The following is a 56,101-nucleotide window of genomic DNA, read 5'->3' on the forward strand; positions in this document are numbered from 1 at the left end:
CGAGAGCGTGCACGGCCTGGCGGATATCAAGCAGGCGCTGGGGGCGAGCATGACCCACCTAAAACAATCTCTGGTCTGACCCAGATCCCCTGTAGGAGCGAGCTTGCTCGTGATGAACCTGAGAGTAACGCGTTGATTCAGAAAGCACGCGTTATCGCTAACGACCATCGCGAGCAAGCTCGCTCCTACAGTTTATTTTTTGTGCAGGGGGCAGCATGACTACCACACGATTGACCATGGCCCAGGCCTTGGTAAAGTTCCTCGATAACCAGTACATCGAAGTCGATGGCGTGCAGAGCAAATTCGTCGCCGGTATCTTCACGATTTTCGGCCACGGCAATGTGCTGGGCCTGGGCCAGGCACTTGAGCAGGACAGCGGTGACCTGGTGGTGCATCAGGGCCGCAACGAGCAGGGCATGGCCCATGCCGCCATCGGTTTTGCCAAGCAGCACCTGCGACGCAAGATCTACGCCTGCACCTCTTCGGTTGGCCCCGGCGCCGCCAATATGCTCACCGCTGCGGCCACCGCCACGGCCAACCGCATCCCGTTGCTGTTGTTGCCTGGCGATGTCTACGCCAGCCGCCAGCCCGACCCGGTGCTGCAGCAGATCGAGCAGTTCCACGACCTGAGTATCAGCACCAACGACGCCTTCCGCGCCGTCAGCAAATACTGGGACCGCATCAACCGCCCCGAGCAGTTGATGAGCGCGGCGATCCACGCCATGCGTGTGCTTACCGACCCCGCCGAAACTGGCGCCGTGACCCTGGCCTTGCCGCAAGATGTGCAGGCTGAAGCCTGGGACTACCCCGACTATTTCCTGCAAAAGCGCGTGCATCGTATCGACCGCCGCCCGGCGACCGAAGCCATGCTCGGCGACGCGATTGCCGCTTTCAAGGGCAAGCGTAAACCGCTGATCATCTGCGGTGGCGGGGTCAAGTACTCTGGTGCCAATGCTGCATTGCAAGCCTTTGCCGAACGCTTTGACATTCCCTTCGCGGAAACCCAAGCGGGCAAGAGCGCCGTGGTCTCAGCCCACCCGCTGAACCTCGGCGGTATCGGCGAAACCGGTTGCCTGGCGGCGAATCTGCTGGCCCCGGAGGCCGACCTGATCATCGGCATCGGCACTCGCTACACCGACTTCACTACCTCATCGAAGTCATTGTTCAAACATCCCGAGGTGCAGTTTCTCAACCTCAATATCAGCCCTTGCGATACGTTGAAACTGGACGGTGTGCAGCTGCTGGCGGATGCCAAGGTGGGCCTGGAGGCTTTGTCCGAAGCCTTGGGCGATTACCGCTCCAGCTGGGGCGATCAACCACGGGACGCCAAGGCGCAGTTGAATGCCGAAGTTGACCGCATCTACCAGGCCCAATACCAGAGCGAAAACTTCGTTCCGGAAATCAACGACCACATGGACCCGGCCGTGCTGCGCGAGTTTATCGAGCTGACCGGCTCCTGCCTGACTCAAAGCCGCGTGCTGGGCGTGCTCAATGAAACCCTGGCCGACGACGCAATCATCGTCGCCGCCGCTGGCAGCCTGCCCGGTGACTTGCAGCGCAGCTGGCGCAGCAAGGGCGTGAATACCTATCACGTCGAGTACGGCTATTCGTGCATGGGTTATGAGGTCAACGCCGCCTTGGGCGTCAAGCTGGCCGAGCCTGAGCGTGAGGTGTACGCATTGGTGGGCGATGGCTCCTACATGATGCTGCACTCGGAGCTGGTCACCTCGATCCAGGAGCGGCGCAAGATCAATGTGGTGCTGCTGGACAATATGACTTTTGGTTGCATCAACAACCTGCAAATGGAACACGGCATGGACAGCTTCGGCACCGAGTTCCGCTTCCGCAACCCCGAGAGCGGCAAGCTCGACGGTGGTTTTGTGCCGGTGGACTTCGCTATGAGCGCAGCGGCCTATGGCTGCAAAACCTACAAGGTCAGCACCGTGGAGCAGTTACAGGCGGCGTTGGTCGATGCGCGTACGCAAACGGTGTCGACGCTGATTGATATCAAGGTTCTGCCCAAAACCATGATTCACAAATACCTGTCGTGGTGGCGGGTCGGTGTGGCGCAGGTGTCCACCAGCGAGCGCACCGACGCGGTGGCAAAAACCCTCAATGAACGCCTGGCCAAGGCCCGGCAGTACTGATAAAGGAGTCCTTACATGTCTTTGAAACTTGGTGTTATCGGTACTGGCGCCATCGGCCAGGATCATATCCGTCGTTGCAGCCAGACCTTGCTCAACAGCCAGGTCGTCGCCGTCACCGACATCAACCTTGAGCAGGCCGCCAAGGTCGTCGCCGATTTGAAACTCACCGCCGAGGTCTACCCCGACGGCCACGCGCTCATCAACTCGGAGCAAGTCGAAGCGATCCTGGTCACCTCCTGGGGGCCGAGCCACGAAGAGTTCGTGCTGGCCGCCATCGCCGCCGGCAAGCCGGTGTTCTGCGAAAAACCCCTGGCGGTGACGGCCGCAGGCTGCCGCAAGATTGTCGAGGCCGAAGTGGCCCACGGCAAGCGTCTGGTGCAGGTGGGTTTCATGCGCCCCTACGACCAGGGCTATCAAGCCTTGAAAGCGGTGATCGACAGCGGCCAGATCGGCGAGCCATTGATGCTGCACTGCGCTCACCGCAACCCTACCGTGGGCGAGAACTACAAGACCGACATGGCGATCACCGACACCTTGATCCACGAGTTGGACGTGTTGCGCTGGTTGCTGGCCGATGACTATGTGTCGGTGCAAGTGGTGTTCCCGCGCAAGACCAGCAAGGCTCACGGGCATCTGCGTGACCCGCAGATCGTCCTGCTGGAAACCGCCAAGGGCACGCGCATCGACGTGGAAGTGTTTGTGAACTGCCAGTACGGCTACGACATCCAGTGCGAAGTGGTGGGGGAGACCGGCATCGCCAGGCTGCCGGAACCGTCCCAAGTGCAACTGCGCAGCGGCGCCAAGCTGTCCAATGCGATTCTGATGGACTGGAAGGACCGGTTTATTGCGGCCTATGACGTTGAGTTGCAGGCGTTTATCGACGGCGTGCGTGCTGGGCAAGTGGGCGGGCCATCGGCGTGGGATGGTTTTGCGGCGGCGGTGGCGGCGGATGCGTGCATCGAGGCGCAAAACAGTGGGCAGATTGTGAAAGTCGGCCTGCCAGAGCGTCCACACTTTTACGGCTGATCATAGGAGAACCTATCCATGCGCATCGCCCTGGCCCCCTACATAAAGGAATCGACCCATGCGAATCGGACTAGTCGGATACGGCCACGGTGGCCGTTTTTTTCACGCACCGCTGATTGCCAGCCTGCCGGGAGCAACCTTTGTCGGTGTCGTCACCCGTTCACCCGAGCGGCGCCAGCAACTGGCGACCGAACACCCTGAGGTCAAGGCCTTCGACAGCATCGAGCAGATCGTTGAGGCCGGTGTCGACGCCTTGGTGATCTCCACCACACTCAAAGGTCGCCCAGCGCTGGTACTGGAAGCGATCGAACACGGTGTGGCGGTGGTCAGCGACAAACCGTTCGCCAGCAATGCCGCCCAGGCGGGGGCCTTGATTACTGCTGCCGAGCGTCAGGGCGTGTTGCTGAGCGTCTACCAGAATCGGCGCTGGGACTCGGATTTCCTCACCCTGCGCAAGCTGATCAACGCCGGCGCCCTGGGCACCATCACCCGCTTTGAATCCCGAGTGGAGCGTTACAACCCCGCGTCCGTGGGCAATGCCAGTGGCGGCGGGTTCCTGCGTGACCTTGGCAGCCATCTGGTGGACCAGGCGATGCAATTGTTTGGCCCGGTAGATCGGGTCTTCGCGCAATTGCACTACAGCGTCGAACACCCCGGCCTCGACCATGGCTTCTTTGTTTCCCTGACCCACGCCAACGGGGTGATCTCGCACCTGTGGGGCAGCGCCCTGCAAAACAGCCAGGCGCCGCGTTTTCGGGTTAACGGCAGCGCAGGCTGTTACACCGTTGAAGGCCTGGATGGTCAGGAAGAAGCGTTGATGGCCGGCAAAACCCCGAAAACCGAGGGTGAGCACTGGGGCGCGGAAGAACACCGACGCTGGGGTTGGTTCGAACAAGGTCCGGAGCGTGAGCGTGTGCCCTCGGAAAAGGGTTGCTGGAACCAATTCTATCGCCAGCTGCAAACCGCTGTTCAAGGCCAGGGCCCATTGCCGGTGGATCCCCGTGATGCCTTGGAGACCACCCGCGTGCTGGACGCCGCACGGCTCAGCGCCGAGCGTCAACAGGTAGTGGAAATGGTCGCTGTCGAGGGTTATGGAGCAAAAATAGAATAAAATTCTAAAACTTGTTGATATGGAAATTATTTTCTAATAAAGTCATTTCAAGGTTGCTCATAGTGACGTCCCGATCTGCCGTTGAGGCGGTGGAGGACGACTCAACAAAAACAAGACACAAAAACAACCAGGTACCGTCAGATGAAAATCTTCAACGCTGCACTGCGAGTTTTACACTCTGCCTTCCCGCCCCGCGATGTGCCCCGCGCACGGCCGCTGTATTTTTCCTTCCTTAATGTCCTTTGCGTCGAAAGCAAGGGTGCCCTGGTGTGCTGCATTCCGGGGGCGCCGATCGTTCGGCTGCCTTCGCCAAAATAATGCTCTGAAAAACGCAACGTCCAAAAAACCAACAAGAAATTGGAGACAGACCGTTCATGAAGACCAATATCCGTTTTGCCTCGCTGGCCCTGTCCATGATGCTTGCCAGTGGTGTGGCCACGGCCGCCGACATCAAGGTCGGTGTGAGCATGTCGCAGTTCGACGACACCTGGCTGACCTACCTGCGTGAGGACATGGACAAGCAAGCCAAGTCCTATCCCAAGGGTGAAGGCGTGCAACTGCAGTTCGAAGACGCCCGCGCCGATGTGGTCAAGCAGCTAAGCCAGGTCGAAAACTTTATCAGCCAGAAGGTCGACGCCATTGTGGTCAACCCGGTAGACACGGCGTCCACCGCAAGAATCACCAAAGCGGCGGTCGACGCCGGTATTCCGCTGATTTATGTCAACCGCCGTCCTGACCAGAAGGACCTGCCCAAGGGTGTGGTCACCGTGGCTTCCGATGACGTAGAGGCTGGCCGCCTGCAAATGCAATACCTGGCCGAGAAGATGGGTGGCAAGGGCAACATCGTGATTCTGCTGGGGGACTTGGCGAATAACGCCACGACCAACCGCACCAAAGGTGTAAAAGAAGTGTTGGCCAAATACCCGGACATCAAGGTCGAACAGGAACAGACCGGGATCTGGCTACGGGACAAGGGCATGACGCTGGTGAACGACTGGGTGACCCAAGGCCGTAAATTCGACGCGGTGGTTTCCAACAATGACGAGATGGCCATCGGTGCTGCCATGGCCCTGAGAACCGCTGGTGTCGAGAAAGGCAGTGTGCTGATCGGCGGTGTCGATGGTACGCCGGACGGTTTGAACGCGATCACCAAGGGTGATATGGCGGTCTCGGTGTTCCAGGATGCCCACGGCCAAGCTGTCGGTTCGGTGGAGGCGGCGGTCAAAATGGCCAAGAACGAGCCGGTCGAGCAGAACCTCTTGGTGCCGTTCAAATTGATCACCCCGGACAACGTTAAAGATTTCAAATAGTCCTTCACTTAATAACAACAATAAGCCGGCAGGGCGCCACGGCAGCCCTGCTGATGGAGTACCCGATATGTTCGCTCAAGCGACTGCTTCGCAGGCCCCGCTGACCGGTATCCAGCCAACGGCGCTGGAAGAACCCTACCTGCTGGAAATCGTCAATATCAGCAAAGGTTTTCCCGGTGTCGTAGCCCTGGACGATGTGCAACTGCGGGTGCGTCCGGGCTCGGTGCTGGCGCTGATGGGCGAGAACGGCGCGGGCAAGTCGACGCTGATGAAGATCATCGCGGGCATCTACCAGCCGGACTCCGGTGAAATCCGCCTGCGGGGCAAACCGATCGTTTTCGACACACCGCTGGCGGCATTGCAGTCGGGGGTCGCGATGATCCACCAGGAACTCAACCTGATGCCCCACATGAGCATCGCCGAGAACATCTGGATCGGCCGCGAACAGCTCAACAGCCTGCGCATGGTCAATCACCGGGAAATGCACCGCTGCACCGCGCAGTTGCTGGAGCGCCTGCGCATCAACCTGGACCCGGAGGAGCAGGTCGGCAACCTGAGCATTGCCGAGCGGCAGATGGTGGAGATTGCCAAGGCGGTGTCCTACGACTCCGACATCCTGATCATGGACGAACCCACCTCGGCGATTACTGACAAGGAAGTCGCCCATTTGTTTTCGATCATTGCCGACCTCAAGTCCCAGGGCAAAGGCATCATCTACATCACCCATAAAATGAACGAAGTGTTTGCCATTGCCGATGAAGTGGCAGTGTTTCGCGATGGCGCCTATATCGGCCTGCAGCGGGCCGACAGCATGAACGGCGACAGCCTGATCTCGATGATGGTGGGCCGTGAGCTGAGCCAGCTGTTCCCGGAGCGCGAGAAACCCATTGGCGATTTGCTGTTGTCGGTGCGCGACCTGCGTCTGGACGGTGTGTTCAAGGGCGTGTCTTTTGATCTGCATGCCGGCGAGATCCTCGGCATCGCCGGGCTGATGGGTTCGGGTCGTACCAACGTGGCAGAAACCATTTTCGGCATCACCCCCAGCAGCGGCGGCGAGATCCAGCTCGACGGCCAGGTGGTGCGCATCAGCGACCCGCACATGGCCATCGAGAAAGGCTTTGCGCTGTTGACCGAGGACCGCAAGCTCAGTGGCCTGTTCCCCTGCCTCTCGGTCCTGGAAAACATGGAAATGGCCGTGATACCGCATTATTCGGGCAACGGTTTTATCCAGCAGAAAGCCCTGCGGGCGCTGTGCGAAGACATGTGTACGAAGCTGCGGGTGAAAACCCCGTCCCTTGAACAGTGCATTGACACTCTCTCCGGTGGCAACCAGCAGAAGGCCTTGCTGGCCCGCTGGCTGATGACCAATCCGCGCTTGCTGATTCTCGACGAACCCACCCGTGGTATCGACGTTGGCGCCAAGGCCGAGATTTACCGGCTGATTTCCTACCTGGCCAGCGAAGGCATGGCAGTGATCATGATTTCTTCGGAGCTGCCGGAAGTGCTGGGTATGAGCGACCGGGTGATGGTTATGCATGAAGGCGATCTGATGGGCACCCTGGACCGCGCTGAGGCGACCCAGGAAAAAGTCATGCAACTGGCTTCCGGTATGACGGCGGTCCACTAACGAACACAGCGCGCGAGCCTGCGGTTGGCTGGCGCAACGGAATAAAAAAGGTGAGTGGTTATGAACGCGATACTGGAAAACCAATCTTCGGAAAAAAAGCCGGAGGAAAACAAACCCCTCACGGCGCCGGTCAAGAGCCGTCGGCGGTTCCCCACGGAACTGAGCATCTTCCTGGTGCTGATCGGTATCGGCCTGGTGTTCGAAGTGTTCGGCTGGATCGTCCGTGACCAGAGCTTCTTGATGAACTCCCAGCGCCTGGTGCTGATGATCCTGCAAGTGTCGATCATCGGGCTGCTGGCGATTGGCGTGACCCAGGTGATCATCACCACCGGTATTGACCTGTCTTCCGGCTCGGTATTGGCGTTGTCGGCGATGATTGCCGCCAGCCTGGCGCAGACGTCCGATTTTTCCCGGGCGGTGTTTCCGTCGCTGACCGACTTGCCGGTGTGGATTCCGGTGGTAGTGGGGTTAGGGGTCGGGCTACTGGCGGGGGCGATCAACGGCAGCATCATTGCCATCACCGGCATTCCGCCGTTTATTGCGACGCTGGGCATGATGGTCTCGGCCCGTGGCCTGGCCCGTTATTACACCGAAGGCCAGCCGGTGAGCATGCTCTCGGATTCCTACACCGCCATCGGCCATGGCGCGATGCCGGTGATCATCTTTCTGGTGGTGGCGGTGATTTTTCACATTGCCCTGCGCTACACCAAGTACGGCAAATACACCTACGCCATCGGCGGCAACATGCAGGCGGCGCGTACGTCGGGCATCAACGTCAAGCGTCACCTGATCATCGTCTATAGCATCGCCGGCTTGCTCGCCGGGTTGGCGGGCGTGGTGGCATCGGCCCGGGCGGCCACCGGGCAGGCCGGGATGGGCATGTCTTATGAGCTGGACGCGATTGCCGCTGCGGTGATCGGTGGCACCAGCCTGGCGGGCGGGGTAGGGCGCATTACCGGCACAGTGATCGGCGCGCTGATCCTCGGGGTGATGGCCAGCGGGTTCACCTTTGTCGGGGTGGATGCCTACATCCAAGACATCATCAAGGGCCTGATCATCGTGGTGGCGGTGGTGATCGACCAGTATCGCAACAAGCGCAAACTAAAGCGCTGAACACCTTGTAGGAGCGAGCTTGCTCCGGGCGGCGTTCCGACGATGGACCTCAACGATGACGCGTGCAATCTGAATAAGCGCGGTGTCCTTGAGTTCTTCGCGAGCAAGCTCGCTCCTACAGTTGTTTTAACCGTTTGTCTTCTATACAGATCCACAACATTGAATTTCTTGCTATAAACGCACTCCGATAACTGCCTGCCGAGCCCGTCCTGGTGCCTTTTGGGGAAGTGTCGGACAAATTGCCTGTCATTTCAGTTGCTGAGCCCTCAAGTCGGCCTTAGACTGCCGCCCCTCGTAAATTGAGTGCCGGGAGGCGCTTGAAATGGACGGCGCCTTTCCGAGACCTGCAAGGGTCGACCGGAACGCTCCCTTATTCGCCTTGATGCACGTATTTTTTATAGAGAAATCAATGACAAAGGAAAAGTTGCTGGCCATGCCGGCGGATGACTACATGAATGCCGAACAGCACGCTTTCTTTGAAAAGTTGCTGCAAGCCATGAAAGTCGAGCACCACGAGCGCATTGAGCAGAACCGCATCGCCATTGAAAGCCTGGACACCCCGGCTGATCCGGCTGACGCTGCTTCTGTGGAAGAAGAGCGCACCTGGCTGGTCAACGCCATCGACCGCGACCAGCGCCTGCTGCCGCAACTGGAACAGGCCCTGGGTCGCATCAATGATGACTCCTTTGGCTGGTGTGACGACAGCGGCGAGGCTATTGGCCTTAAGCGCCTGCTGATCAGCCCGACCACCAAGTACTGCATCGAAGCGCAAGAGCGCCACGAGCAAATCGACAAGCATCAGCGTCAAGCTTGATGCGCGTGGCGAGCGGGCTTGCCCGCGTTGGGCGCGCGAAGCAGCCCTAAAACCAATCACTGCGGTCTTTCTGATAGATCACAGTGACCGGCCAGGGAGTGCTCCGCACTCCAGCGCGGCGGTGCGGCGATCCGATAAGCCCGCTCACCACAGAAGCCCGTTCGCCCAGGCCCAGCCCCTCTCCCGTCTATTGATCTGCTGCGATCCCTAACACCAAAGGCCCATGGATAATGGCCGTATAGTGGCGTTTAATGCAGACACAATAACGACAAGCAGTGGGGTGACAACATGGCTGGGGACGGATCTCTGACAGGCGCAACAGTGCCGCCGCAAACGGTGGCTCGCCACCTGTCCGGCTGGGTGACACCACTGCTGCAAAGCGTCGCCCTGGTGCTGTTGCTGCTTGGCCTGGCATTCGCCAACCTGTCGATTTACCTCTGCCTGCCGGTGGCCCTGCTGCTGATCTGGCTGCCCCGTCTGAAAAGCCGAACACCCAGCGCCGCGCCGACTGTGGCCCGCGACGCCATGGGTGAACTGACTCGCGATCTGTCCTACACCACCAGCCACAACGCGCTGTCGGCCGCTGGTGTGGCCTATTCGGTCAAGCAACTGGCCGCTAGGCTGCAGTCGCAATTGAGCGCCGCCCAGCAGATTGTCAGCAGCGCCGAAGTCATGATCGGCACCGAGCAGGTCACTTCCCAACTCAGCCGCCAGGCCCTGGGCGCCGCCAGCCAGGCTCACCAGCGCAGCACCGAAGGCCGCACGGTGCTGGCCGAGTCCATCAGCCGTATGCATCAGCTCAGCCAGCGCGCCAATGACAGCCGCCAGTTGATCGAGGCGTTGAGCCTGCGCAGTGAAGAAATCCAGCGGGTCACGCTGGTGATCCAGTCCATCGCCAGTCAAACCAACCTGTTGGCCTTGAATGCCGCTATTGAAGCGGCCCGGGCCGGTGAGCACGGTCGGGGTTTTGCGGTGGTGGCCGATGAGGTGCGCGGGCTAGCCGGTCGAACGGCCACCGCTACCGATGAAGTCGGGGTGATGGTCGCCGATATTCAGCAACGCACCAGCCAAGTGGTGGAGCAGATCCGCCAGCTGTCGGCGGATTTGCAGTCCGGTGTAGAGCAGGTGGAGCAGGCTGGCCAGCAACTGGAGAGTATTGCCACCCTGGCAGCGGATGTGGAGGGCCAGGTCAGCGAGATCGCCCAGGGCACTGACACCAACCGCGAGCAACTCGACAGTTTGTTCCATGCGGTGGAGCAGATGCGCAGCGATTTGACCGTCAGCGACCAGCAAACCCGACAACTGGCGCAGGCCGCTGTGCAAATGGAAGGGCAGGCCGAAACCATCAGCGAACGCCTGGCTGAAGTCGGCCTCGACGACTATCACCAGCGCATCTACGACCTGGCCCGCGAGGGCGCCAGCCAGATCGCCGCGCAGTTTGAGGCCGATGTCCTGCAAAACCGCGTCAGCCTTGATGACCTGTTCAACCGCAGCTATACGCTGATTCCCAATACCAGCCCCGGCAAGTATCACAGCCGTTTCGACGGCTATACCGACCAGGTTTTGCCGAGCATCCAGGAAGCGTTGCTACCCCGTCATGAAGGCCTGGTATTTGCCATCGCTTGCACGCCCCAAGGCTATGTGCCGACCCACAACAAGGCTTTTTCACAGGCGTTGACGGGTGATGCCCAGGTAGATGCGGTGCACAACCGCACCAAGCGCAAGTTCGAAGACCGCACCGGGATTCGCTGTGGCAGTCATCAGCAGGCAGTGTTGTTGCAGACTTACACGCGCGATACCGGCGAGTTGATGCACGACCTCTCGGTGCCGATCATGGTCAAGGGCCGGCATTGGGGTGGTTTACGATTGGGGTACAAGCCTGAAGGACGTTAACTGAAGGTGATTGTTACCGGCCATGTAATGAAGCTATTCCGCAGGTAGCTTTTTCCCGCGGGAGGAAAACCGTAGCATGAGCAGTATTGTTAGCTTGCTAACTAACTGCGCGGAGAACCTTAATGCAAAGCAAAGTCGATGTCGCCGTGATGATCGGCAGTGGTGTGCCGCCAACGCTGCGCGCGCTGGGACGCAAGGCCTGTTGGGTGGTGCTGCTCAACGGTGAACAGCGTGGCACGGCCTTCGCCAGTCGCGATGAAGCCGAAGAATGCCGTGCTGCCTGGCAGGCGCTGCTGAGGGCGGAACAATCAGACCGCCTGCATTGAATCCAGCCTACTACGACTGATGGAGGCGCTGGTTTAGTTCATCCACGGCGATCGCCCAGTCGGCATCTTCACGCAGTTCTTCTTTTAAAAATTGAGCCTGCTGTGGTGACCAGAACGGTGCGTCGATCAACTTCACGTCTTCAGGCAAGTGGTGCTGGCCGATAAAACTGTCGATCATCTTCGGGGAAGCATCCAGCCCCAACTGTTCAAACAGATTTTCAAGGGTATGTGTTGGCGCTTCCATATCGTTCTCCATGGGCGAAGTCATCGGTATGCATGGGAGGTTTTGCGCGCTGGAGAGTTCGATCTGATTATTGCGCCCGGCCAGTTACGAGGTCAGCGCCCCTGAGTCGACAGCGTTTTTAAGTGCCAGGGCGGCATCCTTGGCGGCCGCTGCGGCAGCGTCTACGGTTTTGAACCAGCGATCCTTTTCCACCTGGTGAGCAGTGATCGTGGTCAGTGGTGCCTTTGCCCGCATGACAATTACGGCTTGAAATTCGCCGTCTACTTCCCTGGCTTCGCCATGGATGAAAAATTCGCCTATATCAAATTCCGTCACGTATAGCCTTCCCTTGGAGGTAATTGCGCTGATGAACCCATGCGGCATGGGGCAAACTTCATTGGACGGGCCAGTATGGCAGTTGTTGTTGGCTGGTGGCGCAGTAAAGTCATTGATGTGACGAAACGACAACCCTGGGCACTTCCAGGATGTGGAAAAAGTTTCTTCCTGCGGGCACTACCCGATACATGGCTGAATGCAGGCACCCGCCATCGGCGTACAGGCTGTAGAATGCACCGTCATCGATAAACGCTGAGCCCGCGTGCGAAAGGGCAGAGCGGTGTTGAAGCAGTTGCATGGTCAGCTCCTGTCGATCGGTGCTGTTGACCCGCTGGCAGTTCTTTCAGGTGGTTTTGACCCGTGTTGCTGTTTTAGTATTGCCGTCAGCATCCGACGCCTGGTTCCAGACCAAGGTATTTTCTTTCGTTTTGGCTGTCGGAAAACTACATTTTCAAATGGGTTATTCTCTGAAGTTGATCGTCCAGTATTCTCTGGAGGTTGAACTTATGATTTCCTGCAACGCCTGACGACCTTCGCTTAAGGTCCGTCGGGCACGTCTGCACGGGTCTTACGGCGCCGTGGTGGGAGTTTTCTTCAGCTTTTTCTGTGTTACATATTTCATGACCGTGCCGTATTGGCCGCTTTTTCGTGCTGCCCGCTTGGGCAGGTAGCACCTTTTTTGATGTGGGGGCGTTTCCTTGGCAGTCAGTAATCTGGATATGCACGCATTGTTCGTGTTGGGTGATTTGCGCGCAAAGTTGGTCAAACAGTTTCAATCCCGTTTTGTCTACATCACTGAACAAACGCCTGAAGGCATTTACATCGCCGAAGTCGATACAGAGGCCGTGATGGTGGTAGACGACAAACAGCGACTGGAACTCAAGGTGGGTGATCATTTTCGTGCAGCTGTATTGCCGAGCCGTGAAGGTGGCAAGTTCGAACTCAAGTTCCGCGATATCAAGTTGACTGTGTATGGGTTGGGCGACTATGCCTTTGTTTCCTCGGCTGAAGGCCAGGGCATTGTGTTCAAGGAAGGCCACAGCGTGATGCTGGTCTTCGCTGCCAACGAACAGCTGCAGGAAGGCTTGACCAAAACCCTGAAAGCCGTGACCGGCAAGGCCGCCAAGTGGCGCAAGGGTGAGCTCGTGACCTTCAAGGCCAGCGAGTAATGAGCCTGGACCGGGCGCAATTTCACCAGCAGCACTTGTCGGACGCCCAGGCCAAGGCGGCCGAGTTGTTTGCCCGCAAGGGTGATTTGCAGGGAGCCTGGTTGAACTGGGTGGCCAGCCAGTTGTACGAACTACGTCCCGCCGAGTACGCCAGCATGGTGCGCCGAGAGTTGCAGCATTTGCATAATCTGCCGTAAAAGCAGGCGACCTGCCTTGTTCATTGAAACCTCTACTACAGTTGTGTTGACTTAAGTATTCAGAGGCTTCGCGGTGTTACAGCAAAGCCATCCGCTATTGCTGTGTAAAACACGAGGTGCAAAGGCATGAAAGCAATTCGAGCGCTGTTGGCGGCTTCCCTGACGACTCTGAGCCTGTCGGTGGCGTCGCTGCCGGTGTCGGCCGCCCAGGCGCCGATCCATTTTGCTGACCTGAACTGGGAAAGTGGCAGCTTGATCACTGAGGTGCTGCGATTTATCGTCGAAAAGGGCTATGACTTGCCCACCGATACTTTGCCTGGCACCACTATTACCCTGGAAACCGCCCTGGCGAAAAACGATATCCAGGTGATCGGTGAAGAGTGGGCAGGACGCAGCCCTGTGTGGGTCAAGGCCGAGGCTGAAGGCAAGGTGGCCGGCCTGGGCGACACCGTCAAAGGTGCCACCGAAGGCTGGTGGGTGCCGGAATACGTGATCAAGGGTGACCCGGCCAAGGGCATCAAACCCCTGGCGCCGCAGTTGCGCAGCGTAACGGACCTGGCGCGCTACAAGGACGTGTTCAAGGACCCGGAAGCACCGACCAAGGGCCGTTTTCTCAATAGCCCCATCGGCTGGACCTCGGAAGTGGTCAACAAACAGAAACTCAAGGCCTATGGGCTGGACGATAGTTATGTGAACTTTCGCAGTGGTTCGGGCGCGGCGCTGGATGCCGAGATTGCCTCGTCGATCCGTCGCGGCAAGCCGATCCTGTTTTACTACTGGTCGCCCACGCCGCTGATTGGGCGCTTCAAGCTGGTCCAACTGGAAGAGCCACCGTTTGACGCCGAGGCCTGGAAGACCCTGACCGATGCCGATAACCCCAATCCGAAACCGACTCGCTCTCTGGCATCCAAGTTGAGCATTGGTGTGTCGACGCCGTTCCAACAGCAGTATCCGCAGATCTGCGAGTTTTTCGCCAAGGTCGACTTTCCGATTGAACCACTGAACAAGGCGCTGGCCGAGATGAGCGAGAGGCACACGCCGCCCCGTGAAGTAGCGCAGGCGTTCCTCAAGTCGCACCCAGAGGTCTGGAAAGCCTGGTTGACCGAGGATGTGGCGCAGAAGGTCGAGGCCAGTCTGAAGTGACATCTAATGATCGTCCCCACAGCGTGGGAACGATCTCTATTTTTTTAAAATCGCGTTTGCACCGCCACCTCAAATGTCCTCGGTGACCCCAAGTAATACGCCGGCGACACATGGGCAAACTGGGCATACACCTCATTGGTCAGGTTACGTACCCGGCCAGTCACAGAGGTGTGCTGGTCCACTTTGTAAGTCAAAAACGTCCCGAACAAGGTATACGCCGGCACCGTCATCGTATTGGCATTGTCGGCATACACCGACGCCACATACCGCGCATCCATCCCCCCTTGCCAATTCGGCGCAAAGTCATAGGTCAGCCACACATTGCCCACCCGCTTCGGCACGTTGGTTGGCGTATTGCCCTTGCGCGACACTACTGCGCCGCTGGCGATTTTTTCATTGAAGTCGTCGTACTCGGCATCGACCCAGGCGAAGTTGCCCTCGGCCAACAGCTTGGGAGTAATCCGCAAGGAACTGGCCAATTCGATACCCTTGGACGACTGCGCGCCGACCGGAATGCTGTTGGTCGAGTCCTGCGGATCAGTCACGGCGAAGTCCTTGCGCTCGATCTTGTAGGCGGCAACAGTGGCGGAGCCCCGGCCGTCGAGGTAGTCGAACTTGCTGCCCACTTCCCATTGCTTGCCGGTGGACACGTCGAACACCTGGGTGGTGGTCGACGGCTGTTCGGCGGCGGTGCTGTATTGCACGTAGACATTGGCCGATGGAATGAACTGGTAGGTCAGGCCGATGCGACCGGTCACGGGTTCCCAGCTGCGCTTGAAGTGCCGCGGGCTGGTCGTCGTCGCCACCCGGTGATTGGTGACATCCAGGTCAATGGCGTCGTAGCGCAGGCCAGTCAGCAGTGACAACGTGTCAGTCAGCCCCAGGCGGTTTTCCACGAACAGCGCCTTGGTGGTCACTTCGGTGGTCTTGTCCTTGATAAAACCGGGCCGGGTGCCGGGAATGTCGTAGAAGTGCCCTGGATCGTAGTTGTTCGGGTCCACGCTGCTCTTGCCCGACACGCTCAGCGGGCTGTTGGTGGTGCTGTTGACCTTGTACTCGAAACCGCCGGACCAGGTGGTCGCCAGGCCGAAGAACGTATCTTCATGGCGCAGCTCGAACTGGTTGCCGTCCTGTTCGCCCTGATGGCGCACCTGATATGCCGTGGAGCGGTTTACCGCGCTGTTATCGGCGTTGTACTGGTACGTCTCCAGGTTGCGGTAATCGCGCTGGCTATCCAGGTGATAAAGGGTGTTACGCAGGCTGGTGCTGTCGTTGATCCGGTAGTCGATGATCGACCGCGCCCAGATTGTCCGTTGCTCGTAGCGACCGTCCGCCACGTTGTAGTTGTTGAAGCGGTTGTGTTTGTCGATCTTCAACTCGCCGGCCTTGGGATTGAGTACCGGCGTGCCCCAGTAGGGGCTGTCTTCGTGTTCGTCCTGGTATTCCAGGGCCAGGGTGTGGGACAGGTTGGGCGTCAGGTCGCTGAGCAGGGAAAACGCCACGCTCCAGGCGTCGCGCTGCTGGCGGTCGATGTAGGTGTGGTTGGTGTTGCGACTCACATCCAGGCGCGCGTAGTGCTGCACCTCGGCGCCGGGTTCGGTGAGGGCGTGATTGAGGCCCAGGGCCAGGCCAGTGGTGTCATAGCTGCCATAGCTGATCCGGCCTTCGGCGACCTGTTCTTCGCGGGTGGCCAGTTTGGTCACGTAGTTCAGTGAACCGCCCACGGAGCCGGCACCGTTGATCAGCGAGGAGGGGCCCCCCACCAGTTCCACCCGGTCGTAAATCCACACGTCCACCGGCCGCGCCAGGCCGCTGGCGACGTTGATGCCATTGAACATCTGGGTGATCTGGCTGCTGGTGAAGCCCCGATAGGAGATAAACCCGCCAAACCCCGGGGGGGCGCTGGCATTGACCCCTGGCAGGGAATTGGCAGCGTCTTGGAAGGTCTTGGCGCCTCGGCGCTCGATATCGTTGCGGCTGGCAATGCTGATGGAGGCCGGGGTTTCCCGCATGCTCAACCCCAGGCGCGAAGCCATGCCGCTGGATTGATCCAGGGCCCGGCCCGGCTCGGCGGCTTGTTCGCCATCAATGGTGGTGGACGCCAGTTCAATGGCCCAGGCGCTGACAGGCAGGCAGCCGAACAGGCTCGCCAACAGAGGTAAATGTTTCATCGGTAAATCCTGAAAAGCTTGGCTTGAAAGCAACGCACAAGGACACGCTCTCCGGTGGGAGGTCATGTTCTGTGCAGATCAAAAAGCGAAGAATCAGACGAAGGCGGGCGGGGCGCGCGGATTAGCCGCAGGCCAGGTAACGCGGGAAGGGCTGTCGGCGCTGGCAACAACCCCGGCCGGTGGGGCCTGAGGCTGCGGCATGACTGCGACATTGAGGCTTGAATTGAGCGCCGGGCCCATGCCGCCGCTGGAGCACACCGGGCAGCCAAAAGCCTTGGACAGGGTCGGCAGGGATTCATCGGTGGAGCTTGCAGGCGCGGGCGCCTGAGTGCGCGGGTCTACCGTACAGAACTGGCCGCCAATGCCATTTAGCTGCATGCCGACCATTTGCCCGTGGCCGATGCTGCAGGCGAACACATTGAACAGGACGCAGCAATAGAGCATCCAGGCAATGAGTGAACGGTCGGTACGGGCGAGTTTCATGGGGTGGCACTTTATCACCAGCTGCCGACGAAATACCCACAAAAAATCTCAGGAGGACTATCCTGTTTCGAACTTTTTAGGGGATATCCAGCCATGAGCTTTTTCGTTGCGCGGTGGGTTGTCGGGATTTTTACCTTTATCAGTATGGTGCATGTGTACTGGGCGGCCGGTGGCAAGCTGGGGAGTGCGGCGGTTATACCGCAGCTGCCCGCAGAGTTCTCCAGCGGACCGCGTCCGGCCTTCAAACTCACTGCACTGGGGGCGTTGTTGGTGGCCGCCGGGCTGGTGTTGATTGCGGTGTTGGTGTGTTTACGGGCGGGGCTGTATTTTGATCCGATCAGCCATAAGGCCTTGCAATGGGGGATCAGTGGCGTTGCCGTGATCATGTTTGCCCGGGCGATTGGCGATTCGGAGTTAGTAGGTTTTTTCAAGACGGTGGGCGGGTCGCGGTTTGCTCGCCTGGATACGTTTTTTTATTCGCCGCTGTGTTTGGTGTTGGGGGTGGGGCTGTTGGTTGTAGCTTGGAATTAGGGGGCTGACAGCCAGGAAGCCCGCGTTATCGTTAACGACCATCGCGAGCAAGCTAGCTCCTACAGTGGGCATGGGATACGTTTTTGCTTTTCACCACTCAGGTCGGCTACCAGGCCGCCGTGCTCTTGCTTTTGATTTTGATCTAAGGCGCCCCGTTAAACCACGATGCCGGAGTGAAGGCATGCCGAGCCACAGCGAGGCACCAAGTGGTGGGGCAAGAGCCTTTGGGTTACTTTTGGGCTCCTTTCAAAAGTGACACGCCGTAAGGGCGTAACCCTAATCCGCCCTGACCAAAATAACGGATATATACCCAGTAAAACCAAAAAAACGCCCATCACCCCCCATTCTCAGAACTGCGACTACTCACCTCGGCTGGCACAGCCTCTCCCGCCATCCGCTTGCGAAACAACGCTGTACGCGCTAGCAACAGCGTCGTCACCGGCACCGTGATCGATAGTAAAACCGGAATCAACCAGCCATGAAGCACCGGCTCGGACTTGAGCGCCGAAAAGTAAATGATCGAGGCCAGCGCCACACACCAGGCCCCCAGCGTTGAAGCCAGCGCCGGCGGGTGCATGCGCTGGAAAAAATCTTTCATCCGCACCAGCCCAATCGCACCAATTAGCGCAAACAGACTACTGAGTACCAATAAGATCGCCACCAGGATCTCGACCCACAGCGGCAGCGCGCCCACATTGATCATTCAATCACCTCGCCACGCAGCAGGAATTTCGCCAGGGCAAACGAACCCACAAAGCCAAACAGTGCAATCAGCAGCGCCGCCTCGAAGTAAGTGTCACTGGCATAGCGAATGCCCAGCACCAGCATCATCAGCATCGCCAGGATGTACAGATAATCCAGGGCCAACACTCGGTCCTGGGCCGAAGGGCCCTTGAACAGGCGCACCAGGGTCAGGACCATCGCCAGGGAAAACAGGAACAGGCTGAGCAGGATCGCATTGGAGAGCAGGGCACTCATTCGAAGATCTCCATCAAGGGCAGCTCGTAGGCGTGCTTGAAGTGCTCGATAAACTGCGCTTCGTCATCCAGATCAAACACGTGCAGCAGCAGAATGCTGCGGTCCAGGGCCAGTTCCGACCAGATGGTGCCGGGGACCACCGTGGTGATCATCGACAGCGCCGCCAGGCCGTTGGCGTCCCGCAGGTCGAGGGGGATTTTGATGAAGCGCGACCGGGGAGGGCGCGAACCGCAGGTCAATACGCCCCAGGCCACCAGCAGGTTGGACACCACGACATCGCGACCCACCAGGAAGAACAAGCGGATGATCACCCCAGGGCGGCGAATGCGGATCGGCAGCGGCCGCAACGGCGCCATCATCAGTGGTGCGCAAAAGCCCAGGATAGCCCCCAGCAGGAGGTTGCCGGGGCTGATGGACAGGTTCAGCACTAACCACAATAACCACAGCGACAAGGACAGCCACGGGGCAGGAAACAGACGCTTCATGGCTGCACCTCCAGCGCGGCGGCACGGGCTTCTGGGCTCGGAACCGGGCGGGTGGCCATGACGGCCATGACGTAATGCTCTGGGTTGTTCAGGCTGGCGGCAGTGTCCTGGGTATAACGCATCAGCGTTTCGGCCTTGAAGGTCAGCCCGATGGACAGGGCCAGCAGGACGAAGATTGGTACACACTCGAAGCGCCGCAGCAGCGGTGACGGTCGCTCTTCCGGGGTCCAGAAGCGCTGGATGCCGAGCCGGGCGAAGGCGATCAGCGAGGCCAGCCCCGAGAAGATCAACAGCGCGACCAAGCCCCAGGCGGCCGGGCGGATCGGCTCTTCCAGGGCATTGCCCAGGCCCAGTGGGTTTATCAGTGCGCTAAGCAGGCTGAGTTTGCCGATGAACCCCGACAGCGGCGGCATGCCGATGATCAGCAGGGCGCAGGCAATAAAGCTCAGGCCGAGGAAAGCCACGGTCCAGGGGATCACCTGGCCGACCACAGCTTTTTGTTCATCGTCCAGGTTGGTGCCTCGTGGCAGATGCAGGGACTCGACTGCCCGAGGCAACGCTTCGATCTCATCGTCCAGGGGCAGTTCGTTGGCGGAGCGAGAACGTTCGATTAGCTCCACCAGAAGGAATAGCGCGCTCAATGCCAGCGTCGAGCTGACCAGATAGAACAGTGCGCCCGCGGTCAGCGCCGGTTGGGCAAAACCTATCGCCGACAACAGGATGCCCGCCGAGACCAGGATGCTCAGGCTGGCCATGCGTTCCAGGCGTTGCGCGGCGATCATTGCCAGGGCGGCGCAGATGATGGTTGCCATGCCGCCGTAGATCAGCCAGTCGCCGCCAAAGTACGCCGAAGCGCCGGCCTGGCCCGAGAACAGCAGGGTCCACAGGCGCAGCACGGTGTACACGCCGACCTTGGTCATGATTGCAAACATTGCCGCCACCGGCGCGCTGGCCGCGGAGTAGGCCGGTGCCAGCCAGAAGTTCAGCGGCCACATTCCGGCCTTGGCCAGGAACGCCGTGGCCAGGATCGCCGCGCCGGCATGCAGCAGGCCGCGATCGGCTTCGGGCACCAGGGGGATTTTCAGCGCCAGGTCAGCCATGTTCAGGGTGCCGGTGACGCCATAGATCATCGCCGCACCGATGAGGAACAGCGACGACGCCAACAGGTTGATCGCGATGTAATGCAGCCCCGACGACACCCGCGCCCGGCCGGAGCCATGGAGCATCAGGCCGTAGGACGCCGCCAGTAGTACCTCGAAGAACACGAACAGGTTGAACAGGTCGGCGGTGAGAAACGCACCGTACAGGCCCATCAACTGGATCTGGAACAACGCGTGAAAGCTGGTGCCTGCACGGTCCCAGCGGGCCATGGCGAACAGCAGGGCGCTAACGCCGATGATCCCGGTGAGCACCAGCATCAGCGCCGACAGCCGATCCACCACCAGCGCGATGCCGAACGGCACCTGCCAGTTGCCCGGCAGGTACACACCGATAGAGCGGGTGCCGTCCTGCTGGGTCCAGTACAGCAACAGCACCGAGACGCCGAGGCCGATCATGCTGGAGAACAGATTGATTCGTGCCTTGAGGGGGCGGTGTTTCTCGCCGAGCATCAGCATCAGCGCTGCCGTCAGCAACGGCAGCAGGATCGGCGCGATGATCAATTGGTTAATCCAGCTCATTCCTTAGGCTCCCTACCGTCCACATGGTCAGTGCCAGTCAGGCCCCTGGATGCCAGCAAGACCACCAGGAACAGCGCGGTCATGGCGAAGCTGATCACAATCGCCGTCAGCACCAGTGCCTGGGGCAGGGGGTCGGTGTAGTTGAGCAGGTCTTGGGGTACGCCGTCCTTGATGGTCGGCTCCTTGCCGATAAACAGGCTGCCCATGCTGAAAATGAACAGGTTGACCCCGTAGGACAACAGGCAAAGGCCCATCACTACCTGGAAGGTCCGTGGCCGCAGGATCAGCCAGACGCCTGAGGCCGCCAAGACCCCAATGGCAATTGCGATGACTTCTTCCATCAGGCGGCTCCTCCTGGCGTCGCAGTGGCTTTCGCCTGGCTGCTGGGTTTATGGGCACGTACCGATTGGTGACCCAGGGCGGTGAGCATCAACAGCGTCGAGCCGACCACTACCGCGTACACGCCAACGTCGAAGAACAGCGCGCTGGCGATATGGATATCGCCCAGCACCGGCAGGCTCAAGTGCAGGGTGTGGGTGGTCAGGAACGGATAACCGAACGCCAGCGCGCCAAGCCCGGTCAGGGTCGCCGACAGCAGGCCAACGCCCATCCAGCGCAACGGCCGCAGGCTCATCTGCGCCTCGACCCACTGGGTACCGGCCACCATGTATTGCAGGATAAATGCCACTGACATCACCAGGCCGGCGACAAATCCGCCGCCCGGCTGGTTGTGGCCACGCATGAACAGGTAGAACGACACCACCACCGCAATCGGCAGCAGCAGGCGCACCAGCACCGCCGGCACCATCATGAAGCCCAGGGCGGTGTCGCTGGCCTGGCGCGGGTTGACCAGATCGGTCGCCACGTCCGGAGCCAGCTGGCGCTGTTGCGCGGGCAATTGCATACTTTCTTTCGGTGGGCGGAAGCGGCGCAGCAGGGCGTATACCGTCAGCGCCACGGCCGCCAGCACAGTGATTTCCCCGAGGGTGTCGAAGCTTCGGAAGTCCACCAGCATCACATTCACCACATTGGTGCCGCCGCCTTCTGGCAGGGCGCGACTGAGGTAGAACGAGGAAATATCGTTAGGGGTCTGGCGCGTCAGCATCGCGTAGGACAACAGCGCCATGCCACCGCCGACCACGGTGGACAGCAGCAAGTCCCGCAGGCGGCGGATGCGCGCCTTGCGTAGGGAACTGGGCAGCGGCGAGACCTCTTCGATCCGCCGGGGCAGCCAGCGCAGGCCCAGCAAAATCAGCACGGTGGTCACCACTTCCACCACCAGTTGGGTCAGTGCCAGGTCCGGCGCCGAGAACCAGACGAAGGTAACGCAGGTCATCAGGCCGCAGACGCTGACCATGGTCAGGGCTGCCAGCCGGTGGTACTTGGCTTGCCAGGCGGCGCCCAGGGCGCAGGCGATCGCCAGCAACCACAGGGTGACGAAGACGATGGAACCAGGGATCTTCGGCCGGTCGCCCCAACTGATGCCGCTGTTGAGCATTGGGATCAATCCGGCGATCACCGCGGCCAGCACCAGCAGGAACAATTGGGGCTGCAAGCGCTTGGTGCTGAGGCGTTTTTCGATCTTGCGCGCGCCGCGCATCATCACCACCAGGCTGCGCTCGAACATGCGCTTGCCGTTGAAGTAGCTGATGATCGGCGGGTACTTGAAGCGCCCTTGCTTGAGCTGTTTGCGCAGCAGCAGGTAGAGCACAATGCCGCCGGACATGGCCACCAGGCTCATGATCATTGGCGCGTTCCAGCCGTGCCAGATGGCCAGGCTGTATTCAGGCAGCACGCCGCCGACCACGGGAAGTGCGGCCGCTGCGAGGATCGAACCGACCACCTGGGCCGGGAAAATCCCCACCAGTAGGCAGGTGAACACCAGCAGTTCCACAGGTGCGCGCATCCAACGGGGCGGTTCGTGCGGGGTGTGAGGCAAGTTGGTGGCGGTTGGCCCGAAGAACACATCCACCGTGAAACGCAGGGCATAGGCAACGCTGAAGGTGCCGGCGATGGTGGCGATCACCGGCAGGGCGATCTCTACCCAGGCGGTGGAAGAGATGAACACGGTTTCGGCGAAGAACATTTCCTTGGACAGGAAACCATTGAGCAGCGGCACGCCGGCCATGGAGGCGCTGGCGACCATGGCCAGCGTGGCGGTAAACGGGATCAGGCGGATCAGGCCGCTGAGTTTGCGGATATCACGGGTGCCGCTTTCGTGGTCAATGATGCCCGCAGCCATGAACAGCGACGCCTTGAAGGTGGCGTGGTTGAGAATATGGAACACTGCTGCGACGGCTGCCAGCGGGCTGTTGAGACCCAGCAAGAGCGTGATCAGGCCAAGGTGGCTGATGGTGGAGTAGGCCAGCAGGCCTTTGAGGTCGTTCTGGAACATTGCGCAATAGGCGCCGAGCAAGAGGGTAATGGCGCCAGCGCCGCCGACGATCCAGAACCATTCTTCGCTGCCGGACAACGAAGGCCACAGGCGGGCCAGCAGGAACACACCGGCCTTCACCATCGTCGCCGAGTGCAGGTAGGCCGAGACCGGTGTCGGCGCGGCCATGGCGTGGGGCAGCCAGAAGTGGAAGGGGAATTGCGCGCTTTTACTCAGGGCGCCGATCAGGATCAGCGCCAGCAGGATCGGGTACAGGGCATGGGCTCGAATCTGGTCACCGGCAGCCAGCACCAGGTCCAGGTCGTAGCTGCCGACGACATGGCCGAGCAGCATTACCCCCGCCAGCAGGCACAAACCACCCGCACCGGTCACCATCAGCGCCATATAGGCACCACGGCGCGCATCAGAACGGTGATGCCAATAGCCGATCAACAGGAACGAGAACAGGCTGGTCAGTTCCCAGAAAAACACGATCTGAATCAGGTTGCCCGAAATCACCAGGCCCAACATGGCGCCCATAAACGCCAGGAAGAAGGCGAAGAAACGCGGCACCGGGTCGTCCGGCGACATGTAATAGCGGGCGTACAGCGAAACCAGGGCGCCGATGCCCAGCACCAGCATCGAGAATAACCAGGCAAAGCCGTCCATGCGCAGCACGAAGTTCAGTCCCAGGCTGGGCAGCCAGGAGAACTCTTCGCGAATCACGCCTCCGTCGGCGATCTGGGGGTAGAGCAGGGCGACTTGTACGGTTGCGGCCAGGGCAACAAGGCCGGCCAGCAGGGATTCAGTGTTACGTGCGTTGTGCGGCAGCAAGGCCGCTAGACAGCTGCCGATAAAAGGCAGAAGCAGTAGAACTATCAGGGACATAGGCTTCTAATCTGCGGGAGTTTGGGATGCATCATACGTGCCGGATTCGGGATCACCAAACGGCAACCTGTGGCAGGATCCTACAAGAGGGCAGAAGGCAGCTACAAGCCGCAAGCGTAGAGCCGTATGCGTAGAGCCGTATGCGTATTTCTTGGAGCTTGCAGCTTGCAACTCAAGACATCAACCCTGGCGTTCCTGCTCCAACTCTTTTTCCGAAGCGGCGTTTTTCTGGCTGCCCCTCTTCATTTCACTGACAATCACCGCCGCCACAATCAACACCGCCCCCAGCATGGCAATCGGCGGGAACCGCTCGCCGGCAATCCGCCCCACCACGCCAGCCCACACCGGTTCACCGGCATAGATCAACGTCGCCCGGGTCGGCGAAACGCTTTTTTGCGCCCAGTTCATTGCCAGTTGAATCACTGCGCTGGTCAGCCCCAGGCCCACAGCGCTAAACAGCAACAACCAGGAAAACCCCGGCAGCGCTTCGCCCATGGGCACCACCATCAGGAACGACAACACCGACGCGGTGGCCAGTTGCACCACCGTGACCCGGCGCACATCCACCTGGCCTGCATAGGCGCTGATCAGGATGATCTCGGCAGCAATCGCAATGGCCCCGATCAAGGTGGCGATTTCACCAGGGCTGAAATTCAGCGACGCGCCCGCAGGGCCGGTCAACAGCATCAGCCCGGCGAACGCCAGCATAATGCCAATACTCGGCATCAACCCCGGACGGCGACCCAATACCAGCCATTGCAACAGTGGCACGAAAGGCACATACAGCGCGGTGATAAACGCCGACTGACTGCTCAGAATCGTCTGCAGGCCAATGGTCTGCAAACCATAGCCAAACATGATCGCCACACCGATAAAGGCCCCGGCCTTCAGTTCAAACAGGGTCAAGCCCCGCAGGCTGCGCAGCGAGAACAGGCCCACCGCCACAGTAGCCGCCGCAAAGCGCAGGCCGACAAAAAACATCGGGCCGCTCACCGTCATGGCATGTTGCACTAGGATAAAGGTGCCGCCCCAAAACATGGTGATCAGCACCAGCACGCATTCGGCTTTGCTGAAACGGGAAACGCGCGGGGAGGAGGTCGAGGAGGTCATGGCGGCTCTGGTCTTGCACAGGAAGGGCGCGGAACGCACAATGCGCCGCAGCTGGGCAGTATACTGCGCAACCCCACCGAGTGAGCAATATAGTGCACAAAGAAAATCCGCAACGAGCCTCGGTCCTGCAGCACGTCAGCCAGAACGTTCGTCGCCTGCGGCATGCCGCCGAGTTGAGTCAGACGGCGCTGTCCGAAAAGTCCGGCGTCAGTCGCCGGATGCTGGTGGCCATCGAGGCCGGCGAAAAGAACGTCAGTCTGTCCACTCTGGACCGCGTCGCCGAAGCCTTGGACGTGGCCTTCAGCGACCTGATCCAGGCCCCAGACGTCCGTGATCATAGCCGCATCAATGAACTGGCGTGGGCGGGGGAAATCGACGGCAGCAAAGCCGTGTTGCTGGCCAAGGCCACCGCCCGGCGTGAAGTCGAACTGTGGGAGTGGCGCCTGGAACCCGGTGATCGCTATTGCCCCGATCCCGACCTGGAAGGCTGGAGCGAGCAACTGTTTGTCTTCGAGGGGTGTCTGACCCTGATGTTGGGTGAGGAAGCACATCAGATCAGCGCCGGAGAGTTCTACATGTTCGCCAGCCACCAGCCCCACAGCTATCGCAATGACGGTGAAGTGGCGGCGCGGTTTGTGCGCAATGTGGTGATCTAACTGTTCATGAGGCAACAGTGGTTGGACACTTTGCTGGTTTGAAGCTACGTCCATTTCTATTTTTTGTTATGTAACATACTGATTTTATTGATAATTAAATTAAGGCACGACTCCTGCAATTGCTCTGGTATCTCCCTGGAGCCTGGAGCCTGGAGCCTGGAGTCGGCCCAGCTTCCACACCCTGCTCAGATGAGTTTTTTGATCGCCGAGCAGAATATCAACGTCGCGCTGAACTATGCCTCTCAAGGCTACGTGCTCGACACCGGGCGGGTGGTTCTCAGCGGCAGCGCCAGTGAGCTGCTGGCGCGGGGCGATTTGCATGACATCTACCTGGGCAGACAGTAAGGGCGCATTTGATGACTGAAACCGAACGCGGACAGACGACGAGCGCCATCCGCAACGCCGATGTGCTGGTGATTGGCGGTGGCCTGAGCGGCACCTTGCTGGCCGCGCAACTGCTGCGCCTGCCGGGCAGACGGCAGATACTGATCATCGAGCCGCGCAGTGAGCTGGGACGCGGCGAGGCCTACAGCGCCGTGGAGCTGGGGCATACCTTGAACGGCAACGCGGCGCGCATGAGCGTCGACCCGGACAACGCCGATGATTTGACCCAATGGCTGACCGAGTACATCGCGGCGGGCGGTTGGCCGGAGTCGGACCAGCAACATGTGCCCGTCAGCGAGCTGTTCCCGCCTCGGGGGATTTTTGGGTTGTATGCTCAGCAACGATTGGCTGAAGCCCAGGCGCTTTCGCAATCAACCGTGGAACATATTCGCGCCGAGGTGATTGACCTTCAGGTGGATGAAAATTCAACGCTGCTGACCTTGAGCGATGGCCAGCAACTGCGCGGCGCCTTTGCTGTTTTGGCCACCGGCATGTTCCCTGCTGCCCGTACGCCGCAGACCTCCTCCTGCGGCTTGAATGCGGCAGCCGTCGACCCGTGGGACGTGCAGGCCATGACCCAACTGGACCCACAATCGACGGTGCTGATTATCGGCTCCGGCCTGACGATGGTCGACGCCGTGGTGTCTTTGGAACAGGCCGGGCATCGAGGGCCGATCGAGGTGTTTTCTCGCCATGGTTTACTGCCCCATGTGCGCCGGCAACCGCCGAGCTGGGTGGACTTCCTTGGCGAAGACCATCGCCTTCGCAGCCCTCGGCAACTCCTGTGTGAAGTGCGCCGCCAGTGCCAAGCGGCGCTGGAGCAAGGCATCGATTGGCAAGCGCCGCTGGACACCGTGCGCGCCCATATCGGCCGCCTGTGGAGCCAGGCCAGCGAGCGCCAGAAGCGTCAGTTCGTGCGTCATGTACGGCCCTGGTGGGAAAGCCATCACCACCGCTCGCCACCCTTGAGCGCCGAGCTGGTGGCGCGCTTGCAGGGGGCAGGGCGGTTGCGCATCCAGGCTGCCTCGTTCAAGGGGTTGGAGCCGTCCCAGGCGGGTGAAGTGACCCTCCGCCTGCGCCGTCGCGGTGAGCAGGAAACGATGCAGGTCAGCGGTGCTGCGCTGATCAACTCCAGCGGTATCGAATACGACTGGCGCCGGGTGGCTCGGCCGTTGCCTCGGCAACTGCTGGCGCGTGGGTTGATTCAACCGGGGCCATTGGCGCTGGGGATTACCGCGGATACGTCAGGCGCCGTGCTTGATGCCCTCGGTCAGGTTAGCCAACGCCTGTTTGCCATGGGGCCGCCGCTTAGGGGCATGTGGTGGGAGAGCACGGCGGTGACCGATGTAGCGAGCCAGGCCAAGGCGTTGGCGACCCGGCTGGCTCAAGGCGCTCCGGCTAACCTCGCGTAGGGGCGGCGGGGATGGGGGCGCCCACTTTTACAAACCCCGGCTTGAGCCCAAACACTTCAACTCCCTCGGAAGTGGATTGCCCTGTGGTCACCGTCACCCGCTCCACCGGCTTATCCAGTGCCGCCCGATACTCCACTGACACCCCAGTGGCGTCGCGGTTGATCGCCTGGACCGGGACGATGATCGCTTGGTCATTACTGTAGGTGACAATGGTCAGTTGAGCGCTCATGCCCAGGCGCACCCGCTGCAATTGCTGCGCAGTCAGTTTGGGGATCGACAGCGTTACCGGAAACTGCGCGCTGCCCTGGCTGTCACTGGCGATGGCCAGGCCGCTGACCACGCTAACGGTTCCGCTCAGGCGCTCGCCGTCGAAACCATCGCCAATCACTTCTACCGCCTGGCCCTGGTGTAATTGGTTGATGTCCAGCTCTGAAACCTTGGCGACGATCTTCAGCCGTTCGATATTTGCCAGCCCGAACAGCACCTGGCCCTGGCCGACCTTGCTGCCGACCTGCACCGGTGCGCTGCTGTTGCCCCCGCCTTGCGGGCTATTGCTCCCCAGCGCCGGTACGACGATGCCGGAGAACGGTGCCTTGACCTCCTTGCCATCAAGTAGGATACGCAAGGCGTCGTATTTCACTGTGGCGTTGGTCAGCTCCATATCGGCAATCTGCCGGTATTCGCCCTTGCCCTGATCGATGGCCTGTTGCAGTTCGCCGCGTGCCGCCACCAGGTCCAGCTGTTGCTGCTGGGCCTGCTGCTTGAGGTCGTCCAGTTCGTTGCGCGCGATGATGCCGCGCTTGAACAGGTTTTCGCTTTCGGTGAGTTTGCGCTGGGTATTGCCGGTAGACATCTCGGCAGTACGCAGGCTGCGGCGGGCGCGGCTGACTTGCTGGCCGCTGTCCCAGTCCTGCATTTCCTGCACCGTTCGCCGGGCTTTGAGCTGGGCGGAGAGGGCTTCGCGCAGTTGTACTTCGAGGGTTGCCGGGTCCATGCGCAGCAGCACCTGGCCGGCTTCCACGCGTTGGCCCTGTTCCACCAGATTAGCTTGCACGTTGCCATCGAACGGCGCAGTGAGGGTGATGGTGGTGTCGGGCTCGATCTTGCCCACCAGGCCGATCTGGTGCACCAGTGGATCGGTCTTTACCACCAGCCACTGCTCAGCCTTGCCGGTTTGATCAGCGGCGGGGCTTCGATAGCTGATGACAGTTATCCCGGCGCCCACCAACAGCACAATCATCGCGGCGCCCAGCAGGCGTTTTTTATTAGTAGTCATTGAGGGCGATTTCCCAACTTTCCAGTGTCATGCCCAGGGTCAGGTCGAGCTGGGTCTGGGCATTTAAATAGGCAATCAGTGCGTTGAGCCGCGAGTTTTCGGCGTTGCGCAGGTCGGCTTCGAAACTTAGCACCTGGAAGTTGGTGGAGCGTCCGGCGCTGAGTTTGTCCCGTTCAATGTCGATCTTGCGCCTGGACAGCTCGACCGCCCTTTGCGAGATTTCATACTGGCGCCAGCGGGTACCCAGGTCGCGCACCACGTTGTTGACGTTGCGCTCCAGTTCTTGACGGGCATCGGTGATGATGATGGCTTGATTCTCCACATCGACTCGCGCGCGGACTTCGGCCTGGCGGGTGCTGATATCGCCGATGGGAATCTGCACCTGGATTGCGGTATAGCTGTCCCAATGTCGATTATTGGCATTGCCAAAGTCGTTATTGGACGCGTCGCGCAGCTGATTGGCCCCGGCCACCAAGTCGACCTGCCAGCGCCCGGAATCCTTGGCCATTACCAGGTTGAGGTCGGCCTGCTGGCTGCCGAGCAAGGTGGCGAGGTATTCCGGCTGCTGGTTCTGCGCCAAGTTGAAGGCCTGGTGTTTGTCGATGTCCATGCGCGAGGCCTCCAGGGCTTCGGTGGCGCGGATGGGTGTCGACAGGTCCAGGGCCAACAACCGCAGCAGTGCCAGGAGGCTCATGTCCAGTTGGTTCTGGGCTTCTTCCACGCCCAGTTGCTGGGTGGCGATGTCCGCTTCGGTCTGGACGATTTCGAACTCGGCCATGCGCCCGGCATTGATCAGCGCCTTGTTCACGTCCAGCAACGTGTTGGAGCGCTTCAGCGCCTCCTGGCTGATGCTCAGTTGTTCCTGGGCGCGCAACAGCTCCCGGTAGGTAGCGATGATCTGGCTGATGGTTTGCGCGACGTTGGCCTTGAGGTTCAAGCGGTTGGCCTGCTCCGACAGTCGTGACAGGCGCAGCGGAGCAGTGGTGGCGTCCCAGCCGGCACCGCGCATCAGCGGCTGGATAATTGCCAGGTCCAGGCCGTCACTGCGGTAGCGCCCGGCGCGGTCGGCGTTGTTCAGTTGCTGGGTCCAGGCCATGCTCAACCGCGTGCCGTACTCACCGAGCAGGGTAGCGGCGGGTGCCAGGTTGGCGTTGCGGGCGCGGTCATCGGAACCTTGGGTGCTGCGGTAATAACTGTTAAGCATCAGCTTGGGGTTGAAGGTGTCTTCGGCTACCCGCAGGTCGAATTTTTGCGCCACTCGTTGCAGGTAGGCGCTGCGAATACCGGGGTTGTTGCGCAAGCCCAGATACACCGCGTCCCCCAGCGTCAGGGTGGTGATCTGCGCATTGAGGGACACGCTGCGATCGTAGGCGCTGCGGGTAGTGGTTGGGGCCGAAGGGCGGATCACCACGTCGGCCGCAAAGCTGGGCAGGCTGACCAGGGCGATCATCAGCAGCAGCCGTTTATTCATCGCGCAAGGCCTCTACGGGCTGCAACCGTGACGCCGAGACCGCCGGGTAAATACCGAAAAACAACCCCACCAGCAAGGTGCTACCCACGCCCAGTGGCAAGGCGGCGACGGCCAGGGAAAACTGCCAACCCGATAGCCAGGCGTAGAGATAGGCAGCGGTCATGCCCACTACTGCCCCGCCCAAGGCACCGACGGCGGTGAGGGTCACCGCTTCCAGCAGGAACAGGTTACGGATGTCGCGCTGGCGGGCGCCCAGGGCCATACGAATGCCGATTTCGCGACGGCGCTCGGAAACGTTCATCAGCATTACGTTCATCACCCCGACACCGCCTCCCACCAGGGAGATAGCGCCCAAGGCCAGCAATAAATAGGCGAAGGTGCGACTTTGCCGGGTCATGCCGTCGATCATTTGCTGGGGCACCTGAATGTCGACATCGTGGTCGGTGAGTTGGGTTCTCAGGGCTGCTGCGGCGTTTGCGGCGATGCGTTCCATGTCCTGCCCCAGCGTGGCGCGGATAACCACGTTGCTGACCTGGGGCGCGGAATAGATGCGGCGCATGCCCTGGGCGGGAATGAACAGCGATTCGTTGGACTGCACCGGAATCAGCATCGACCGGGGCTGGTTGTGAAGAATGCCGACGATCAGGAACAGGTAGTCGTTGATTCGCACACGGTCGCCCAGTTGCAGTGGGTCGCCGGGAACACTCAATGCCTGGGCGGTCTGGTCGCCGATCACGGCGTAGGTTTCGCCAGCGTCAAACTCGGACAGGAAGCGCCCCTCACGCAGCGACAGGCGCATGGCGTCCTTGAGGTCCGGGGTGCTGCCGATCAGGCCGGCGTTGGCGGTGCGACCCTGGAAGACGACAGGCCCGCTGAACGACGAAATTGCGCCGATATGGGCGATTTCTGGCACGGCCTTGCGCACCGCCTCCAGGTCCAGGCTGGGGGGCATCGAAACGCTGCTGCTGCCTTTGGGGGGGAATTGCGCCACCAGGGTATCGGTGCCCATGTCCTTGAAAATCATCGCGGCATCTTCGGCTGCGTTGTGGCCGATATTGATCAGCGCCACCACGGAGGAGCTGCCGATGACGATGCCCAACAGGGCCAGGATCGAGCGCTTGCCCAGGGTCCGCAGGCTGACGAGCGCCTCGTGCAGCAATTGGCTCAGGCTCTGTTCGACCCGCAGGCTCATAGGCGCCCGACCTCTTGCACCACGCCGTTGCGCACCAGGATCTTGCGATTCAGGCGTTCAGCGATGTGCGAGTCGTGGGTGACGATGATCAGCGTCACCTGTTGTTCGCGGTTGAGGGTCAACAGCAGGTCCATGATCTCTTGAGCAGTGTGGCTGTCGAGGTTACCGGTGGGTTCGTCAGCGAGGACCACTGACGGCTTCCCTACTAACGCTCGGGCAATCGCTACCCGCTGGCGCTGGCCGCCGGACAAGTCGGCAGGTCGGTGGTGGGCGCGCTCGGCCAGGCCTACCTGATCGAGCATGCGCAGGGCTTGTTCGACCGATTCGTGGCGTGACGCGCCGCGGTAGCTCAGGGGCAGGGCGACGTTGTCGAGGGCACTGAGGCGCGGTAGCAGGTTGAAACTCTGGAAGACGAAGCCGATCTGCTGATTGCGGATCGCCGCCAATTGGTCGGGGTTGGCGCTGAAAATATCGTGGCCGGCAAAGCGGTATTGACCGCAGTCGGGCAGATCCAGCAGGCCGAGGATATTGAGCAGGGTGCTTTTGCCGGAACCGGAAGCGCCGAGGATGCCGCAGCTGTCGCCGCTGGCGATAGACAGGCAGACGTCATTGAGGATGGACAGGTGTTGCCCGGCCAACTGGTAGCTTTTGCCTATGCCTTGCAGGGAAATGAAGCCTGGGAGCGTGGGGGTCTCTGTCATCATGACTACGCCTGCAGTCTCGACGCTCCTGCTACGCTCCCGAAAATTGTTGTAACAAGTTCAGGAGCTGCCTGGCATGCGTCACGGACTGGTTTTATTTCTTGTTTTTAAAATATTGTTTGAATAGTAACCTTGATCTACCCGCTTCGCCAGCCGTAGAGATAGAGCGGTGTCACCTGTCGAAAATGGGAGTATGAGGCGCCGCCGGGTGTTGTGAAACACCTCGGATCACCCGCAAGACGGTGGCTGATAGGGCCTTTGGGTAATAGGGTGCAGTGTCACTACTTGCTTTCAATCAGCGGCCCCGGTATAAAAAATCAAATTTTGTTTTAAAACATCCCTTCCCATGTGGAACCCCTATGGTCGCGAAGAAACTCAGCGCTCCAAACGTTACCAAGACTCGATTGCTGGATGCGACAGAGGCTCTTTTCATCAAATACGGCTATGACGCCGTTTTGTTGCGGCAGATTACCGAGAAGGCCCAGGTCAATCTCGCTGCGGTGAACTACCACTTCGGGGACAAAGACTCCCTCATGAAGACGCTGCTGATGCAGCGCCTGGAACCGCTCAACGAACAACGTTTGCAATTGCTCGACAAGTGCGAGGCCGAATCTGATGGCCCGCTCGATTGCGACACCCTACTCGGCGTGCTGTTCGCCCCGGCCATGGGCCTGGAGCGCAGCGATCCGGCCAGCGGTGAAGGGCGCTCCTTTATTCGTTTCCTGGGCCGGGTCTACAGCGACACTTCGCCGTTTATCCAGGAATACCTCAAGGTGCACTATCAGCCGGTGTTCCAGCGCTTCTTTGAAGCATTCGCCCTGGCACTGCCGGACCTGCCGCGTAACGAATTGGGGGTGCGCCTGCAATTTGCCCTCAAGGCGATCTCCGGGGTGATGGCCGGGACCGAACTGCGCTTGCTGATGAACTCCATGAGCCTGGGCCGTCCGGCCACCGATGCTGAAGTCATGGCCAAGCTGATCACTCTGGTCTCGGCGGCCATTCGCGTGCCGCAGCAAAGCCCCGAGGCCGAAATGGCCCTGGCGCGGGTGCTTGATACCCAGCGGGTGATCCGCGAGCAGGGGGCGGCTCCCGACGTCAGCAAAGCCGCTCGCTGATGGACCGCCGGCTCCGCCCGGAGCCGGCCAAGCGGTAACCAGTCGTGCACTTCATCAAACCCCGCTACCACTCCCCACTCTATCCAAGTAAAACCCAGGCAAAAAAAAGCCCGCTGGGGCGGCGGGCTTGATGTGAAGCATTTGTAACGGATGAGGCTTCACAGTACGGCCGTGGATGTGAATAAAGCGTGAAAATTATGTAAGAGAAAGCGTGAGTGTGTGGCGTTTATGTTGAAAGCAACTTTCTCTGGTGACGTCATCGTGGTCTACCATTCGTCGCGACTGTCAATTCTGACAGGTAGACGTGCCCATGGGGCGGGTGTTTGATTTCTCTTGGTGCGTGTTCTGTCTACACGCTGTTTAATTTGGAGAGCAATCATGCCGATAAAGCCCGCCGCTCTAAGACCGACTCCCACAACAAAGAAACCTGCCACGGTGAAGAAATCGGATACTCGTGCAGGCTTTACCATGATTGAAGATTTGGACTCCCCCTACACATCGCCCCAACAGGTCACACCTGTAGATGGCGCGGCATACGGCGTGGGCATTCGCCATCTCGAAGAAGGGCTGGATTACGTCTTCGAGCGTTGGGAAAGTATCAATGTTGAGGACACGTATCGGATATGGATGAACGGCATTGTCATGGCCGAGGATACGGTGAAGCCTGGAGACGTTGCCAACCAGCGATTTTTCTTGAATATCCCTCGAACCACGGTGCCGTTGGGCTTTATACCGGATGTATACGGTGAGGTTGAAAGGGTCGGCAGCACTCAACTCAGTACCTCGCCACTTCAAATCGTGTTTGTCAAGGATACGCGGCCAGGCGGTGCTGACGACCGGCCCCATGAAAATTGGCACTCCAAACTGGTTTTGACTCTATCGGATATCTTCATTGACGCTGTCGTCGCCGCAAGGGGTGTCAAGGCAACGATCAAGAAATGGGAGAACATGCGAGTTAACGACCTGGTGATGTTCTATTGGGGAGAACATCGTTATGACGTCCCGCCGATTACCCCTGACCAGGTGGACCTTGACCTGGAGTTCGTGATTGATCCCGATTTTATCGCACTGGCGGGCAGCGGCCATTTTGTCGTGCAGTTCTACCTGTATGACGAGGTGCGTAATCGCTCGGGTGAACTGCAGCCCTGGTGCAAGCCAGTACCTGTAGAAGTGGACCTGGATCTGGAGCTGCTTGAAGAGCCGTATGTCGTCGAGGCTGACGAGGACACAATGGTACTGGACGCCGATGCACTTGGCAGAGAGCCTGCGCATGCCGAGGTGAACGTTGCGCGCAACAGTCCTCACTTCAGGGTGGGGGACTTCATTTTGCTCACGGTGCACGGCACGACCGTTGATGGAGCGTTCGTCAGTGAATCCATGTTGCAGCGGGTCGATAGAATTCCTCAGTATTACGAATTTCCGATCAGGAACGAGCTGGTCAGGTCCCTCATTCAGAGCACCATGACGGTCTCTTATGTTCGGCAAAGGGTCGGCGAGGATGACCGGCCCTCAAGGAATACCACGATTACGATCGCCGGTATTCGTTATGCATTGCCTCGGCCCTCGGTCAGAGAGGCCCATGGTCCATTCATTGAGCCGGACCTTGTGCGCATTACTGCGCAGATGCCTGATTACCAGCCGCCAGGCAGTCCTGGCGATAACCTGGAGGTCACCATCCAGGGGTATCGCCAGGACAATTCCATAGAGCGGGTTTCGTCTTCGCGGCTCGCAGGGATACATATACGAACCCGAGATTTTCCGAATGCCGATTACATGCGTTTCGAGGGCTTGCGTGACACCAATGTGCATTATGTCGTCACGGGTGCCAGCGGTGCACGAGAGTCAGAACGATTGTGGGTGCAAGTCGGCCGTCCACCTCGGGACTTGCCGGCGCCGATTATCCTTGATGCGATTAACGGCAATGTTGATCCCGCTACCATTGGCAGTGTGGGCACCCTTGAATTGCGTACGGATTTCAAAGGGGGGGATCGGGTCATCGTCAAATACACAGGCTCGCTCAGTGGCGAGCAGCAGTTTGAATACATCTTGTCCCTGAACGACAATCCGCTGGTTTTGGATATCCTGAGGCAACTGTTTCTTGACAACCTGGACGGCACGCTCACGGTCAGTTACCTGATTGATCGCTTCGGAGTTACTCAATACTCCGATGAGCTGCGTGTGACCGTCGGGACCGCATTGGGCGAGCTGTTTTTGCCTGAGGTACTGCAAGCCACCACCGAACCTGATGAGCTTGACCCCGCGCTCACTTGGTCGGGCGGTGCGACGGTGCGGGTCAAGTACGAACACATCAAGGCTGGCGATAAAGTCCAGGTTTGCTGGAAAGGACTTCCTGGTATAGGCACCCATTATGAGGTCAAGGAGAACCAGGTCGGCGGCCATATCGACTTCACGATCCCGACCGAGGCAATTGGCTTTAACATCCACCCCGATGGCCGTGATATCCATGTTTCTTTTCAGGTGATCCGCAACGGTTATCCGACCCCGTCGCCCGTGCTGACCCTACGCTTGCTGACATTGCACAACCTTCCTGGCCCATTGATCGACAGTATTGGCGACAACGCGGTGCTGGAAATTCCATTGCTCGAAGACTTCGACGAAACCCGCGTGTCGGCCTGGATGTACGCGCACCTGGGCCAGCGCATGTGGTTGCGTTATCAAGGTACTCGCAACACCGGGCTTGCATACGACAACTACGTGTATCGGGGCCGCGACGTTGACGATAGCGAGGTGATCAACGGTATCACCAGCGAGACTCCAGTGCTGGCGTTGCGCAACCTGGAGGAATGGTCTGAATTGACCATCAGTTTCTGGGTCACATTCGACCACAGCGGCGACCTCAATAATGCGGTGTTGTTTGACGTTCGGCATCACATGATTCAAATGGAGAAAAACACCTACCCGCATCCCCAAATCAAGGACTCCACGCCTGCCACCGGGCCGCAGGTGTCGATTAACCCGCTCGTGGTCGAGAACAAATGCCAGGTTCTGGTGAGTTACCCGAACATGAACGTGGGAGGAACCGACAGAATAACCTTGCACTGGATCTATGCCGACGGCTCCATGCCTGTCATCAGTACCCAGGACGGGCTTGATGGGGGTACGGTGACCTTTAATATTGGTAATGACATTCTTGGCTCCAGCGTAAATAGCACTATCCGCCTGCAGTACACGGTGGAGTTGGGCAGAGGAGGAACTGCGTCTTCCGAAGAGCAGACGGTCATCGTGGGCACCATCGCGTCAGGCAGCTTGTCCATGGCGCTGATCAATAACACGCCCAATGGTGGTTTGCTCAACCCGCCTGCCCTGACCAGAGATGCCATTGTTTCCGCGCAAAAGTGGCGCTTGAGCGTAACAGGGCAACGTGTCTGGTTGAGAGTGACCAGCCCAGGCCTTGTGACCCAGGTTTTGCTGGAGGGGCACCCTATAACTGCCATTCAGCAAGCCAACGGTTTGGCGAACATCCCCTTGCTCCGCTCCTGGTTATTGGGTGTGTCTAACAATGGTAGCGTCACCGTCTCGCTGAAAGTGACATATGACGGGAGTGAGGACGAGTCCCGTGCGATCATTTTCCCCAGTACGGTCTACACCGTGCGGCTCACCAGCCCCTTGGTCTTTGACTCGAGTGCGGTGTCCCTCAATGGGCGTACTTATCTGATACCGGGGAACCAGGCTAACTTGCCAGCGTTTAACTCCGGCAACTCGATTCGACGTACGGCATCGGGCGGCACTCCGGGTTACAACTACTTCTCGAACAACTCCGGCGTGGCAGTCGTGGACTCCACGGGGTATGTCACGGTAAGAGGCAACGGATCGGCGACGATTACCGTGAGTGACTCTTCTGTACCGGCGCAAACGAGGAGCTATGTCGTTTATGTCGGCGGCGTCGTGCTGTGTTATGGCTTGGGAGGGGGCACCAAGACCGACATCAACAACAGGGCCAGAAGCCAAGGCGTGCGCCTGGCCTCTCTTAATGAACTGCGTGAGATAAGCGCCGCTTATGGCAATCGTTGGCCAATGGGCAATGGGCTTTATTGGTCCAGCACGTGGTCCCATAATTTCCTGTTTTTCGATTATTGGTACGGGCGGAACATCAATACGGGGGCAGAAGGGACCTTCAAGCAGTGGGTGGGTAACCGACTCCTGGGGGTAGGGCTCAGATAACAGCTTTTGCAGGCTATTCACGGGACACCCTATTTAACCGTAGGCTGTCCCGTTTTTTTACAGTGCCTGTGCCCTCAAATCTTCCACTGCCTAGAACTCTTCGCCAATAGCCCCCGCATCCCATCCACATTCGCCGCCAACTGCACCGTCAATAACCGATACCCATCCAGCGCACTGTGGATGGGTGTCTCCAATGCTGTGTCGGGATCGGGAACCGAACTGGCCCGCTCCAACCGCTCCGTCGCCCCGGATTGCAAGGCCCGCGCCATGCCGATCAATTGCACCCGAATCTGCCGATGCTCAGCCTTGAGGGCTATTTGCATCCGGGCCATGGCCTGTTCATCCCGAGGGTCCGGCCGGGTGTTGCCGAGGATCTCCAGGGTGCTGATGCACATCCGTAGATGGCGTTGAATAGCGTCCAGCTTCGTCATGGAGATCCGCACTTCCTTGGACACCGACGGCATCAGTGAGCGCAGTTTCACCATCGCCGCATTCAAGCGGTTAAGCAGCTTGAGATGATCATCGTCAGTAACCGACTGGCCGCTGATGATCCGGCTGTAGATCGCTGCGCAATCGCGCAAGGCACTGGCCAGGTTGTAGCGCCACGAATACACGGCATACAGCGGCAGGGCGAAGGAAAAAGCCAGGGCCAGGGAGATGCCGATCAGAATGTCGACCGTGCGCCATAGCCCATCAGCCAGCGGATTATCACCATGGCCGGCGACGATGAACACGGTGATCCCGGACAGCAGAGCGGTGTAGCCGCCCTTGCCGATGGCGTGATAAGAGAAGAAACCGCAGACCACTGACATCAGCAGATAGGTCAGCATCGGCTGGCCCAGATACGCCTGTTGCGCTACCAGCAACAAACCGACGCTGGCCCCGATCAGCGTGCCATAGGCTCGCTCGACGGCTTTCTTGCCGATGTTGCCGTGGTGCTGCAAGCCGCCGATTACCACCAGCATGGTCACCGAGGCCCATTCGCCATGGGGCAGGTTGAGGCCGGTGGTTAACAGGATCGAAGCCAAAAGCCCCAGTGACACCCGTACCGAATGGATCAGCCTGGCGTGGCGGTAGCGGCGGTAGGGGTCCAGCAGGGGACGCAGCAGGCGGCGGACGAAGTTGGGTAGACGGACGGAGGAAAAGAGCTTCATCGGTTTTGTGGGCGTCTCGAAATCACTGTAGGAGCAAGCTTGCTCGCGAGGATCTTCAACGATAACGCGTGTTGTCTGGATACGCGCGATGTCCTTGAGTCCTTCGCGAGCAAGCTCGCTCCTACAATAGTGGTGTGGTTTCAGAAAATATAATCAGTAGTCAAAAAGCTCGACGCTCGATTATGCAGGATGTCGCTGACCAATTCCTTGTTGCTGTCCTGGAACTTGGTCGCAACCAAGGTACGGATCGAAAACACCCGCAACGCATCATGCACCGATAGCGTGCCTTCGGCTGAGTTCTTGCGGCCGTTGAACGGGAAGGTGTCCGGCCCGCGCTGACACTGGGCGTTGATATTGATCCGGCCCACCTGGTTGGCGAAGGTGTCAACCAGTCGGCCCACCTCAGTCGGGTCGGTGCCGAAGATACTCAGTTGCTGACCGAAGTCCGATTCCAGCACGTAGTCGATCACCGTATCCAGATCACGGTAGGGCACGATGGGCACCACCGGGCCGAACTGTTCTTCGTGGTAGACACGCATCGCGGTGTTCACCGGGTACAGCACCGCCGGGTAGAAAAATGAACCGCGACTGGCGCCACCATTGGCATTGACCACATGGGCGCCTTTGGCCTGGGCATCGGCTACCAGCGCATGCAGGTAATCGACCTTACCCGGCTCTGGTAATGGGGTCAGCGACACGCCGTCTTCCCAAGGCATGCCGGGCTTGAGGCTCAGCAGCTTCTGATTGAATTTCGCGATAAAACTCTCAACCACGTCCTCATGCACAAAGAGGATTTTCAGTGCCGTGCAGCGCTGGCCGTTGAAGGACAGCGAGCCGGTGAGCGTTTCGCTAACGGCGTTATCCAGGTCGACCTGGGGTAAGACGATGCCGGGATTCTTCGCATCCAGGCCCAGCGCCGCGCGCAGGCGGTGAGGGCGCGGGTGCAGCTTCTTCAAGTCGCTGGCGGCCTTGTTGGTACCGATAAAGGCGAAGATGTCGATCTTGCCGCTGGCCATCAGCGCGCTGACGGTTTCCCGGCCGCTGCCGTAGATCACGTTGATCACCCCGGCCGGGAAGCTGTCGCGAAACGCCTCCAGCAACGGCCGGATCAGTAGCACGCCGAGCTTGGCCGGCTTGAACACTACGGTGTTGCCCATGATCAGCGCCGGGATCAGCGTGGTGAAGGTTTCGTTCAACGGGTAGTTGTAAGGCCCCATGCACAGCGCCACGCCCATCGGCACCCGGCGAATCTGCCCGAGGGTGTCCTGCTCCAGCTCGAAACGGCTGGAGCGGCGATCGAGTTCCTTGAGGGCGTTGATGGTGTCGGTGATGTAGTCGCAGGTGCGGTCGAACTCTTTCTGCGAGTCCTTGAGGTTTTTGCCGATTTCCCACATCAGTAATTTCACCACCGCATCGCGCTGTTCACGCATACGGTGCAAAAAGGCTTCGACGTGCTGGATGCGTTCTACCACGCGCATGGTCGGCCAACTGCCCTGGCCGCGATCATAGGCGCGCACGGCGGCGTCGAGTGCGGTCAGCGCCGTTTCGGCGTCCAGCAGCGGGGTGCTGCCGATGATCACCGGGGTGTCGCCATCGGGTCCATGCAACTGCACCGGGCTGCGTACTTGGGCCAGGGGGCCGTCCCATACCCGCAACTGGCCGTCCACCAGGTAATCACGCTGTTCAATGGGTGCCTGAAGCCTGAATTGCTCGGGAATGTCGGCGGCGGTGGGAAACAGATTGGCGAGCAGGTTATCGGTGGACATATCGCTACCCCAGGAGTGGTTGCACAGCGTGGTTAGAGATTCACCCATCAAAGGGCCGAGTTGCAAGGTTTTGAGGTTTTGTCCTGCGCATAATTGCGCCGCGAGGGGTAAACTGCGCGGCTTTCTTGAAGGAGTTCACATGAGTCACTACCAGCCGGGCATTCTTGCCGCACCGGTGCCTTTGCAGGCACGTCATCTGTTTTTTGCCGTGGAGTCCATTGACGCCGTGCCCGCTGCGCTCGATGCGCTGGTGCAATTGACTGACGCGACGGTAGTGGTGGGTTTCGGTGAGCCGCTGGTAAAAGCCCTCGGTGCCCAGGTTGAAGGGCTACGAGCGTTCCCTCATGTCAGCGGCCCAGGCGCTGAAAACCCGTCGACCCAACAGGCCCTGTGGTGCTGGCTGCATGGCGTTGATCGCGGCGAATTGCTGATGCGCAGTCGGGCCTTTGAAAAAGCCCTGGCGCCGGCGTTTCGCCTGGTGCAGATGACTGAAGGCTTTCGCTACAAGACCGGTTTTGACCTGACCGATTACGAAGACGGCACCGAGAACCCCCATGATGACGCCGCCGTCGAAGCGGCTGTGACCAATGGCGGCAGCAGCTTTGCTGCGATCCAGCAATGGCAGCACGACCTGGATGGCTTCGCCGCGTTGCCGGCCCAGGAGCGCGATCACATCATCGGTCGACGCCATGGCGACAATGAAGAGTTGGAAGACGCGCCCGAGACTGCCCACGTCAAACGCACCGCGCAGGAAAGCTTTACCCCCGAAGCCTTTGTGGTACGCCGCTCCATGCCTTGGGCAGAGAACGGCCAGGCCGGCTTGATGTTTTTGGCATTCGGTCATTCCTTCGATGCCTTTGAAGCGCAGTTACGCCGCATGAGCGGCCTGGAAGACGGCATCGTCGATGGCTTGTACCGCATCAGCAAGCCGTTGACCGGCGGTTACTACTGGTGCCCGCCGCTCAAGGATGGGCATTTGGACCTGAGCGCAGTATTCCCGTAGAGGCTCTGTGCATGGTCAAGCTTTAGCGAGGCTGCGTTGGGAGCGACTCGAGTCGGTGGGCTCGATAACGGTGACGCGGCTGACGTAGCCTCGCCAGGGCTCGACAACTTCTACGCCAAGGCCTGGCGTTCGTGTCCTTGCCGTTTTTGTTGCAGGTGGCTACGGGCTTTTTGATGACGCCTTGGCCTTGGTGGGCTGCGTCGCCAGTGGTTTGCGCCTGTTGCAGTTTGGTCCCGCTTAATCCGGTATTGGCCCTTGTAAGGCGCCGTGGAAGAACGCTAACGTGGCCATCTAAATAATTCTGAATGTTTCAGCTTTATGCCCAGCCTGACCCAACGCAACGCTGACTCCACCTCCCGCCGTGCCGCGCTGACCTTGAGTTTGTGCCTGCCCAGTGACGTATTGCTCTATCTCTTGCTGCCCATGGAGTCCCAGGCGTTCGGCATTACTCTGGCCCAGGCCGGGGTGCTGCTGGCGGCCAACCGGCTGGTGCGGATTTTCGGCTATCGGTATGTGCTCAACTTCTATGCCCTGCGGGGTGATCGCCTGACCTGCATGCTCGCTGCCGGCGCAGCCGCCGTCTGCGCCCTGGGCAATTCATTCTTGAGTGGTTTTGCCGCGTTGCTGGGGCTGCGGCTGATTTGGGGCCTGTGTTTTGCCGCGTTGAACCTGTCGACCCAAGTGCTGGCAACCTCTGAACCCTCTGGAGCATCGCGTCGCGCTGGGCGTTCCCGGGCGTTTATTGCTCTTGGCCCGATGCTGGCCTTGCCGCTTGGCGGCTTGCTGACATTGTGGGCGGGGCCACGTCCGATTTTTCTGATTCTGGCGGTGTGTTGCCTGATTGGCTTGTGGCTTGCTCGTGGCCTACCGACGGCCGGCCATGATTTGCACGGTACCCCAGGCCGCCGTTTCCGGTTGCCGGACAGCGTGGCGGTGTGGTCGTTTATCGAAGGCGTGGCGCTGGACGGGCTGTTTATTTTCGGCCTGTCAGTGCAGGCGCAAAAAATCCTCGGCGGTGATGCGGTGTTGATTGCCGGCGCGTTGATGGCGCTGCGGTATGTTTCGGAAATGCTCCTGAGCCCCTTGGGCGGTCGCGCGGCACAGCGCTTTGGTGCCACGGCGATGTTGCTGCTGTTTTCCTTCCTCAGTGCCCTGGCCCTGTGGGCTTTCGGCAGCTATTGGGTGATTGTTGGCGCTGCTGCGGTGCTGGTGCTGCGGGCCCTGCAATTACCTTTGGTGACGACCCTGGTGGCGGAACGCAATCCCGGCGCCCTGCGGGTTTCAGCCCTGGCGTCCAACGCGGTGTGGCGCGACATCGGTGCCGGCCTTGGGCCGTTGCTGGCGGGTTTTCTGTTACCGGTGGCATCGGCGCCCTGGGTGTTTGGCGTGGCGGGCGCTGCGATTGCCGTCAGTGCGGTGTTCTGCTGGCGCTCACAGGCTGGTTCAAATCTGACGGTCTGAATGCAAACCTTAAGCACTTTTTACCGCTGCCAGCCACGCCGGGTCCAGGCGTGTTTGCTCGGTCTCGATCCCCAGCGCCTGCATCTTCGCCTTGTGCGCGTCCATTTCCCCCACCAACTGCGCCTGGGCGCTGGAGTTGGCGTCCAGTGCATGCATCTGTGTCAGCCCCAAATGGTAGAAGCGCAGTAGCTTGATCGCCGCCGGGTCATTGGCCTGCACCTGTTCGGTGACCTTGTGCATGACGTTGGTCACGCGCATCAGGCTGCGCTTGAGCTGCCAGCCATATAATGCCGGCGCCAGCCAGGCCTGTGACCAGAACGGGCCGCGCACCAGCGCCACTGTCAGCAACACCCCGGCCACGACCCCGCCGACATTGAAGCGAAAGTTGTCGCCACCGGGTTCGCCAAACAGCATCACGGCCAGGGTCGACAGCAGCATCGCCAGGAAGACGAATATCACGGCGACGATCAGCGTGCTGCGGCGGGTCTGCTGGCGATAGGTTTGTGGATCGCAGGGTTTGATCTCAAACATCCGGGGTGCAGTCTCCATAAGGGAAGTAGGGGTATGCCACAGCGCGGCATCTTCTCACGCTTCAACGGGCAGGAGGGAAATCAGGTTGAACGATGGCGTGCAGCGGTTTCTCTAAAGTCTGTGTGCAACGGACTTCAAGCGAGGTTGACCATGATCCGGTATCAGCAGCAACCCGGTACGCAAAATCCCGACGAGCCGATTCTTCCTGGAGAAGTGGAGCGTGATAACGACGCCTACCGGCCCAATGACCCGGCCAGGCGTGAGAAGGATGAGGAACGGGTCGACGAGGACCTGGATAACCTGCATGACAAGGCGCGCCCGCTGTAACCCGGCGCGTGGAGGAGGTGATTATGATCAGTAATTCGAAAACCCCCGATGGCCCGCACTCATCGGAACATTCCAGCGGCGCTGACGAGTTGGGTTTTGACCCCGATTCGCCGGATCTGGCCGACCCTCAGGTTGACCCGGTGGGCCCAGCGATTGCGCCGTTGGACGAAAAAGAAAAGCCCGCCAAGACGCCGGGCTACGACCCTCTTGGCGATCTGAAAACCTGAACACGGCCCCGCCACAGAGCGGGGCTTTACCTCGCGGGTGTTGATACCGATCACAATTGGCAAGCGGCCCGGTTCAGGGTATTAGTGATGCCTTCGCCTCGCGCTCAAGGATTGCGCCATGTCCCAGGATTCGCCTCGCCTGACTCACAGTCGTCTGTACCTGCAACGCCTGGGTTATGACACGCCGCCGGCACCGACCCTGCAAACCCTGGCGCAGTTGCAGTTGCGCCATGTCAGCACCTTCGCCTTTGAAACCCTGTCGACCCTGTTGCGTGTGCCAGTGCCCATTGATTTAGCCCGCGTCGAGCAAAAAGTCCTGTTGGATGGGCGCGGTGGCTATTGCTACGAACTGAACCAAATGTTTCTGGCGTTGTTGCAGGAGCTGGGGTTTGACGCCCGTGGCATTACCGGGAGGGTGGTGATAGGTGGCCCACCCGATGCGCTCACCGCCCGGACTCACCGCTTGAGCCTGGTGACTGTGGACGGCGTGCGTTATATCAGTGACGTCGGTTTTGGTGGCATGGTGCCTACCAGCCCGTTGCAATTGGACAGCGAAGCGCCCCAGGCCACCGCACATGAGCCCTACCGCCTGACCTTGGAACAGGACAGCTACACCCTGTGGTCCCAGGTCGCCGGGGAGTGGCGCGGGCTCTATGTATTCGACCTGCAGCAGCAGTCGCACATCGACTATGAGGTCGGCAACTGGTACGTCTGCACCCACCCCGACTCACCGTTTATAGGCCAGTTGAAAGTGGCGTTGATTGCTCCGGGTCTGCGCCGTACGTTGAACAATGGCACCTACGCGATCCATTACCTGGACCGCGACAGCGAAAAACGCTCGATCCAGGACGCGGACGAACTGCTGGCGCTGCTCCAGGACAGCTTCGGCATTCGCCTGCCCGAGCACCCGCAACTTCACACAACCCTTACGCGGTTGCTGACGGCAACTTGAGCTGCTGGGCACCAGCCTAAGCCTGGCCGCTAAAGTCCCCCTTTATGTCCCCCAATACCCTCAACGCGGTGCTGCCCCTGCCTTAGTGTGGATCTGACTTTCCACACCATAAGAGAGAGGGCGGACATGCGGGTAATAAACCCCTTTCGTATCAGTCTGTTGCTGGCCTTTATCGGCCTGCTGACGGCCTGCGGCGACGAATCGAAACATCCTCCTGAACGCGCCACGGCGGCCAGTGCCATGCCGACCGAGTCAGCCCTGGCCCAGGTCTACGACACCAGTTGCAAGCTGTGCCACGCCAACCCGGCATCCGGCGCACCGCTGACCGGCGACGACCTTGCCTGGCGCCCGCGCATCGCCCAGGGGGCCGACACGCTGCTGGACCACACGATCAACGGCTACAACGGTATGCCACCCATGGGCCTGTGCATGCAGTGTTCCGAGGAGCAGTTCCTGGCGCTGATCAGTTTCATGTCCGGCCAACAACAATAACAACAACGAGGTAAGGGGCATGGTGATGGACCTATCACGGCGTCAACTGTTGCAGCGCGCGGCGCTGACGGGCGCTTTCATGGCGTTGAGCAGCAACCCGGCGCTCGCGCAACTGGCCCGTGCACCGCGGCTGATTCCCTGGCGTAACTGGTCTGGCGCGCAAAGTTGCCTGCCGCTGGCGCGCCTGGCGCCCAAGGACCTGGACGAGTTGGTGCAGGTGATTCGCCGGGCACCGGGCAAGGTGCGGCCGGTGGGCTCGGGCCACTCGTTCAGCGCCCTGGTGCCCACCGACGGCACGCTGCTGTCCCTGAGCTTTTTCAACGGTTTGCTTGATCACGATGCCGGCAGCCTGCAAGCCATCTTCGGCGCCGGCACGCCGATGTCGCGCATGGGCCCGGCGCTGAAAGAAATCGGCCAGGCCTTGCCGAACATGGCGGATATCGACTACCAGACGCTGGCTGGCGCCATCGCCACCTCGACCCACGGTACAGGCATCGGTTTTACCTCCTATAGCGGCCATATCACCGGCCTGCAACTGGTGACCGCCCAAGGCGAGGTGCTGGACTGCGATGCCAATCGACATGCCGAGGTGTTCAATGCCGCCAGGGTGTCCCTTGGCGCTCTCGGCGTGGCAACCAAAGTGCGCCTGCAAAACCGCGCACCGTATCGTCTGCGAGAGCGGCAATGGATCGCCAAAACCTGCGATCTGCTGGAGGATGTGGAGAAAAACACCCGGGAAAACCAGCATTGGGAAATGCTGGTGGTGACCCACTCCGATTACGCCTTGTCCATCGCCCTCAACGAAACCACCGACCCCGAAACCCCGCCGATTGATCCGGCCGAGGCGGGCGGCAACGCGTTTGTGTCAATCATCGAAAAGCTCGACAAATACGGCAGCGACTTCCCCGACGTCCGACGCACCCTGCTCAACAGCCTGCGCTATTTCGCCAGTTTCCAGGACCGGGTGGCCGAGTCGTATGAGGTCTATGCCAACGTGCGCAATGTGCGTTTCAACGAGATGGAATATTCGGTGCCTGCTGAACATGGCCCTGCATGCCTGCGGGAAATCCTCAAACTGATCAGCGACAAGGACCTGCGCACCTGGTTTCCCATCGAGTACCGCTACGTCAAGGCCGACGATATTCCCTTGAGCATGTTTGAAGGGCGCGACAGTTGTTCGATCTCCGTGCACCAGCACTACACCATGGACCATCACAACTTTTTTGCGGCGGTGGAACCGATCTTCTGGAAGTACGCCGGCAGGCCTCACTGGGGCAAGTTGCACACCCTTAACGCTCGCAACCTGCAAGCTCTGTACCCACGCTGGGAGGAGTTCACCCGTGTACGACAGGCACTGGACCCTGGCGGAAAATTCCTCAATGCGCACCTGTCATCTATTCTGGGAGTGGCCTGATGAACCGTAGAAACTTCATGCTCGGTACCGTCGGTGCAGGCGCTTTGCTGGCGGGTGGTGCAGTGTTGTTGCGCCCGACTGATCGCGGCGGCCCGTACAGCGAGTATTTCCGCACGCTGAACCAGGAACTCAAGGCCCATGGGCCGATGCGCCCGGTGATGCTGATTGACCTGGACAGCCTGGATCACAATATCGATGTGGTCATGCAGTCGGTTCAGCGGGGTGGCAAACACTTGCGCCTGGTGGAGAAATCCCTGCCGTCGCCGGGTTTGCTGGCCTACATTGCCAAGCGTGTCGGCACCCAGCGGTTGATGTCGTTTCATCAGCCGTTTCTCAATCACGATGCCCTGGTATTTCCTGATGCCGATATCCTGATGGGCAAGCCGTTGCCGGTGCGCTCGGCGCAGTTATTTTATCAAACTCACAAAGGCCCGTTCGAGCCGTCCCGGCAATTGCAGTGGTTGCTGGACACCCCTGAGCGGTTGCAGCAATACCTGGCGCTGGCCCAGGGGTTGGGTACGAGGCTGCGGGTCAATATCGAGCTGGATGTTGGCCTGCATCGTGGCGGGATCAGTGATGATGCCGTGCTGGGGCAGATGTTGGGGCTGATCAGCGCCCATCCGCAGCAGTTGGAGTTTGCCGGTTTCATGGGCTACGACCCGTTTGTCGGCATGGGTGTGCCGGGGATTCTCGGCTCGCCCCAGGCGCTGTTCGACAAGGTCATGCAACGTTACAACGGCTATGTCGACTACACCCGCCAGCACTTTGCGCCCTTGTGGCGTGACGGCCTGACCCTCAATACCGCCGGCAGCCCGAGTTATCGCATCCACGAACAGGAACGCCTGAGCAGCGAAGTCTCGGTGGGCACCGCGTTGCTCAAGCCGACTCATTACGACTTGTCGTCCTTGAGCGAGCACGTCCCTGCGGCCTACATCGCCACGCCCGTGCTGAAAAGTACCGGCGCGGTGAACATCCCGGCGCTGGATGACAAGTCGAGGCTGTTCTCCTGGTGGGACAGCAACCAGCGCGGCACGTTCTTTATCTATGGCGGCAACTGGATGGCCGAGTTCGAGTCTCCCACGGGGCTGCAAAGTAACGAGCTGTATGGCCGCAGCTCCAATCAGGAAATGGTCAACGGCTCGCCAGCGGTGGGGTTGGCGGTGGAGGACCACGTGTTTCTGCGGCCGACCCAGACTGAGTCTGTGTTGCTGCAGTTTGGCGATTTGCTGGCGGTGAGGGGCGGAAAGATCATCGAAAGCTGGCCGGTCTACACCTGAGCGCCTCGGTCAACGGTGGGGTTGGCTTGTCGGATCACCGTACTGCTGCAATGGCATCACTTTGGTGTAACTGACAGGCCGAGTTGCCTGCATCGCAGGCAAGCCCACATTGACCGTACCCAGTCAAAGCGCAAATGGAATCGTCAGCTTGGCCCACAACATGTCACCTTCCGGCCGGTTCTCCACATCAAACTCCTTGGCCCAGCGCACCTCGGCACTGGCGTACTTGAGAAAGGTGAAATACACCGCTGGGCCAATGGCAAACACCTGGCCCCGAACTCCGTCATCGACGTCCTCGCCAAAGATATTGGTCACCGTGCGCCCGTACTGCTTATCGTCGGTGGTCTGCTTCAGGTAGTAGCCGTTGATGCCCAGGCTCAGGTTGTCGGTCACTTTATAGCTGGCCGAATAATCAAAGTGGAAAATCTGCCCCGAGCGGTAATCGGTGTCGTGGTTTTCCTTGTTGAAGCTGTAGGTGGTCTTGATCGAAAGTTCGGTGCGCTCGTTGGGCAGCCAGGTCGCGGAAAACAGCGGTTTGTAGGTGTAAAAGTTATTGCTGGTGTTGGCCAGGCGCGTGGCGTCGTATTCGCCGGTGGGCAGGGTGATCTCCACGGCGGCGGCGAGGGTCAGGTTTTTGCCCATGTCCCACAGAATGATCGGCGCCAGTGTGGTGTCACCCATGCTTTCGCGCTGGTCGGACATGCCGAACAGCGCCACTTGTTGCTTTAGGTAAGGCTGCGCGATGTAGCCACCGAGCCGGCCGCCGAATACCCGCAGCGGGCTGAGGTAGTCCAGGCGCGGGATGATTGCGTCGGACTTGATCTTGACGTCAGGCACCTTGCCGCCGAGGGAGCTGATATTGAGTTTTTTGGCTTCGTAGTGGTTGTAGTAGAGGTTGAAGGCGAACATGTGGTCTGGCAGGTTGTTGACGTCCAGCGGCAGGATGTAAAAGCCATCGGTGCCGGTACCGATGTTGTCCACGCCGCCTTCCGTGGCCAGGGCCGGGAAGCTGATAAGTGCCATCAGGGCAAGGTGCAGAGGGTGAAACGCACGGGTCGGGTTCATGTCTGGGCTCGTTATTATTGTTGGGGGAGCAGACCTTCATGGGCCTTGCCCATAGAAATAAGCCCTTGGCGCCCGGCGGGGCAGGGTATTGGCGGCCAGATAGGGGGACTTTGGCGGACAGCTTTCACGCAGAGTGCGGCGATCCTGGCAAGCGCCTATGATTGTCAGGATGTTTCTAAAACAAGAACCGAGTACTCAGTCGGGAATCGAAGATTCATGCAAAGGAAAGCTGTTGATCCGCACTATGAACTGGCCCTGGTCTCGCCGTTCCTCCTGCAAACCCTGGGGCAAGTCGTCGCGCAAAAGGGTGCCAGTGCCGAGCACCTGTGCCGTGGCCTGGGCTTTACCCTGGGCGACCTGGATGACCCGGCCCAGCGCATTTCCTATCGCCAGGCGGCGGCGATGATCCAGCGGGCGTTGAAGGCGTTGCCGGATCAGGGCCTGGGGCTGTGTGTCGGCAATCAGAATGTGTTGGGCACCCTGGGCCTGCTGGGGCATGTGATTTCCCTGTGCAAGACCCTGCGCGATGCCTTTGCCGTCGGCGAGCGGCACCAGCACACCTCCGGCGGCATCGCCACCTCGCGCATCGATGAAGGGGTGAATGAGGTGTTTATCGACGTTGAATGCCTGTTGCCCTACGCCGAGGTACAGGTGTTTGCCGCTGAAGAGTTCTTTGCCAGCATCATGGTCTATGGCAGGGCGCTGGTGGGGGCTGAGTTTATGCCGCTACGGGTGGAGTTCATGCACGCGGTGCCACTGTATGCCGCCGAGTACCCGCGGCTGTTTGGCGCGGATGTACGCTTTGGCTGTCTGCACAACCGTATGGTCCTGGCCAGCCATTGGCTGGACGTGCGCCTGCCCAATCATCATGCCCTGGCGTTACGCCAGGCCCTGGAGCTGCTGGAGCTGGAAAGCGCCCAGTTGCATCAAAAGATGGATTTGATCCAGGCGGTGGAACGGGCGATTTCTCGTGACCTGCAGGGCAGCCAGCTGGAAAAGGTCGCCAGTGACTTGAACATGAGTGGCCGCACCCTGCGTCGGCGCTTGACCGAACATGGGCTGACCTTTGAGGCGTTGCTGGAGCAGGTGCGTCGCGCGCGCACCATGGGCCTGCTGGGCAATCCGGGGTTGTCCATCGAGCGCATTACCGAAGAGGTGGGCTACAGCGACGTACGCAGTTTTCGACGAGCGTTCAAACGGTGGACGGGGCTGAGTCCCAGCGCGTTTCGGGGAGAGGGAGGAGGGTTGGCGTAGTGTCGGCCCTGTTTGGGCAAACAAAGGAGAAAGGTGGTCAGTACGAACGACAGTACCAGGCAGGTGCGGCTCAAAACGTCGGTGGCGTGATCACCCAGATCACCACTGCATCTACCTTGCCAGGGTTGCCGTAGCGATGGGGTTCGCTGCTTGGAAAGCTGAAACTGTCGCCCTCGTCGAGCTGAAAATGGCGCTCGCCTACCCACAACTCAAACCTCCCGTTCAATACGTAACCTGCCTCTTCACCTTCATGGCTGTAGTTTTGCTGGCTGTAGGTACCGGGCGGGAAGCGCGAGTGCAGCATCTCCAACTGGCGGTTGGGCTGGGGCGTCAGCAGTTGGTCAACAATGCCGTCTTCATAGTGAATGCTCTGCCGCGTGCCTTTACGCACCACGTAGCCCTGGTCTTGTGGGGCTGTGGCGGTTTCGCTGGCGAAGAACCACTGGATGGTTACCCCCAGGCTGCGAGCGATGTTGAACAGCGCCGGGATCGAGGGGTAGGCGAGGTTGCGTTCCAGTTGGCTGATGTAGCCGGCGGTCAGTTTACTCATCTGCGCCAATACCGTGAGGGTCAGGCCGCGAGCCTTTCGCAGTCCACGGATACGCGTGCCCAGGAACAGTTGCTGAGGTTCGTCCTTACGCATTCAAATTTCCCACGCCACCTTCAACCCTTCATAAATGGCCTCTTCGGCGGTACGCGGCGCAAGGCAGTCGCCAATGCGCTTGAAGTCCACCAGGCCTTCCAATTGTGTGCCAAGAGTGTCCACTGGCTGATGCCCCTGGCACAACACCAGCGAGTCGATGTTTTCCAGCAACATCGGCTCGGCGCTGGCGGTGTGTTGCAGGTACACGGTGGTGTCATCGCAGCCGTACAGACGGGCGTAGGGGATGATCGGGATGCCCAGCCGATGCAGCTCGCCGGCCAACTGATCGCGCACGTACAGCGGCAGGTTTTCCCCGCAATGGGTACCGTTGACCGCCAGTTGCACCTGATGACCGGCGCGCACCAGGCGCTCGGCAATGCCAGGGCCGATCCAGTCGCAACGCCAGTCGACCACCACCACCGAACGACCGAGCTGGACTTCATCACGCAACACTTGCCAGGCATCCACCACCTGCAACTCACCGCCGCGTTCGAAGGCCGGCCAGTAAGGTTCGGCGCCAGTGGCGATGATCACCATGTCTGGCTGCTCGCGCTCCACCAACGTCCGATCGACCCGAGTGTTGCGCACCACGCGCACCCCGGCCAATGCCATCTCCCGCTGAAGATTGGTGCTGGCGCCGCCGAACTCGCTGCGCCGTGGCAGCAATTGCGCCAGCAGTACTTGCCCGCCCAGTTGCCCACTGGCTTCATACAACGTGACCTCATGACCGCGCTGCGCCGCCACGGCGGCCGCCTTCATCCCCGCCGGGCCGCCACCGGCCACGAGGATGCGCTTGCGCGCCGTGGCCGCCCGAATCTGGCCAAACTGCAATTCACGCCCACTCTCCGGATGCTGGATGCAGGAAATGGGCAACCCCTTGTGAAAGCGCCCGATACACGCCTGATTACAGGCGATGCAGGCCCGTACATCCTCGGCACGACCCGCGTCGGTCTTGTTGGGCATTTGCGGGTCGCAGATCAATGCGCGAGTCATGCCACACACATCGGCTTGCCCCCGCGCCAATATCAGCTCGGCTTCCTGGGGCTGATTGATCCGCCCGGTGACAAACAGCGGAATCGACAGGCTGGCCTTGAACGTCGCCGCTTCCTTGGCCAGATACGCCGCGGCAATCGCCATGGGCGGTACGATATGGATGGCACCGCCGAGAGAGGCCGAGGTGCCGGCGACGATGTGTACGTAATCCAACTGTGATTGCAGTAACTGCACGGCTGCCAGGGATTCGTCTTCCCTCAGGCCTTCGGGGTCACGTTCGTCGGCTGAAATACGCAGGCCTATGATGAACTGCTCGTCAGTCGCCGCGCGAACAGCCGCGATGATTTCCCGCAAGAAACGCAGACGCTGGTCGAGGTCGCCATTGTAGCCATCGGAGCGCCGGTTGACCCGTGGGTTGATAAATTGCGCCGGCAAATAACCATGGCTGGCAACCACCTCGACCCCGTCTATTCCAGCCTGGTGCAGGCGTCTGGCCGCAGCGCCATAACCGGCGACAATGTCGTCAATCATTCGTTGATCAAGGGCCCTGGGCATCACTCGAAAGCGTTCATTGGGCACACTGGACGCCGAGTACGCCACCGCCAGCAACCCATCGGCCGACTCCATGATTTCCCTACCCGGATGGAAAATCTGCGACAGCACCACAGTACCCTCGGCATGGCAGGTCTCGGCCAATTGCCGGTAGCCGTCGATGCAGCTGTCGTCAGTGGCCATAAGCACATGAGCGGTGTAGCGGGCGCTGTCATGCACGCCAGCGACCTGCAATACAATCAGCCCGACACCGCCCTCGGCCCGCGCCCGGTGATAAGCGATCAACTGTTCGTTAACCCGATTGTCGGTGGGCATCGAGGTGTCATGTCCGCTGGACATGATGCGGTTTTTAAGCCGTTTACCCCGAAGTGCAAGGGGTTCAAACAGGTGGGGAAAAGCATGGGGCGACATGGTGCGGATACTCCAGGCGCTGTTGTTGTTATTTTTCTATAGGAGGTGAGCGCCAGTAAAAAATCAACTTGTTTTTTTACTGGTGGCTGGATTAGCTTCGGCCACGCCACCCACCCGCATGGAGAACAAAAATGACCAACCGTGCCTGCCACTCGACCGAACAACAACTGCGCGAAGAACTCGCCGCCTGTTATCGGCTGATCGCCCATTTCCGAATGAGCGACCTGATCTTCACCCATATTTCAGTGCGCATTCCTGGCCCCGAACATCACTTCCTGATCAATCCCTACGGGCTGATGTTCGAGGAGATCACCGCGTCCAGTCTGGTGAAAATCGGCCTTGATGGCCGGGCGGTGGAGCCGTCGCCGTATGCCGTCAACCCGGCAGGTTTCGTGATCCACAGCGCCATTCATGGCGCCCGCGAAGACGCCCAATGCGTGTTACACACCCACACGCGGGCCGGTTGTGCGGTGGCAGCGCTGGAATGCGGACTGCTGCCGGTCAACCAGATCTCCATGGAGTTCTACGGCAAGGTCGCCTACCACGATTACGAAGGCGTGGCCCTGGACCTTGATGAGCAGCAGCGACTGGTACGCGACCTGGGGGACAAGCCGGTGCTGATGCTGCGCAACCACGGTTTGCTGACGGTGGGGGAAACCGTCAGCCAGGCCTTCCTGCGTATGTATTACCTGGAAAAGGCTTGTGATATCCAGATCGCCGCCCAGGCCTGCGGCAAGCTGGTGTTGCCGTCGGCCGAGGTGTGCGCGTACACCGAACGGCAGTTTAACGATCCAGGTCGGCCGTTGGAGGGGGGTGAACTGAGCGATCCGGATGCCATGCAATTGGCCTGGGCCGCGTTATTGCGCCTGCTGGATCGGGTATCGCCGGGTTTGCGTGCCTGAGGCGGTTTAATCCCCGTGGGTGGTTGCTGTACAGTCGTTCAGCCGCAGAACGTGCCACCCACTGATTTAACCGAAGGGAGCCGCTACATGACCCAGGAATCCCGTTTCTCTCGTATGGAACCGGAGTTGCGTAAGGCCAATCTGGTCCAGGCGACGCTGGTCTGCCTCAAGCGCCACGGTTTCCAGGGCGCATCGATCCGCAAGATCAGCGCCGAGGCCGGGGTATCGGTAGGGCTGATCAGCCATCACTACTCTGGCAAGGACGAACTGGTGGCCGAGGCCTATCGCTCCATCACCGGCCAGGTCATGAACCTGTTGCGCGATGCCATGGCCAAGGCAGCGCCCAGCCCGCGGGAGCGGTTGTCGGCGTTTTTTCGCGGCTCCTTTTCCCCGCAATTGCTCGATCCGCAACTGCTGGATGCCTGGCTGGCGTTCTGGGGGGCGGTCAAGACCGCACCGGCCATCAATCTGGCCCACGAACATTCTTACGGCGAGTACCGCACCATCATGCGCTCGGCCTTGGCGGACATGGCCCAAGAGCATGGCTGGGAGCGCTTCGATGCGGACCTGGCAGCCATTGCCCTCAGCGCGTTACTCGACGGATTGTGGCTGGAGTCGGGACTCAATCCCGGCACGTTTACCCCTGAGCAGGGCATCCAGATTTGCGAAGCCTGGGTCGACGGCCTGCAGGCTGGCGGTCGTCAGCGGTTTCAACTCAAAGCCTAAGAACTCCTTCGCCGCCTGGACGCAATGTTCAGGCCGGTAGCCTCCTCAAAAAAATTCAACGACAGAGCATTTTGCCGATTGCCTCCTTGCTGAACACTCGTTTAGTATCGCCCCATGTCGCACCCCTCAAGCCAATTAAAATAATTCGAGGAACCCATGACTATCGACTCGTCAGTGCTCATCCAGGTCGAAGCAGGCGTCGCCTGGCTTACCCTCAATCGCGGCGACCAGCGCAATGCCCTGGATATCCCGACCCTCAAGCACCTGCATGTTTTGCTCGATGGTTTCAACAGCGACCCTACCGTGCGCGTGGTGGTACTGACCGGCAGCGGTCGCAGCTTCTGCGCCGGTGCCGACCTCGCTGAGTGGGCCGAAGCCCAAGCTCGTGGTGCCCTCGAAAGCTACGGCTGGACCGAAACCGCCCACGCCCTGATGACCCGTCTGCACACCCTCGACAAACCCACCATCGCAGCCATCAACGGCACCGCCGTCGGCGCCGGCATGGACCTGACCCTGTGTTGCGACCTGCGGGTCGCCGCGCAGTCGGCACGGTTCAAGGCCGGCTATACCAGCATGGCTTACTCCCCCGACGCCGGCGCCAGCTGGCACTTGCCACGACTGATCGGCAGCGAACAGGCCAAGCGCCTGTTGTTCCTCGACGAGCTGTGGAGTGCCGATCGTGCGCAGGCTGCCGGATTGGTGGGGGAAGTCTGCGCCGATGAGCAATTGCACACTCACGTCACTGAGCTGGCTGCACGCCTGGCCAACGGCCCGACCTTCGCATTTGCCCAGACCAAGACCCTGATCCGCGAAGGTGCCGCACGCAACCTGCCCGAGCAACTGGAGGCTGAACTGGCCGCCGGATTGTTGTGTGGACGCAGCGCGGACGGCGCCGAAGCCTTGCGCGCGGCGACGCAAAAGCGCCCGCCGCGATTCAACGGTAACTGAGTTTCAACGCTTCAAGCTTGGGGCTTGTAGCTGTCCTCTCTCTATCGCCAGGTAGCGCCATGAATTTCCAACTAAGCCAAGAACAAGACATGTTGGTGGACGCGGTACGCAGTTTTGTTGCCAAGGAGTTGTTGCCCTTTGAGGAAGCGGTGGACCGCGCCGACGAGGTCTCGCCGCAGTTGGCCGCGCAGATCCGCGACAAGGCCATCGCGGCGGGCTTCTACGCCTTCAACATGCCCGAAGAAGTGGGTGGCGGCGGCCTGGATTACCTGTCCCAGGCGCTGATCGAACGGGAATTGTCCAAGGTCTCCTGGGCGCTGCATGTGTTTGTCGCCCGACCGTCGAAGATCCTTATGGCCTGTACTGGCAAGCAAATTGACGACTATTTGCTGCCCTGTATTCAAGGCAAGAAGATCGACTGTTTCGCCCTCACCGAACCGGGCGCCGGGTCCGACGCCAATGCGATCAAGACCCGCGCCG

At 60.0% G+C, this 56,101-nt stretch carries 52 protein-coding genes and 1 pseudogene (2 of these 53 only partly in view); 32 read left to right on the top strand and 21 right to left on the bottom strand.

Annotation, left to right across the window (positions count from 1 at the left end):
- The 10 genes from ACZRKZ_RS16540 to ACZRKZ_RS16585 all read left to right on the top strand — a co-directional run.
- Positions 1–79 carry the final stretch of a TIM barrel protein gene (locus ACZRKZ_RS16540; RefSeq protein ID WP_463982121.1) on the top strand. Its footprint begins 743 nt before the window's first position, so the window shows 79 of its 822 coding nt (coding positions 744–822); the start codon falls outside the window, past its left edge; its stop codon occupies positions 77–79.
- 136 nt (positions 80–215) lie between these two features.
- Positions 216–2,147, top strand: coding sequence for a 3D-(3,5/4)-trihydroxycyclohexane-1,2-dione acylhydrolase (decyclizing) (gene iolD / locus ACZRKZ_RS16545; RefSeq protein ID WP_463982122.1), 1,932 nt, complete (start codon positions 216–218; stop codon positions 2,145–2,147).
- A 15-nt stretch (positions 2,148–2,162) separates the two neighbouring features.
- A complete protein-coding gene (gene iolG, locus ACZRKZ_RS16550) occupies positions 2,163–3,173 on the top strand; it encodes a bifunctional inositol 2-dehydrogenase/D-chiro-inositol 1-dehydrogenase (RefSeq protein WP_463982123.1) in 1,011 nt (336 codons plus the stop codon).
- A 58-nt stretch (positions 3,174–3,231) separates the two neighbouring features.
- Positions 3,232–4,284 (top strand): Gfo/Idh/MocA family protein, encoded by a 1,053-nt coding sequence (locus ACZRKZ_RS16555; RefSeq protein WP_463982124.1) that lies wholly within the window; start codon positions 3,232–3,234, stop codon positions 4,282–4,284.
- Between the two features lie 374 nt (positions 4,285–4,658).
- On the top strand, positions 4,659–5,594 hold the full coding sequence (locus tag ACZRKZ_RS16560; RefSeq protein ID WP_463982125.1) for a sugar ABC transporter substrate-binding protein: 936 nt from the start codon (positions 4,659–4,661) through the stop codon (positions 5,592–5,594).
- A 67-nt stretch (positions 5,595–5,661) separates the two neighbouring features.
- Entirely contained in the window at positions 5,662–7,221 is a 1,560-nt protein-coding gene (locus ACZRKZ_RS16565; protein ID WP_463968805.1) for a sugar ABC transporter ATP-binding protein, read from the top strand.
- A 60-nt stretch (positions 7,222–7,281) separates the two neighbouring features.
- Positions 7,282–8,334 (top strand): ABC transporter permease, encoded by a 1,053-nt coding sequence (locus ACZRKZ_RS16570; RefSeq protein WP_463982126.1) that lies wholly within the window; start codon positions 7,282–7,284, stop codon positions 8,332–8,334.
- Between the two features lie 409 nt (positions 8,335–8,743).
- Positions 8,744–9,148, top strand: a complete 405-nt coding sequence (locus ACZRKZ_RS16575) for a TraR/DksA family transcriptional regulator (RefSeq protein ID WP_149412703.1) — start codon at positions 8,744–8,746, stop codon at positions 9,146–9,148.
- A 672-nt stretch (positions 9,149–9,820) separates the two neighbouring features.
- On the top strand, positions 9,821–11,041 hold the full coding sequence (locus tag ACZRKZ_RS16580) for a methyl-accepting chemotaxis protein (RefSeq protein ID WP_463982299.1): 1,221 nt from the start codon (positions 9,821–9,823) through the stop codon (positions 11,039–11,041).
- Between the two features lie 122 nt (positions 11,042–11,163).
- Entirely contained in the window at positions 11,164–11,367 is a 204-nt protein-coding gene (locus ACZRKZ_RS16585) for a hypothetical protein (RefSeq protein ID WP_149412701.1), read from the top strand.
- A gap of 10 nt (positions 11,368–11,377) precedes the next feature.
- Here the strand turns inward: ACZRKZ_RS16585 and ACZRKZ_RS16590 are convergent, their stop codons facing one another.
- Positions 11,378–11,611: a DUF2789 domain-containing protein gene (locus tag ACZRKZ_RS16590; protein WP_149412700.1), complete on the bottom strand. Its 234-nt coding sequence runs from the start codon at positions 11,609–11,611 to the stop codon at positions 11,378–11,380.
- Between the two features lie 84 nt (positions 11,612–11,695).
- Positions 11,696–11,926, bottom strand: coding sequence for a hypothetical protein (locus tag ACZRKZ_RS16595; protein ID WP_463982300.1), 231 nt, complete (start codon positions 11,924–11,926; stop codon positions 11,696–11,698).
- Between the two features lie 719 nt (positions 11,927–12,645).
- On the opposite strand from ACZRKZ_RS16595, the gene ACZRKZ_RS16600 reads away from it, so the two are divergent.
- From ACZRKZ_RS16600 to ACZRKZ_RS16610, 3 genes are all read left to right on the top strand, one after another.
- Positions 12,646–13,095, top strand: a complete 450-nt coding sequence (locus ACZRKZ_RS16600; protein WP_463982301.1) for a hypothetical protein — start codon at positions 12,646–12,648, stop codon at positions 13,093–13,095.
- The gene (locus ACZRKZ_RS16605; protein ID WP_463968803.1) at positions 13,095–13,292 is read left to right on the top strand and encodes a hypothetical protein; all 198 of its coding nucleotides are present in this window, start codon (positions 13,095–13,097) and stop codon (positions 13,290–13,292) included. The genes ACZRKZ_RS16600 and ACZRKZ_RS16605 overlap by 1 nt, the downstream gene beginning before the upstream one ends.
- A 126-nt stretch (positions 13,293–13,418) precedes the next feature.
- Positions 13,419–14,435, top strand: a complete 1,017-nt coding sequence (locus ACZRKZ_RS16610) for an ABC transporter substrate-binding protein (protein WP_463982127.1) — start codon at positions 13,419–13,421, stop codon at positions 14,433–14,435.
- 44 nt (positions 14,436–14,479) lie between these two features.
- Here ACZRKZ_RS16610 and ACZRKZ_RS16615 read toward each other — a convergent pair whose 3' ends face one another.
- Together ACZRKZ_RS16615 and ACZRKZ_RS16620 are read right to left on the bottom strand one after the other, a co-directional pair.
- Positions 14,480–16,606, bottom strand: coding sequence for a TonB-dependent receptor (locus ACZRKZ_RS16615; protein ID WP_463982128.1), 2,127 nt, complete (start codon positions 16,604–16,606; stop codon positions 14,480–14,482).
- 93 nt (positions 16,607–16,699) lie between these two features.
- The gene (locus ACZRKZ_RS16620) at positions 16,700–17,089 is read right to left on the bottom strand and encodes a DUF2946 domain-containing protein (protein WP_463982129.1); all 390 of its coding nucleotides are present in this window, start codon (positions 17,087–17,089) and stop codon (positions 16,700–16,702) included.
- Between the two features lie 93 nt (positions 17,090–17,182).
- Between ACZRKZ_RS16620 and ACZRKZ_RS16625 the strand changes: the two genes are divergently transcribed.
- Positions 17,183–17,620 carry a DUF3995 domain-containing protein gene (locus ACZRKZ_RS16625; RefSeq protein ID WP_133101144.1) on the top strand — a complete coding sequence of 146 codons (438 nt, stop codon included), beginning with the start codon at positions 17,183–17,185 and terminating at the stop codon, positions 17,618–17,620.
- Positions 17,621–17,954: 334 nt separating this feature from the next.
- On the opposite strand, the gene ACZRKZ_RS16630 is transcribed toward ACZRKZ_RS16625, so the two are convergent.
- The 7 genes from ACZRKZ_RS16630 to ACZRKZ_RS16660 form a co-directional block, all read right to left on the bottom strand.
- On the bottom strand, positions 17,955–18,323 hold the full coding sequence (locus tag ACZRKZ_RS16630) for a Na+/H+ antiporter subunit G (protein ID WP_463982130.1): 369 nt from the start codon (positions 18,321–18,323) through the stop codon (positions 17,955–17,957).
- Positions 18,320–18,598: a K+/H+ antiporter subunit F gene (locus ACZRKZ_RS16635; protein ID WP_038846025.1), complete on the bottom strand. Its 279-nt coding sequence runs from the start codon at positions 18,596–18,598 to the stop codon at positions 18,320–18,322. The genes ACZRKZ_RS16630 and ACZRKZ_RS16635 overlap by 4 nt, the downstream gene beginning before the upstream one ends.
- On the bottom strand, positions 18,595–19,083 hold the full coding sequence (locus ACZRKZ_RS16640) for a Na+/H+ antiporter subunit E (protein WP_463982131.1): 489 nt from the start codon (positions 19,081–19,083) through the stop codon (positions 18,595–18,597). The genes ACZRKZ_RS16635 and ACZRKZ_RS16640 overlap by 4 nt, the downstream gene beginning before the upstream one ends.
- Positions 19,080–20,762, bottom strand: coding sequence for a monovalent cation/H+ antiporter subunit D (locus ACZRKZ_RS16645; protein ID WP_463982132.1), 1,683 nt, complete (start codon positions 20,760–20,762; stop codon positions 19,080–19,082). The genes ACZRKZ_RS16640 and ACZRKZ_RS16645 overlap by 4 nt, the downstream gene beginning before the upstream one ends.
- Positions 20,759–21,103 (bottom strand): Na+/H+ antiporter subunit C, encoded by a 345-nt coding sequence (locus ACZRKZ_RS16650; protein WP_463968796.1) that lies wholly within the window; start codon positions 21,101–21,103, stop codon positions 20,759–20,761. Before ACZRKZ_RS16650 ends, ACZRKZ_RS16645 begins: the two co-directional genes overlap by 4 nt.
- Entirely contained in the window at positions 21,103–24,024 is a 2,922-nt protein-coding gene (locus tag ACZRKZ_RS16655) for a monovalent cation/H+ antiporter subunit A (protein ID WP_463982133.1), read from the bottom strand. The genes ACZRKZ_RS16650 and ACZRKZ_RS16655 overlap by 1 nt, the downstream gene beginning before the upstream one ends.
- 180 nt (positions 24,025–24,204) lie before the next feature.
- Positions 24,205–25,134 (bottom strand): DMT family transporter, encoded by a 930-nt coding sequence (locus ACZRKZ_RS16660; protein WP_463968794.1) that lies wholly within the window; start codon positions 25,132–25,134, stop codon positions 24,205–24,207.
- Between the two features lie 92 nt (positions 25,135–25,226).
- Between ACZRKZ_RS16660 and ACZRKZ_RS16665 the strand changes: the two genes are divergently transcribed.
- The 3 genes and pseudogenes from ACZRKZ_RS16665 to ACZRKZ_RS16675 all read left to right on the top strand — a co-directional run bounded on the left by ACZRKZ_RS16665 (position 25,227) and on the right by ACZRKZ_RS16675 (position 27,586).
- Positions 25,227–25,790 carry a helix-turn-helix domain-containing protein gene (locus tag ACZRKZ_RS16665; protein ID WP_463982134.1) on the top strand — a complete coding sequence of 188 codons (564 nt, stop codon included), beginning with the start codon at positions 25,227–25,229 and terminating at the stop codon, positions 25,788–25,790.
- Positions 25,791–25,976: 186 nt separating this feature from the next.
- A pseudogene (locus tag ACZRKZ_RS16670) lies at positions 25,977–26,135 on the top strand (ABC transporter ATP-binding protein); the annotation flags it as partial.
- Between the two features lie 11 nt (positions 26,136–26,146).
- Positions 26,147–27,586 carry an FAD/NAD(P)-binding protein gene (locus tag ACZRKZ_RS16675; RefSeq protein WP_463982135.1) on the top strand — a complete coding sequence of 480 codons (1,440 nt, stop codon included), beginning with the start codon at positions 26,147–26,149 and terminating at the stop codon, positions 27,584–27,586.
- On the opposite strand, the gene ACZRKZ_RS16680 is transcribed toward ACZRKZ_RS16675, so the two are convergent.
- The 4 genes from ACZRKZ_RS16680 to ACZRKZ_RS16695 are packed head-to-tail and all read right to left on the bottom strand — an operon-like array spanning position 27,573 to position 32,229.
- Positions 27,573–28,862, bottom strand: coding sequence for an efflux RND transporter periplasmic adaptor subunit (locus ACZRKZ_RS16680; RefSeq protein WP_463982136.1), 1,290 nt, complete (start codon positions 28,860–28,862; stop codon positions 27,573–27,575). The genes ACZRKZ_RS16675 and ACZRKZ_RS16680 overlap by 14 nt on opposite strands.
- Entirely contained in the window at positions 28,852–30,333 is a 1,482-nt protein-coding gene (locus tag ACZRKZ_RS16685) for a TolC family protein (protein ID WP_463982137.1), read from the bottom strand. Before ACZRKZ_RS16685 ends, ACZRKZ_RS16680 begins: the two co-directional genes overlap by 11 nt.
- Complete coding sequence (locus ACZRKZ_RS16690) at positions 30,326–31,525, bottom strand: ABC transporter permease (protein ID WP_463982138.1); 1,200 nt, start codon at positions 31,523–31,525, stop codon at positions 30,326–30,328. Before ACZRKZ_RS16690 ends, ACZRKZ_RS16685 begins: the two co-directional genes overlap by 8 nt.
- The gene (locus ACZRKZ_RS16695; RefSeq protein WP_463982139.1) at positions 31,522–32,229 is read right to left on the bottom strand and encodes an ABC transporter ATP-binding protein; all 708 of its coding nucleotides are present in this window, start codon (positions 32,227–32,229) and stop codon (positions 31,522–31,524) included. Before ACZRKZ_RS16695 ends, ACZRKZ_RS16690 begins: the two co-directional genes overlap by 4 nt.
- A gap of 356 nt (positions 32,230–32,585) precedes the next feature.
- On the opposite strand from ACZRKZ_RS16695, the gene ACZRKZ_RS16700 reads away from it, so the two are divergent.
- Complete coding sequence (locus tag ACZRKZ_RS16700; RefSeq protein ID WP_463982140.1) at positions 32,586–33,341, top strand: TetR/AcrR family transcriptional regulator; 756 nt, start codon at positions 32,586–32,588, stop codon at positions 33,339–33,341.
- Between the two features lie 378 nt (positions 33,342–33,719).
- A complete protein-coding gene (locus tag ACZRKZ_RS16705) occupies positions 33,720–37,523 on the top strand; it encodes a hypothetical protein (protein ID WP_463982141.1) in 3,804 nt (1,267 codons plus the stop codon).
- A gap of 74 nt (positions 37,524–37,597) precedes the next feature.
- Here ACZRKZ_RS16705 and ACZRKZ_RS16710 read toward each other — a convergent pair whose 3' ends face one another.
- On the bottom strand, positions 37,598–38,677 hold the full coding sequence (locus ACZRKZ_RS16710) for an FUSC family protein (protein ID WP_463982142.1): 1,080 nt from the start codon (positions 38,675–38,677) through the stop codon (positions 37,598–37,600).
- 140 nt (positions 38,678–38,817) lie between these two features.
- Entirely contained in the window at positions 38,818–40,443 is a 1,626-nt protein-coding gene (locus ACZRKZ_RS16715) for an NADP-dependent glyceraldehyde-3-phosphate dehydrogenase (protein WP_463982143.1), read from the bottom strand.
- 139 nt (positions 40,444–40,582) lie between these two features.
- Between ACZRKZ_RS16715 and ACZRKZ_RS16720 the strand changes: the two genes are divergently transcribed.
- Both ACZRKZ_RS16720 and ACZRKZ_RS16725 read left to right on the top strand, forming a co-directional pair.
- Positions 40,583–41,446: a Dyp-type peroxidase gene (locus ACZRKZ_RS16720; protein WP_463982144.1), complete on the top strand. Its 864-nt coding sequence runs from the start codon at positions 40,583–40,585 to the stop codon at positions 41,444–41,446.
- 318 nt (positions 41,447–41,764) lie between these two features.
- Positions 41,765–42,907 carry an MFS transporter gene (locus ACZRKZ_RS16725; protein ID WP_350614867.1) on the top strand — a complete coding sequence of 381 codons (1,143 nt, stop codon included), beginning with the start codon at positions 41,765–41,767 and terminating at the stop codon, positions 42,905–42,907.
- A gap of 9 nt (positions 42,908–42,916) precedes the next feature.
- Here ACZRKZ_RS16725 and ACZRKZ_RS16730 read toward each other — a convergent pair whose 3' ends face one another.
- Positions 42,917–43,438 carry a DUF3087 family protein gene (locus tag ACZRKZ_RS16730; RefSeq protein ID WP_463982145.1) on the bottom strand — a complete coding sequence of 174 codons (522 nt, stop codon included), beginning with the start codon at positions 43,436–43,438 and terminating at the stop codon, positions 42,917–42,919.
- A 150-nt stretch (positions 43,439–43,588) separates the two neighbouring features.
- Between ACZRKZ_RS16730 and ACZRKZ_RS16735 the strand changes: the two genes are divergently transcribed.
- From ACZRKZ_RS16735 to ACZRKZ_RS16760, 6 genes are all read left to right on the top strand, one after another.
- Positions 43,589–43,765: a hypothetical protein gene (locus ACZRKZ_RS16735; RefSeq protein WP_463982146.1), complete on the top strand. Its 177-nt coding sequence runs from the start codon at positions 43,589–43,591 to the stop codon at positions 43,763–43,765.
- Between the two features lie 23 nt (positions 43,766–43,788).
- Positions 43,789–43,992: a DUF6021 family protein gene (locus tag ACZRKZ_RS16740; RefSeq protein ID WP_463982147.1), complete on the top strand. Its 204-nt coding sequence runs from the start codon at positions 43,789–43,791 to the stop codon at positions 43,990–43,992.
- A gap of 118 nt (positions 43,993–44,110) precedes the next feature.
- Positions 44,111–44,944 carry an arylamine N-acetyltransferase family protein gene (locus ACZRKZ_RS16745; RefSeq protein WP_463982148.1) on the top strand — a complete coding sequence of 278 codons (834 nt, stop codon included), beginning with the start codon at positions 44,111–44,113 and terminating at the stop codon, positions 44,942–44,944.
- A gap of 126 nt (positions 44,945–45,070) precedes the next feature.
- Entirely contained in the window at positions 45,071–45,436 is a 366-nt protein-coding gene (locus ACZRKZ_RS16750; RefSeq protein ID WP_463982149.1) for a c-type cytochrome, read from the top strand.
- A gap of 85 nt (positions 45,437–45,521) precedes the next feature.
- Positions 45,522–46,850 carry a D-arabinono-1,4-lactone oxidase gene (locus ACZRKZ_RS16755; protein ID WP_463982302.1) on the top strand — a complete coding sequence of 443 codons (1,329 nt, stop codon included), beginning with the start codon at positions 45,522–45,524 and terminating at the stop codon, positions 46,848–46,850.
- Between the two features lie 68 nt (positions 46,851–46,918).
- The gene (locus tag ACZRKZ_RS16760; RefSeq protein WP_463982303.1) at positions 46,919–48,127 is read left to right on the top strand and encodes a DSD1 family PLP-dependent enzyme; all 1,209 of its coding nucleotides are present in this window, start codon (positions 46,919–46,921) and stop codon (positions 48,125–48,127) included.
- Between the two features lie 123 nt (positions 48,128–48,250).
- On the opposite strand, the gene ACZRKZ_RS16765 is transcribed toward ACZRKZ_RS16760, so the two are convergent.
- Positions 48,251–49,192, bottom strand: coding sequence for a SphA family protein (locus tag ACZRKZ_RS16765; RefSeq protein ID WP_463982150.1), 942 nt, complete (start codon positions 49,190–49,192; stop codon positions 48,251–48,253).
- A gap of 216 nt (positions 49,193–49,408) precedes the next feature.
- Here ACZRKZ_RS16765 and ACZRKZ_RS16770 point away from each other — a divergent pair, with 216 nt between their 5' ends.
- Positions 49,409–50,446, top strand: a complete 1,038-nt coding sequence (locus tag ACZRKZ_RS16770; RefSeq protein WP_463982151.1) for an AraC family transcriptional regulator — start codon at positions 49,409–49,411, stop codon at positions 50,444–50,446.
- Between the two features lie 70 nt (positions 50,447–50,516).
- Here the strand turns inward: ACZRKZ_RS16770 and ACZRKZ_RS16775 are convergent, their stop codons facing one another.
- Positions 50,517–51,089, bottom strand: a complete 573-nt coding sequence (locus ACZRKZ_RS16775; RefSeq protein WP_463982152.1) for a cupin domain-containing protein — start codon at positions 51,087–51,089, stop codon at positions 50,517–50,519.
- Entirely contained in the window at positions 51,090–53,045 is a 1,956-nt protein-coding gene (locus tag ACZRKZ_RS16780; protein WP_463982153.1) for an oxidoreductase, read from the bottom strand. It abuts the gene before it with no gap.
- Between the two features lie 131 nt (positions 53,046–53,176).
- Here ACZRKZ_RS16780 and ACZRKZ_RS16785 point away from each other — a divergent pair, with 131 nt between their 5' ends.
- The 4 genes from ACZRKZ_RS16785 to ACZRKZ_RS16800 all read left to right on the top strand — a co-directional run.
- Positions 53,177–53,947: a class II aldolase/adducin family protein gene (locus tag ACZRKZ_RS16785; RefSeq protein WP_463982154.1), complete on the top strand. Its 771-nt coding sequence runs from the start codon at positions 53,177–53,179 to the stop codon at positions 53,945–53,947.
- Between the two features lie 87 nt (positions 53,948–54,034).
- Complete coding sequence (locus ACZRKZ_RS16790; RefSeq protein ID WP_149412657.1) at positions 54,035–54,673, top strand: TetR family transcriptional regulator C-terminal domain-containing protein; 639 nt, start codon at positions 54,035–54,037, stop codon at positions 54,671–54,673.
- Positions 54,674–54,829: 156 nt separating this feature from the next.
- Positions 54,830–55,621 (top strand): enoyl-CoA hydratase/isomerase family protein, encoded by a 792-nt coding sequence (locus ACZRKZ_RS16795; protein WP_463982155.1) that lies wholly within the window; start codon positions 54,830–54,832, stop codon positions 55,619–55,621.
- A 59-nt stretch (positions 55,622–55,680) separates the two neighbouring features.
- Positions 55,681–56,101: the start of an acyl-CoA dehydrogenase family protein gene (locus ACZRKZ_RS16800; RefSeq protein WP_463968776.1), read on the top strand. Its footprint extends 740 nt past the window's final position; 421 of the gene's 1,161 nt are visible here — the first part of the coding sequence; it begins with the start codon at positions 55,681–55,683; its stop codon lies beyond the right edge, outside the window.

The sequence above is a fragment of the Pseudomonas sp. c313 genome, from assembly GCF_055407145.1.

What these genes read in the sequence shown, in the direction of transcription:
- iolD (WP_463982122.1), top strand. Translation starts at nt 216, where the DNA reads ATGACTACCACACGATTGACCATGGCCCAGGCCTTGGTAAAGTTCCTC.
- iolG (WP_463982123.1), top strand. Translation starts at nt 2,163, where the DNA reads ATGTCTTTGAAACTTGGTGTTATCGGTACTGGCGCCATCGGCCAGGAT.
- ACZRKZ_RS16555 (WP_463982124.1), top strand. Translation starts at nt 3,232, where the DNA reads ATGCGAATCGGACTAGTCGGATACGGCCACGGTGGCCGTTTTTTTCAC.
- ACZRKZ_RS16560 (WP_463982125.1), top strand. Translation starts at nt 4,659, where the DNA reads ATGAAGACCAATATCCGTTTTGCCTCGCTGGCCCTGTCCATGATGCTT.
- ACZRKZ_RS16565 (WP_463968805.1), top strand. Translation starts at nt 5,662, where the DNA reads ATGTTCGCTCAAGCGACTGCTTCGCAGGCCCCGCTGACCGGTATCCAG.
- ACZRKZ_RS16570 (WP_463982126.1), top strand. Translation starts at nt 7,282, where the DNA reads ATGAACGCGATACTGGAAAACCAATCTTCGGAAAAAAAGCCGGAGGAA.
- ACZRKZ_RS16575 (WP_149412703.1), top strand. Translation starts at nt 8,744, where the DNA reads ATGACAAAGGAAAAGTTGCTGGCCATGCCGGCGGATGACTACATGAAT.
- ACZRKZ_RS16580 (WP_463982299.1), top strand. Translation starts at nt 9,821, where the DNA reads ATGATCGGCACCGAGCAGGTCACTTCCCAACTCAGCCGCCAGGCCCTG.
- ACZRKZ_RS16585 (WP_149412701.1), top strand. Translation starts at nt 11,164, where the DNA reads ATGCAAAGCAAAGTCGATGTCGCCGTGATGATCGGCAGTGGTGTGCCG.
- ACZRKZ_RS16590 (WP_149412700.1), bottom strand. Translation starts at nt 11,611, where the DNA reads ATGGAAGCGCCAACACATACCCTTGAAAATCTGTTTGAACAGTTGGGG.
- ACZRKZ_RS16600 (WP_463982301.1), top strand. Translation starts at nt 12,646, where the DNA reads ATGCACGCATTGTTCGTGTTGGGTGATTTGCGCGCAAAGTTGGTCAAA.
- ACZRKZ_RS16605 (WP_463968803.1), top strand. Translation starts at nt 13,095, where the DNA reads ATGAGCCTGGACCGGGCGCAATTTCACCAGCAGCACTTGTCGGACGCC.
- ACZRKZ_RS16610 (WP_463982127.1), top strand. Translation starts at nt 13,419, where the DNA reads ATGAAAGCAATTCGAGCGCTGTTGGCGGCTTCCCTGACGACTCTGAGC.
- ACZRKZ_RS16615 (WP_463982128.1), bottom strand. Translation starts at nt 16,606, where the DNA reads ATGAAACATTTACCTCTGTTGGCGAGCCTGTTCGGCTGCCTGCCTGTC.
- ACZRKZ_RS16620 (WP_463982129.1), bottom strand. Translation starts at nt 17,089, where the DNA reads ATGAAACTCGCCCGTACCGACCGTTCACTCATTGCCTGGATGCTCTAT.
- ACZRKZ_RS16625 (WP_133101144.1), top strand. Translation starts at nt 17,183, where the DNA reads ATGAGCTTTTTCGTTGCGCGGTGGGTTGTCGGGATTTTTACCTTTATC.
- ACZRKZ_RS16630 (WP_463982130.1), bottom strand. Translation starts at nt 18,323, where the DNA reads ATGATCAATGTGGGCGCGCTGCCGCTGTGGGTCGAGATCCTGGTGGCG.
- ACZRKZ_RS16635 (WP_038846025.1), bottom strand. Translation starts at nt 18,598, where the DNA reads ATGAGTGCCCTGCTCTCCAATGCGATCCTGCTCAGCCTGTTCCTGTTT.
- ACZRKZ_RS16640 (WP_463982131.1), bottom strand. Translation starts at nt 19,083, where the DNA reads ATGAAGCGTCTGTTTCCTGCCCCGTGGCTGTCCTTGTCGCTGTGGTTA.
- ACZRKZ_RS16645 (WP_463982132.1), bottom strand. Translation starts at nt 20,762, where the DNA reads ATGAGCTGGATTAACCAATTGATCATCGCGCCGATCCTGCTGCCGTTG.
- ACZRKZ_RS16650 (WP_463968796.1), bottom strand. Translation starts at nt 21,103, where the DNA reads ATGGAAGAAGTCATCGCAATTGCCATTGGGGTCTTGGCGGCCTCAGGC.
- ACZRKZ_RS16655 (WP_463982133.1), bottom strand. Translation starts at nt 24,024, where the DNA reads ATGTCCCTGATAGTTCTACTGCTTCTGCCTTTTATCGGCAGCTGTCTA.
- ACZRKZ_RS16660 (WP_463968794.1), bottom strand. Translation starts at nt 25,134, where the DNA reads ATGACCTCCTCGACCTCCTCCCCGCGCGTTTCCCGTTTCAGCAAAGCC.
- ACZRKZ_RS16675 (WP_463982135.1), top strand. Translation starts at nt 26,147, where the DNA reads ATGACTGAAACCGAACGCGGACAGACGACGAGCGCCATCCGCAACGCC.
- ACZRKZ_RS16680 (WP_463982136.1), bottom strand. Translation starts at nt 28,862, where the DNA reads ATGACTACTAATAAAAAACGCCTGCTGGGCGCCGCGATGATTGTGCTG.
- ACZRKZ_RS16685 (WP_463982137.1), bottom strand. Translation starts at nt 30,333, where the DNA reads ATGAATAAACGGCTGCTGCTGATGATCGCCCTGGTCAGCCTGCCCAGC.
- ACZRKZ_RS16690 (WP_463982138.1), bottom strand. Translation starts at nt 31,525, where the DNA reads ATGAGCCTGCGGGTCGAACAGAGCCTGAGCCAATTGCTGCACGAGGCG.
- ACZRKZ_RS16695 (WP_463982139.1), bottom strand. Translation starts at nt 32,229, where the DNA reads ATGATGACAGAGACCCCCACGCTCCCAGGCTTCATTTCCCTGCAAGGC.
- ACZRKZ_RS16700 (WP_463982140.1), top strand. Translation starts at nt 32,586, where the DNA reads ATGGTCGCGAAGAAACTCAGCGCTCCAAACGTTACCAAGACTCGATTG.
- ACZRKZ_RS16705 (WP_463982141.1), top strand. Translation starts at nt 33,720, where the DNA reads ATGCCGATAAAGCCCGCCGCTCTAAGACCGACTCCCACAACAAAGAAA.
- ACZRKZ_RS16710 (WP_463982142.1), bottom strand. Translation starts at nt 38,677, where the DNA reads ATGAAGCTCTTTTCCTCCGTCCGTCTACCCAACTTCGTCCGCCGCCTG.
- ACZRKZ_RS16715 (WP_463982143.1), bottom strand. Translation starts at nt 40,443, where the DNA reads ATGTCCACCGATAACCTGCTCGCCAATCTGTTTCCCACCGCCGCCGAC.
- ACZRKZ_RS16720 (WP_463982144.1), top strand. Translation starts at nt 40,583, where the DNA reads ATGAGTCACTACCAGCCGGGCATTCTTGCCGCACCGGTGCCTTTGCAG.
- ACZRKZ_RS16725 (WP_350614867.1), top strand. Translation starts at nt 41,765, where the DNA reads ATGCCCAGCCTGACCCAACGCAACGCTGACTCCACCTCCCGCCGTGCC.
- ACZRKZ_RS16730 (WP_463982145.1), bottom strand. Translation starts at nt 43,438, where the DNA reads ATGTTTGAGATCAAACCCTGCGATCCACAAACCTATCGCCAGCAGACC.
- ACZRKZ_RS16735 (WP_463982146.1), top strand. Translation starts at nt 43,589, where the DNA reads ATGATCCGGTATCAGCAGCAACCCGGTACGCAAAATCCCGACGAGCCG.
- ACZRKZ_RS16740 (WP_463982147.1), top strand. Translation starts at nt 43,789, where the DNA reads ATGATCAGTAATTCGAAAACCCCCGATGGCCCGCACTCATCGGAACAT.
- ACZRKZ_RS16745 (WP_463982148.1), top strand. Translation starts at nt 44,111, where the DNA reads ATGTCCCAGGATTCGCCTCGCCTGACTCACAGTCGTCTGTACCTGCAA.
- ACZRKZ_RS16750 (WP_463982149.1), top strand. Translation starts at nt 45,071, where the DNA reads ATGCGGGTAATAAACCCCTTTCGTATCAGTCTGTTGCTGGCCTTTATC.
- ACZRKZ_RS16765 (WP_463982150.1), bottom strand. Translation starts at nt 49,192, where the DNA reads ATGAACCCGACCCGTGCGTTTCACCCTCTGCACCTTGCCCTGATGGCA.
- ACZRKZ_RS16770 (WP_463982151.1), top strand. Translation starts at nt 49,409, where the DNA reads ATGCAAAGGAAAGCTGTTGATCCGCACTATGAACTGGCCCTGGTCTCG.
- ACZRKZ_RS16775 (WP_463982152.1), bottom strand. Translation starts at nt 51,089, where the DNA reads ATGCGTAAGGACGAACCTCAGCAACTGTTCCTGGGCACGCGTATCCGT.
- ACZRKZ_RS16780 (WP_463982153.1), bottom strand. Translation starts at nt 53,045, where the DNA reads ATGTCGCCCCATGCTTTTCCCCACCTGTTTGAACCCCTTGCACTTCGG.
- ACZRKZ_RS16785 (WP_463982154.1), top strand. Translation starts at nt 53,177, where the DNA reads ATGACCAACCGTGCCTGCCACTCGACCGAACAACAACTGCGCGAAGAA.
- ACZRKZ_RS16790 (WP_149412657.1), top strand. Translation starts at nt 54,035, where the DNA reads ATGACCCAGGAATCCCGTTTCTCTCGTATGGAACCGGAGTTGCGTAAG.
- ACZRKZ_RS16795 (WP_463982155.1), top strand. Translation starts at nt 54,830, where the DNA reads ATGACTATCGACTCGTCAGTGCTCATCCAGGTCGAAGCAGGCGTCGCC.